49 protein-coding genes, 1 tRNA gene and 3 pseudogenes (1 of these 53 only partly in view) are annotated in these 56448 nt (G+C 71.8%); 26 read left to right on the top strand and 27 right to left on the bottom strand.

Annotated elements, in window-relative coordinates; all coding sequences use genetic code 11:
• Positions 1-1800, top strand: a pseudogene (locus AB0M27_RS32380) (SpoIIE family protein phosphatase); its annotated part reaches 294 nt to the left of the window's first position; the annotation flags it as partial.
• Here the strand turns inward: AB0M27_RS32380 and AB0M27_RS32375 are convergent.
• Positions 1791-2975, bottom strand: coding sequence for an AI-2E family transporter (locus tag AB0M27_RS32375; protein WP_365727033.1), 1185 nt, complete (start codon positions 2973-2975; stop codon positions 1791-1793). The pseudogene AB0M27_RS32380 and the gene AB0M27_RS32375 overlap by 10 nt on opposite strands.
• Before the next feature lie 99 nt (positions 2976-3074).
• Here AB0M27_RS32375 and AB0M27_RS32370 point away from each other — a divergent pair, with 99 nt between their 5' ends.
• Positions 3075-3713, top strand: a complete 639-nt coding sequence (locus AB0M27_RS32370) for a MerR family transcriptional regulator (RefSeq protein WP_365727031.1) — start codon at positions 3075-3077, stop codon at positions 3711-3713.
• A gap of 113 nt (positions 3714-3826) precedes the next feature.
• Here AB0M27_RS32370 and AB0M27_RS32365 read toward each other — a convergent pair whose 3' ends face one another.
• From AB0M27_RS32365 to AB0M27_RS32355, 3 genes are all read right to left on the bottom strand, one after another.
• Positions 3827-4804 carry a pirin family protein gene (locus AB0M27_RS32365; RefSeq protein WP_365727029.1) on the bottom strand — a complete coding sequence of 326 codons (978 nt, stop codon included), beginning with the start codon at positions 4802-4804 and terminating at the stop codon, positions 3827-3829.
• Between the two features lie 118 nt (positions 4805-4922).
• Positions 4923-5426 (bottom strand): hypothetical protein, encoded by a 504-nt coding sequence (locus tag AB0M27_RS32360; RefSeq protein WP_365727027.1) that lies wholly within the window; start codon positions 5424-5426, stop codon positions 4923-4925.
• Between the two features lie 6 nt (positions 5427-5432).
• On the bottom strand, positions 5433-5906 hold the full coding sequence (locus tag AB0M27_RS32355) for an SseB family protein (RefSeq protein WP_228621500.1): 474 nt from the start codon (positions 5904-5906) through the stop codon (positions 5433-5435).
• A gap of 385 nt (positions 5907-6291) precedes the next feature.
• Between AB0M27_RS32355 and AB0M27_RS32350 the strand changes: the two genes are divergently transcribed.
• From AB0M27_RS32350 to AB0M27_RS32340, 3 genes are all read left to right on the top strand, one after another.
• Complete coding sequence (locus tag AB0M27_RS32350; RefSeq protein WP_365727040.1) at positions 6292-8118, top strand: acyl-CoA dehydrogenase; 1827 nt, start codon at positions 6292-6294, stop codon at positions 8116-8118.
• Between the two features lie 100 nt (positions 8119-8218).
• A complete protein-coding gene (locus tag AB0M27_RS32345; protein ID WP_365727025.1) occupies positions 8219-9517 on the top strand; it encodes a M18 family aminopeptidase in 1299 nt (432 codons plus the stop codon).
• A gap of 110 nt (positions 9518-9627) precedes the next feature.
• Positions 9628-9885, top strand: coding sequence for a DUF6458 family protein (locus AB0M27_RS32340; RefSeq protein WP_365727023.1), 258 nt, complete (start codon positions 9628-9630; stop codon positions 9883-9885).
• Between the two features lie 31 nt (positions 9886-9916).
• On the opposite strand, the gene AB0M27_RS32335 is transcribed toward AB0M27_RS32340, so the two are convergent.
• Positions 9917-11743, bottom strand: a complete 1827-nt coding sequence (locus AB0M27_RS32335) for an NHL domain-containing thioredoxin family protein (RefSeq protein WP_365727021.1) — start codon at positions 11741-11743, stop codon at positions 9917-9919.
• 172 nt (positions 11744-11915) lie between these two features.
• Entirely contained in the window at positions 11916-12311 is a 396-nt protein-coding gene (locus tag AB0M27_RS32330) for a cupin domain-containing protein (protein WP_365727019.1), read from the bottom strand.
• Between the two features lie 52 nt (positions 12312-12363).
• Between AB0M27_RS32330 and AB0M27_RS32325 the strand changes: the two genes are divergently transcribed.
• Both AB0M27_RS32325 and AB0M27_RS32320 read left to right on the top strand, forming a co-directional pair.
• Positions 12364-13365, top strand: a complete 1002-nt coding sequence (locus AB0M27_RS32325; protein ID WP_365727018.1) for a helix-turn-helix domain-containing protein — start codon at positions 12364-12366, stop codon at positions 13363-13365.
• A gap of 31 nt (positions 13366-13396) precedes the next feature.
• Positions 13397-13891 carry an LURP-one-related family protein gene (locus AB0M27_RS32320; protein ID WP_365727016.1) on the top strand — a complete coding sequence of 165 codons (495 nt, stop codon included), beginning with the start codon at positions 13397-13399 and terminating at the stop codon, positions 13889-13891.
• A 17-nt stretch (positions 13892-13908) separates the two neighbouring features.
• On the opposite strand, the gene AB0M27_RS32315 is transcribed toward AB0M27_RS32320, so the two are convergent.
• The gene (locus AB0M27_RS32315) at positions 13909-14703 is read right to left on the bottom strand and encodes a carbon-nitrogen family hydrolase (protein WP_365727014.1); all 795 of its coding nucleotides are present in this window, start codon (positions 14701-14703) and stop codon (positions 13909-13911) included.
• Between the two features lie 220 nt (positions 14704-14923).
• Between AB0M27_RS32315 and AB0M27_RS32310 the strand changes: the two genes are divergently transcribed.
• On the top strand, positions 14924-15748 hold the full coding sequence (locus AB0M27_RS32310; RefSeq protein WP_365727013.1) for a maleylpyruvate isomerase family mycothiol-dependent enzyme: 825 nt from the start codon (positions 14924-14926) through the stop codon (positions 15746-15748).
• A 212-nt stretch (positions 15749-15960) separates the two neighbouring features.
• On the opposite strand, the gene AB0M27_RS32305 is transcribed toward AB0M27_RS32310, so the two are convergent.
• Both AB0M27_RS32305 and AB0M27_RS32300 read right to left on the bottom strand, forming a co-directional pair.
• Positions 15961-17271 carry an MFS transporter gene (locus AB0M27_RS32305; protein ID WP_365727011.1) on the bottom strand — a complete coding sequence of 437 codons (1311 nt, stop codon included), beginning with the start codon at positions 17269-17271 and terminating at the stop codon, positions 15961-15963.
• Entirely contained in the window at positions 17268-17942 is a 675-nt protein-coding gene (locus AB0M27_RS32300) for a GntR family transcriptional regulator (protein WP_365727010.1), read from the bottom strand. The genes AB0M27_RS32305 and AB0M27_RS32300 overlap by 4 nt, the downstream gene beginning before the upstream one ends.
• 224 nt (positions 17943-18166) lie before the next feature.
• On the opposite strand from AB0M27_RS32300, the gene AB0M27_RS32295 reads away from it, so the two are divergent.
• The 5 genes from AB0M27_RS32295 (at position 18167) to AB0M27_RS32275 (ending at position 21578) form a co-directional block, all read left to right on the top strand.
• Positions 18167-19078 (top strand): D-alanyl-D-alanine carboxypeptidase, encoded by a 912-nt coding sequence (locus AB0M27_RS32295; protein ID WP_365727008.1) that lies wholly within the window; start codon positions 18167-18169, stop codon positions 19076-19078.
• Between the two features lie 100 nt (positions 19079-19178).
• On the top strand, positions 19179-19529 hold the full coding sequence (locus tag AB0M27_RS32290) for a GntR family transcriptional regulator (protein WP_365727006.1): 351 nt from the start codon (positions 19179-19181) through the stop codon (positions 19527-19529).
• A gap of 363 nt (positions 19530-19892) precedes the next feature.
• The gene (locus tag AB0M27_RS32285) at positions 19893-20567 is read left to right on the top strand and encodes a DUF1648 domain-containing protein (protein WP_365727004.1); all 675 of its coding nucleotides are present in this window, start codon (positions 19893-19895) and stop codon (positions 20565-20567) included.
• A 7-nt stretch (positions 20568-20574) separates the two neighbouring features.
• Positions 20575-21126, top strand: coding sequence for an RNA polymerase sigma factor (locus AB0M27_RS32280; RefSeq protein WP_365727002.1), 552 nt, complete (start codon positions 20575-20577; stop codon positions 21124-21126).
• Positions 21123-21578 (top strand): hypothetical protein, encoded by a 456-nt coding sequence (locus tag AB0M27_RS32275; RefSeq protein WP_365727000.1) that lies wholly within the window; start codon positions 21123-21125, stop codon positions 21576-21578. Before AB0M27_RS32280 ends, AB0M27_RS32275 begins: the two co-directional genes overlap by 4 nt.
• Before the next feature lie 30 nt (positions 21579-21608).
• On the opposite strand, the gene AB0M27_RS32270 is transcribed toward AB0M27_RS32275, so the two are convergent.
• Positions 21609-22508 (bottom strand): alpha/beta hydrolase, encoded by a 900-nt coding sequence (locus AB0M27_RS32270; RefSeq protein ID WP_365726998.1) that lies wholly within the window; start codon positions 22506-22508, stop codon positions 21609-21611.
• A 366-nt stretch (positions 22509-22874) separates the two neighbouring features.
• Between AB0M27_RS32270 and AB0M27_RS32265 the strand changes: the two genes are divergently transcribed.
• The 3 genes and pseudogenes from AB0M27_RS32265 (at position 22875) to AB0M27_RS32255 (ending at position 26424) form a co-directional block, all read left to right on the top strand.
• Positions 22875-22946 (top strand) — tRNA-Ser (locus tag AB0M27_RS32265).
• A gap of 2 nt (positions 22947-22948) precedes the next feature.
• On the top strand, positions 22949-25282 hold the full coding sequence (locus AB0M27_RS32260; protein ID WP_365726997.1) for a hypothetical protein: 2334 nt from the start codon (positions 22949-22951) through the stop codon (positions 25280-25282).
• Between the two features lie 141 nt (positions 25283-25423).
• Positions 25424-26424: pseudogene (locus AB0M27_RS32255) on the top strand (Bro-N domain-containing protein).
• A gap of 95 nt (positions 26425-26519) precedes the next feature.
• On the opposite strand, the gene AB0M27_RS32250 reads toward AB0M27_RS32255, so the two are convergent.
• From AB0M27_RS32250 to pdhA (AB0M27_RS32240), 3 genes are read right to left on the bottom strand one after another with little or no spacing between them, the layout of a single operon-like run.
• Positions 26520-27920, bottom strand: coding sequence for a dihydrolipoamide acetyltransferase family protein (locus AB0M27_RS32250; protein ID WP_365726995.1), 1401 nt, complete (start codon positions 27918-27920; stop codon positions 26520-26522).
• 10 nt (positions 27921-27930) lie between these two features.
• Positions 27931-28908, bottom strand: a complete 978-nt coding sequence (locus AB0M27_RS32245) for an alpha-ketoacid dehydrogenase subunit beta (RefSeq protein WP_365726994.1) — start codon at positions 28906-28908, stop codon at positions 27931-27933.
• 1 nt (position 28909) lies between these two features.
• Positions 28910-30145: a pyruvate dehydrogenase (acetyl-transferring) E1 component subunit alpha gene (gene pdhA, locus AB0M27_RS32240; RefSeq protein WP_365726992.1), complete on the bottom strand. Its 1236-nt coding sequence runs from the start codon at positions 30143-30145 to the stop codon at positions 28910-28912.
• A 561-nt stretch (positions 30146-30706) separates the two neighbouring features.
• Here pdhA (AB0M27_RS32240) and AB0M27_RS32235 point away from each other — a divergent pair.
• Positions 30707-31723 (top strand): phosphotransferase, encoded by a 1017-nt coding sequence (locus tag AB0M27_RS32235; protein ID WP_365726990.1) that lies wholly within the window; start codon positions 30707-30709, stop codon positions 31721-31723.
• A 58-nt stretch (positions 31724-31781) separates the two neighbouring features.
• On the opposite strand, the gene AB0M27_RS32230 is transcribed toward AB0M27_RS32235, so the two are convergent.
• Positions 31782-33431 carry a protein kinase gene (locus AB0M27_RS32230; protein WP_365726987.1) on the bottom strand — a complete coding sequence of 550 codons (1650 nt, stop codon included), beginning with the start codon at positions 33429-33431 and terminating at the stop codon, positions 31782-31784.
• Between the two features lie 343 nt (positions 33432-33774).
• Between AB0M27_RS32230 and AB0M27_RS32225 the strand changes: the two genes are divergently transcribed.
• A complete protein-coding gene (locus AB0M27_RS32225; protein WP_365726985.1) occupies positions 33775-35430 on the top strand; it encodes a protein kinase in 1656 nt (551 codons plus the stop codon).
• Between the two features lie 140 nt (positions 35431-35570).
• On the opposite strand, the gene AB0M27_RS32220 is transcribed toward AB0M27_RS32225, so the two are convergent.
• Positions 35571-36116, bottom strand: coding sequence for a bacterial proteasome activator family protein (locus AB0M27_RS32220; protein WP_365726983.1), 546 nt, complete (start codon positions 36114-36116; stop codon positions 35571-35573).
• A 173-nt stretch (positions 36117-36289) separates the two neighbouring features.
• Here AB0M27_RS32220 and AB0M27_RS32215 point away from each other — a divergent pair, with 173 nt between their 5' ends.
• On the top strand, positions 36290-37081 hold the full coding sequence (locus AB0M27_RS32215; RefSeq protein WP_365726981.1) for a hypothetical protein: 792 nt from the start codon (positions 36290-36292) through the stop codon (positions 37079-37081).
• A 431-nt stretch (positions 37082-37512) separates the two neighbouring features.
• On the opposite strand, the gene AB0M27_RS32210 is transcribed toward AB0M27_RS32215, so the two are convergent.
• The 6 genes from AB0M27_RS32210 to pdhA (AB0M27_RS32185) form a co-directional block, all read right to left on the bottom strand.
• Positions 37513-38493 carry an NAD(P)H-quinone oxidoreductase gene (locus tag AB0M27_RS32210; RefSeq protein ID WP_365726978.1) on the bottom strand — a complete coding sequence of 327 codons (981 nt, stop codon included), beginning with the start codon at positions 38491-38493 and terminating at the stop codon, positions 37513-37515.
• Between the two features lie 132 nt (positions 38494-38625).
• Positions 38626-39975, bottom strand: coding sequence for a molybdopterin molybdotransferase MoeA (locus tag AB0M27_RS32205; protein WP_365726976.1), 1350 nt, complete (start codon positions 39973-39975; stop codon positions 38626-38628).
• Positions 39972-40883 (bottom strand): NTP transferase domain-containing protein, encoded by a 912-nt coding sequence (locus AB0M27_RS32200; RefSeq protein WP_365726974.1) that lies wholly within the window; start codon positions 40881-40883, stop codon positions 39972-39974. Before AB0M27_RS32200 ends, AB0M27_RS32205 begins: the two co-directional genes overlap by 4 nt.
• Positions 40884-40953: 70 nt before the next feature.
• Positions 40954-42435, bottom strand: a complete 1482-nt coding sequence (locus tag AB0M27_RS32195; RefSeq protein ID WP_365726972.1) for a dihydrolipoamide acetyltransferase family protein — start codon at positions 42433-42435, stop codon at positions 40954-40956.
• A complete protein-coding gene (locus AB0M27_RS32190; RefSeq protein ID WP_365726971.1) occupies positions 42435-43439 on the bottom strand; it encodes an alpha-ketoacid dehydrogenase subunit beta in 1005 nt (334 codons plus the stop codon). The genes AB0M27_RS32195 and AB0M27_RS32190 overlap by 1 nt, the downstream gene beginning before the upstream one ends.
• Positions 43436-44590 (bottom strand): pyruvate dehydrogenase (acetyl-transferring) E1 component subunit alpha, encoded by a 1155-nt coding sequence (pdhA, locus tag AB0M27_RS32185; protein WP_365726970.1) that lies wholly within the window; start codon positions 44588-44590, stop codon positions 43436-43438. The genes AB0M27_RS32190 and pdhA (AB0M27_RS32185) overlap by 4 nt, the downstream gene beginning before the upstream one ends.
• A gap of 175 nt (positions 44591-44765) precedes the next feature.
• Between pdhA (AB0M27_RS32185) and AB0M27_RS32180 the strand changes: the two genes are divergently transcribed.
• The gene (locus AB0M27_RS32180) at positions 44766-45299 is read left to right on the top strand and encodes an Lrp/AsnC family transcriptional regulator (RefSeq protein WP_365726968.1); all 534 of its coding nucleotides are present in this window, start codon (positions 44766-44768) and stop codon (positions 45297-45299) included.
• A 48-nt stretch (positions 45300-45347) separates the two neighbouring features.
• On the opposite strand, the gene AB0M27_RS32175 is transcribed toward AB0M27_RS32180, so the two are convergent.
• Both AB0M27_RS32175 and AB0M27_RS32170 read right to left on the bottom strand, forming a co-directional pair.
• Positions 45348-45935, bottom strand: coding sequence for a TetR/AcrR family transcriptional regulator (locus tag AB0M27_RS32175; RefSeq protein ID WP_365726966.1), 588 nt, complete (start codon positions 45933-45935; stop codon positions 45348-45350).
• Entirely contained in the window at positions 45932-47449 is a 1518-nt protein-coding gene (locus AB0M27_RS32170) for a 3-hydroxyacyl-CoA dehydrogenase (RefSeq protein ID WP_365726964.1), read from the bottom strand. Before AB0M27_RS32170 ends, AB0M27_RS32175 begins: the two co-directional genes overlap by 4 nt.
• 212 nt (positions 47450-47661) lie before the next feature.
• Here AB0M27_RS32170 and paaN point away from each other — a divergent pair, with 212 nt between their 5' ends.
• Positions 47662-49353 carry a phenylacetic acid degradation protein PaaN gene (gene paaN, locus AB0M27_RS32165; protein WP_365726963.1) on the top strand — a complete coding sequence of 564 codons (1692 nt, stop codon included), beginning with the start codon at positions 47662-47664 and terminating at the stop codon, positions 49351-49353.
• Here the strand turns inward: paaN and AB0M27_RS32160 are convergent.
• The 3 genes from AB0M27_RS32160 to AB0M27_RS32150 are packed head-to-tail and all read right to left on the bottom strand — an operon-like array spanning position 49350 to position 52200.
• Positions 49350-50105, bottom strand: coding sequence for a TrmH family RNA methyltransferase (locus AB0M27_RS32160; RefSeq protein WP_365726962.1), 756 nt, complete (start codon positions 50103-50105; stop codon positions 49350-49352). The genes paaN and AB0M27_RS32160 overlap by 4 nt on opposite strands.
• On the bottom strand, positions 50102-51325 hold the full coding sequence (locus AB0M27_RS32155; protein WP_365726960.1) for an HTTM domain-containing protein: 1224 nt from the start codon (positions 51323-51325) through the stop codon (positions 50102-50104). The genes AB0M27_RS32160 and AB0M27_RS32155 overlap by 4 nt, the downstream gene beginning before the upstream one ends.
• A complete protein-coding gene (locus AB0M27_RS32150; RefSeq protein WP_365726956.1) occupies positions 51322-52200 on the bottom strand; it encodes a DUF5819 family protein in 879 nt (292 codons plus the stop codon). The genes AB0M27_RS32155 and AB0M27_RS32150 overlap by 4 nt, the downstream gene beginning before the upstream one ends.
• Positions 52201-52656: 456 nt before the next feature.
• Between AB0M27_RS32150 and paaA the strand changes: the two genes are divergently transcribed.
• Genes paaA through AB0M27_RS32125 form a run of 5 tightly spaced genes read left to right on the top strand, consistent with a single transcriptional unit; the run spans position 52657 to position 56309 of the window.
• Complete coding sequence (paaA, locus tag AB0M27_RS32145) at positions 52657-53697, top strand: 1,2-phenylacetyl-CoA epoxidase subunit PaaA (RefSeq protein ID WP_365726955.1); 1041 nt, start codon at positions 52657-52659, stop codon at positions 53695-53697.
• Positions 53694-53981, top strand: a complete 288-nt coding sequence (paaB, locus tag AB0M27_RS32140; protein ID WP_014673816.1) for a 1,2-phenylacetyl-CoA epoxidase subunit PaaB — start codon at positions 53694-53696, stop codon at positions 53979-53981. The genes paaA and paaB overlap by 4 nt, the downstream gene beginning before the upstream one ends.
• A complete protein-coding gene (gene paaC / locus AB0M27_RS32135) occupies positions 53978-54709 on the top strand; it encodes a 1,2-phenylacetyl-CoA epoxidase subunit PaaC (protein ID WP_365726953.1) in 732 nt (243 codons plus the stop codon). Before paaB ends, paaC begins: the two co-directional genes overlap by 4 nt.
• On the top strand, positions 54703-55245 hold the full coding sequence (paaD, locus tag AB0M27_RS32130; RefSeq protein ID WP_365726952.1) for a 1,2-phenylacetyl-CoA epoxidase subunit PaaD: 543 nt from the start codon (positions 54703-54705) through the stop codon (positions 55243-55245). Before paaC ends, paaD begins: the two co-directional genes overlap by 7 nt.
• Positions 55245-56309 (top strand): 2Fe-2S iron-sulfur cluster-binding protein, encoded by a 1065-nt coding sequence (locus AB0M27_RS32125; protein WP_365726950.1) that lies wholly within the window; start codon positions 55245-55247, stop codon positions 56307-56309. The genes paaD and AB0M27_RS32125 overlap by 1 nt, the downstream gene beginning before the upstream one ends.
• A 45-nt stretch (positions 56310-56354) precedes the next feature.
• On the opposite strand, the pseudogene AB0M27_RS32120 reads toward AB0M27_RS32125, so the two are convergent.
• A pseudogene (locus AB0M27_RS32120) lies at positions 56355-56448 on the bottom strand (bifunctional 1-(5-phosphoribosyl)-5-((5-phosphoribosylamino)methylideneamino)imidazole-4-carboxamide isomerase/phosphoribosylanthranilate isomerase PriA); the annotation flags it as partial.

Raw genomic sequence — 56448 nt, 5'->3', positions numbered from 1 at the left:
CGCAGCCGGTCCAAGCCGTCCTTCGACCCCGAGCGGCGGGCGTACGAGCTGATCGGCACCCTCCAGGAGGTCACCGAGCCGACCCCGGGCACCCGGGCCGCCCGCAGCGCGGTCACCGGCGACTGGCGGCGCTCGCGGGAGGCGTTCCTGCTGGACGCCGGCCGGGCGCTGGCCGAGGCACGGTCCACGGCCGAGGTGCTGCGGGTGGCCGGCGGCCTGTCGATGCCGGGATTCTCCCCGGACGGGCTCGTGGTCTTCGGGGTGGAGGGCGACCGGCTGACGATCACCGGCCAGCACGGGCACCAGTCCGGCGACATGAACCCCTTCTCGGACATGCCGCTGACCACCGACTATCCGGCGGCCGAGGTCGTCCGCACGGGCCGCGCGGTGTATCTGTCCTCCCCCGAGGAGTACAAGGCCCGCTACCCGGCGACCTGGCCGCTCGCCCGGCACTTCGGCCGCCGCTCGTGGGCCTTCCTGCCGCTGACGGCGGCCGGACGCCCGATGGGCGCCTGGATGGCGGCCTTCGCCTATCCGGTGGCGTTCACGCCCGACGAACGGGCCGTGCTGACGACCGTGGCCCGGATGCTCGCCCAGGCGCTGTCCCGGGCTGGCGCCGAGGAGTCCGAGCGGGAACTGACCGAGGGCCTGCAGCGCTCCATGCTGCCCTCGCTCGGCCCGGAGATCCCCGGGATGCAGGTGGCCGCCCGTTACATCCCGACCGGCGGCGGACTCCAGGTCGGCGGCGACTGGTACGACATGATCCCACTGCCCTCCGGCCGCTTCGCGCTGGCCATGGGTGACGTCCAGGGCCATGACGTACGGGCCGCGGGCCTCATGGGCCAGCTGCGCATCGCCCTGCGCGCCTACGCCTCCGAGGGCCACCGCCCAGACGCCGTGCTCTCCCGCGCCTCCCGCTTCCTGCACGGCATCACCCACGACGACCAGATGACCGACGTCCGCTTCGCGACCTGCGTGTACGTGGAGGCCGACCCGGCGACCGGGATGCTGGAGATCGCCCGCGCCGGGCACCCGGACCCAGCGATCCGGATGGCCGACGGCACGGTGATGATGCGGCCGACCGCGGGCGGGCTGCCGCTGGGCGTGGACCCGGACGCGGACTATCCGACGACCCGGTTCGCCCTGGAGCCCGGCGAGACGCTGATGCTCTGCACCGACGGCCTGATCGAGACCGGGGGGCACGACCTGGACACCGGCTGGCACCGGCTGCGCGCGATCCTGGAAGAGCACCCGGGGGACGACGGGGTCGATCTGGAGTCGCTGGCCGACGCGCTGGTGCAGGGTGTGCACGGGCCGTCCTCGCACCACACCACCGGTCCCCTGGCCGACCGCCGCGAGGACGACATCGCACTGCTTCTGCTGGGCCGGCCGCTGGACGGCGCCGTACGGACCGCGATACGGCGCACGCTGCTGTCCGTGGCGCAGGACGAGCCGGACCGGATCGCCGAGGCCCGCCGGCACCTGGGCGAGCTGCTGCACGACTGGGCCTCGCCCGAGCAGATCGACTCGGCGGTGCTGCTGGTCTCCGAGATGGTCACCAACGTCCTCGTCCACACCGACACCGATGCGCTGCTGCTCGCCGAGGTGACCGGCGAGGCGGGCGCGCGCGGGCTGCGGGTGGAGGTCACCGACGCGGGCGACGACCTCCCGCACAAGCGCCGCCCGGGCGAGCTGGCGTCCTCGGGCCGCGGCCTGATGCTGATCGAGCTCCTCGCGGACGCCTGGGGGGTGAACCCGCGGGGCGAGGGCAAGAGCATCTGGTTCGAGCTCTATGAGTCGGGGGGTGTGGCGGGGGGTGCGGCGGAGGGCGGCGTATCCGAGGGACGCGCGGCGGAAGGCGATGCGTCGGTGGACGCCGGGTCGGAAGGCGATGCGTCGGTGGACGCCGGGTCGGAAGGCGATGCAGTGGAGGGCGACGAGTCGGAGGGCGCCGCGTAACGCGTCCGCAGCTCCTGTACGACCCCGAAGGCGGCCGCGGTCAGCGGTACCGCGAGCAGCATCCCGAGAATGCCCGCGACGGACGCCCCGGCCGTGATGGCGAGCATCACGGCCGCCGGATGCATCTGCACGGTCCGGCTCTGGATGGCCGGCTGCAGCACATGCCCCTCCAGCACCTGCACGGCGAGGACCACCCCGAGCGCCCACAGCGCGATGACGAAACCGCGGTCGGCGAGCGCGACCAGGACGGCCACCGCGCCGGAGATGAAGGCGCCGAGATACGGGATGTAGGCGCCGACGAAGACGAGCGCGCCGAGCCCGACCGCGCCGGGCACCTGCAGGATCAGCAGGCCGACGGTGATGCACACGGCGTCGATCAGTGCGATGAGGGTCGTCCCGCGCATGAACCCCTCGACCGCCTCGAAGGCGCGCCGGGCGACGGCCTCCAGGGTGTCGGCGGTGCCGCCGGGCGCCACGGCCCGCAGGACCTCCACGGCCCGGTGGGAGTCGCGCAGGAAGAAGAAGACGAGCAGCAGGGCGAGCACGGCCATGGCGATGGACTCGCCGACGACGCTGACGCCGCTGATGACGTTGGCCGCGGCCGTACCCCCGAACTTGCCCAGCAGCTTGCGCGAGTTCGCGGCGAGGTCGTCGAGTCCGGTGCCGGCCGCCCCGAAGTGCTGTGCGACCCCCTTGGCGGCGTCCCGCAGCGAGGCGATGATCTGGTCGCCGGTGTCGATGAGCGCGGCGACGACGATGTACACGGCACCGCCGACGACGGCCACCACGGCGACACAGGTGAGCCCGGCCGCCACCGACGCCTGCACCCCGCTCCGCACGAGCCGCCGGTACAACGGGCCGAGCAGCGCGGTGCCGAGCAGGGCGAGCAGCACCGGGGTGACGGCGGTACGCAACTCCCCGCACAGCCGCACTCCGACCCAGCCCACCCCGGCGACGAGCAGCAGCACTGCGCACCAGGCGGCGAGGCGTCGAACGGGGTCGGGCAACAGCTGCACGCGTCCAGCGGATCATGGGCGCCGACGGGTGTCCTGCCGCGCGGGGCCGGGCGGGTGAGGTGCGGCTCCGGCGGGCCGGGAGGCTCGTATCCTCGCCCCATGCGTATCGGAGAGCTGGCGCAGCGCACGGGAGTCCCGGTTCCGACGATCAAGTACTACGCACGGGAGGGCCTGCTGCCGCCCGGCGAGCGCACCAGCCCCAACCAGGTCCGGTACGACGACACCCACGTGCACAGGCTCAAGCTGATCCGGGTGATGCTGGAGGTGGGCGGCATGTCCGTGACCGCGGTCGGACAGGTGCTCGCCCGGATGGACGCCCCGGACCGCACCGTCCACGGGATGCTCGGCGGCGCCGCCCGGCCCGCCGGCAGCCGGACCGCCGCGGAACGGGGCAGCCCGCAGGACCGCGAGCGGGCCGAGGCGGACGCGGCCGCGCTGGTACGCCGGCACGGCTGGCGGGTGGAGCCGGAGAACCCCGGCTGGGTGGCGCTGGTCCAGCTCATCCTGACGTACCGCGACCTGGAGCGGGAGGATCTGCTGGCGCTGCTCGACGAGTACGCCTCGGCGGCCGGCCGGCTCGTCGGTGCCGAACTGGCCACCGTGTCCCGGGTGCCGACCGCGGACGGCAAGATCGAGGCCGTGGTGCTGGGCAGGGTACTGGGCGACGCCGCGATGGCCGCACTACGCCGGATCGCCCAGGAGGACGCCTCGACCAGGACGCCGGTGCCCTCGGCCTAGCATCGGATCCCGGCCGGCCTCTTCAGCCGACCGAGGCGGATGGTGGGTGGGTATGGGCCCTGGGGTCCAGGGGGCACAGCCCCCTGGTACGCCCGCGCCGGTACCGGGAACCGTCAGGCCTGCGGACCCTCGCCGGTCATGCCGTGCACCGCGGGAATCGTCCCCAGCCGCCCCTTCTGGAAGTCCTCGAACGCCTGCATCAGCTCGTCCTTGGTGTTCATGACGAACGGCCCGTAGTGCGCCATGGGCTCACGGATCGGCTGCCCACCGAGCAGGACGACCTCCAGGTCCGGCGTGTGGGAGTCCTGCTTCTCGTCCGCGCGGACGGTCAGCGAGGACCCGGCGCCGAACACCGCGGTCTGGCCGAGGTGGATCGGCCGGCGCTCCGTACCGACGCTGCCGCGGCCCGCGAGGACGTAGGCCAGCCCGTTGAAGTCCTCCCGCCAGGGCAGGGTGACCTCGGCGCCCGGGGCGACGGTCGCGTGGATCATCGTGATCGGGGTGTGCGTGATGCCGGGACCCTTGTGGCCGTCCAGCTCGCCCGCGATGACGCGCAGCAGCGCACCGCCGTCCGGGGTCGTCAGCAGCTGGACGCTGCCGCCGCGGATGTCCTGGTAGCGCGGGGCCATCATCTTGTCCTTGGCCGGAAGGTTCACCCACAGCTGCAGGCCGTGGAAGAGACCGCCGGACACGACGAGTTGCTCCGGCGGCGCCTCGATGTGGAGGAGGCCCGAGCCCGCGGTCATCCACTGGGTGTCGCCGTTGGTGATGGTGCCGCCACCGCCGTTGGAGTCCTGGTGGTCGAAGACGCCGTCGATGATGTAGGTGACGGTCTCGAAGCCGCGGTGCGGGTGCCAGGGGGTGCCCTTGGGCTCGCCGGGCGCGTACTCCACCTCGCCCATCTGGTCCATCATGATGAACGGGTCGAGGTGGCGGTAGTGGATCCCCGCGAACGCCCGGCGCACCGGGAAGCCCTCGCCCTCGAACCCGCTCGGAGCGTTCGCGACGGCCAGCACCGGACGCGCCACGGCGTCGGCGGGAGCGGTCACACGGGGCAGGGTCAACGGGTTCTCGACGGTCACTGCAGGCATGGTCGGTACCTCCTTGTGCGCTCACTTTAGTTGAGCGTTGAACTTTCTGCCACCCCTAACGGAACGAGCCCGGAGGGAATTCCCTCCGGGCTCCGGGCGACAGCGGCTCCCGCACGGGTCAGGAGAAGGCGAACGTCACGGCGATCACGGCCGCCCTTGCAGCGCCCACCAGCACCGGAATCCCGAACACCAGCAGCAGGACGACGCCGAAGACGAACATCCCCGCGGTACCGGTTCCGACCTGACTGCTCCCGTCGGGGTCCGCGGGGTCGTACAGGATCCGCACCCATGCGGCACCGCCCGTATCGGCACCGATGCACTCGCGCCGCGTCCCCCGCGCGTCGGTGCAGGAGTACACCCAGCGTGTCAGGGGGCCGTTCTCGGTACCGATCCCATGGGACGACTCCAGCCGCCCTTCCGCCGTGACGCCCCTCGCGCGCAGCACCCACACCGCGCGTACCGGCCGGAAGCCGCCCCGCGCGGCCAGACACCCGCAGGCGACCAGACCGGGAACGCAGAGCCAGATCACGAAAGACGCCCACCCCCCGACGACCCCCAGCACCCCCGCCGTCAGCGCGAAGACCCCGCCGCCGGCCCACCACAGCCGCCGTCCGCGCAGCAAGGCCGGCTAGCCGTACATCCGCCGCATGGCGAAGTCGACCATCTGCTCGACCGCCTTCGCGTCGAAGACCATCCGGTGCTCGCCCTCCATGTCCAGGACGAAGCCGTAGCCGGTGGGCAGCAGGTCGATCACCTCGGCGCCGGTGATCACGAAGTACTTGGACTCCTTGCCCGCGTACCGGCGCAGCTCCTTGAGCGAGGTGAACATCGGGATCACCGGCTGCTGGGTGTTGTGCAGGGCGAGGAAGCCGGGGGTGTCGCCGCGCGGGCAGTACACCTTCGACGTGGCGAAGATCTGCTGGAAGTCCTCGGCGGACATCTGTCCGGTGGTGAAGGCCCGCACCGCGTCCGCGAGGGAGGGCGGGGACGGCTCCGGGTAGAGCGGCGGCTGCTGGCCGTACCCGCCGACACCGCCGGGCATCTGCTGCTGCGGCGGGGCGTACTGCTGCTGAGCGCCAACGTTCTGGTCGTAGCCGTACATGGGCGCAAGAGTACCGAGGGAGGGGGGCGGAGCGGGGGCCGGAGTTATTCGTGCAGCGAGCATTGAGGATCGCTGCCGGTGAGGGGCGAGTCGACGACCCGTACCGCGTGATCGGCGTCGACCAGCCGGGGACGGGTCCCGCGGCGGCGGAGGGGATGCGAAGAGCCCGGCCGATGGGGATACCGGGCGGTCACCTGCCTTTCGCCGGTCACCCGGAGCGATGGGCGGCCCTGCTCACCAGCGCCGCGGAGTAGACCCTTCTCACAGTTGCACGTGCAGGGGTTGCTTCTTATTACCGACGGGTAGCATCATCTAGCTACTTGTTGGTACGTGAACTAGGTGCGAGGAGTCAGTGCCTCGCCGATCCCTCTACGGAGCCGTGGCCATGGGGCACTACAAGTCGAATCTCCGCGACATCGAGTTCAACCTCTTCGAAGTACTGGGGCGCGACAAGGTGTACGGCACCGGCCCGTTCGAGGAGATGGACGTCGACACCGCCAAGAGCGTCCTGGAGGAGCTGACCCGCCTCTCGGAGAACGAGCTGGCCGAGTCCTTCGCCGACGCCGACCGCAACCCGCCGGTCTTCGACCCCGAGACCAACACCGCGCCGGTCCCGGCGTCCTTCAAGAAGAGCTACCAGGCCTTCATGGACTCCGAGTACTGGCGGCTCGGCCTGCCCGAGGAGATCGGCGGCACCACCTCGCCGCGCTCCCTGATCTGGGCCTACGCCGAGCTGATCCTGGGCGCCAACCCGGCCGTGTGGATGTACTCCTCGGGCCCGGCGTTCGCCGGCATCCTCTTCGAGGAGGGCAACGAGGTCCAGAAGCACATCGCGAAGATCGCCGTGGAGAAGCAGTGGGGCTCCACGATGGTGCTCACCGAGCCCGACGCGGGCTCCGACGTGGGCGCCGGCCGTACCAGGGCGATCCAGCAGGAGGACGGCTCCTGGCACATCGAGGGCGTGAAGCGCTTCATCACCTCCGGTGAGCATGACATGTCCGAGAACATCCTCCACTACGTGCTCGCGCGGCCGGAGGGTGCCGGTCCGGGCACCAAGGGCCTGTCCCTCTTCCTCGTCCCGAAGTACGAGTTCGACTTCGAGACCGGCGAGCTGGGCGTGCGCAACGGCGTCTACGCCACCAACGTCGAGCACAAGATGGGCCTGAAGGCCTCCAACACCTGCGAGATGACCTTCGGCGACCAGCACCCCGCCAAGGGCTGGCTCATCGGCGACAAGCACGACGGCATCCGCCAGATGTTCCGCATCATCGAGTTCGCCCGCATGATGGTCGGCACGAAGGCGATCTCCACGCTGTCCACCGGCTACCTGAACGCGCTGGAGTACGCCAAGGAGCGCGTCCAGGGCCCGGACCTGGCGAACTTCATGGACAAGGCCGCGCCCAAGGTCACCATCACCCACCACCCGGACGTGCGCCGCTCGCTGATGACCCAGAAGGCGTACGCGGAGGGCATGCGCGCCCTCGTGCTGTACACCGCCTCGGTCCAGGACGCGATCCAGATCAAGGAGGCGGCCGGCGAGGACGCCTCCACCGAGCACGCGCTGAACGACCTGCTGCTGCCGATCGTCAAGGGCTACGGCTCCGAGAAGGGCTACGAGCAGCTCGCCCAGTCGCTGCAGACCTTCGGCGGCTCCGGCTTCCTGCAGGAGTACCCGATCGAGCAGTACATCCGGGACTCCAAGATCGACACCCTGTACGAGGGCACCACCGCGATCCAGGGCCAGGACTTCTTCTTCCGGAAGATCGTCCGCAACCAGGGAGCCGCGCTGAACTCCCTCGCCGAGGACATCAAGAAGTTCCTGGCGCTCGGCACCGGCGGCGAGGAGCTGGCGGGCGCCCGTGAGCACCTGGCCAAGGCGGCCGTGGAGCTGGAGGCGATCGTCGGCCTGATGCTGACCGACCTCGCCGCCACCGAGCAGGACACCAAGAACATCTACAAGGTGGGCCTGAACACCACCCGCCTGCTCATGGCCTCCGGTGACGTCGTCGTCGGCTACCTGCTGCTCAAGGGCGCCGCGATCGCCGCCGAGAAGCTGGCCACGGCCTCCGCCAAGGACAAGGCCTTCTACACCGGCAAGATCGCCGCGGCGAAGTTCTTCGCGGCGAACGTCCTGCCGGGCGTCACCCTCGCCCGCAAGGTCGCCTCCGGTGTCGAGCTGGACCTGATGGAGCTGGACGAGGCCGCGTTCTAGCGGGTACGTGCCGGACGTTCCGGCAGGTACGTGCGGATTCCCTGTGCGGGCCCGCTCCCTTTCCGGGAGCGGGCCCGTGCACGTCGTTAAGGTGAACCCCATGAGCGCACCAGCCCGCTTCGACCGCGGCCACACCGACGACCTCATGTCCTTCCTGGCGGCGAGCCCGTCGCCGTACCACGCCGTGGCGAACACCGCCGAGCGGCTGGAGAAGGCGGGCTTCCGGCAGGTCGCCGAGACGGACGCCTGGGACGGGACGAGCGGCGGCAAGTTCGTGCTGCGCGGCGGCGCGATCATCGCCTGGTACGTCCCCGAGGGCGCCGAGGCGCACACGCCGTTCCACATCGTCGGCGCGCACACCGACTCCCCGAACCTGCGCATCAAGCCGCGGCCCGACAGCGGGGCGCACGGCTGGCGGCAGGTCGCCGTCGAGATCTACGGCGGCCCGCTGATGAACTCCTGGCTGGACCGCGACCTGGGCCTGGCCGGCCGGCTGAGCCTGCGCGACGGCTCCACCGTGCTGGTCAATATCGACCGGCCGCTGCTGCGCGTGCCCCAGCTCGCCATCCACCTGGACCGCTCGGTCAGCACCGAGGGGCTCAAGCTCGACAAGCAGCGTCACCTGCAGCCGATCTGGGGCCTGGGCGACGATGTGGGCGACGGCGATCTGATCGCCTTCCTGGAGCAGGAGGCGGGGCTCGCGGCCGGCTCGGTCACCGGCTGGGACCTGATGACGCACCCGGTGGAGGCCCCGGCCTACCTCGGCCGGGACCGGGACCTGGTCGCCGGTCCGCGCATGGACAACCTGCTGTCGGTACACGCGGGCGCCGCCGCCCTGGCCGCCGTGGCGACCTCGGGCGCCCCGCTCACCCGTATCCCCGTGCTGGCCGCGTTCGACCACGAGGAGAACGGCTCCCAGTCGGACTCCGGCGCGGACGGCCCACTGCTCGGCAGCGTGCTGGAGCGCTCGGTCTTCGCCCGCGGCGGCTCCTACGAGGACCGGGCCCGCGCCTTCGCCGGCACCGTCTGCCTGTCCTCCGACACGGGCCACGCCGTCCACCCCAACTACGCCGAGCGGCACGACCCGACGCACCACCCCCGGGTCAACGGCGGCCCGATCCTCAAGGTCAACGTCAACAACCGCTACGCCACCGACGGTTCGGGCCGGGCGATCTTCGCCGCCGCCTGCGAGAAGGCCGACGTCCCCTTCCAGTCGTTCGTCTCCAACAACTCCATGCCCTGCGGCACCACGATCGGCCCCATCACCGCGGCCCGGCACGGCATCCGGACCGTGGACATCGGCGTGGCGATCCTCTCCATGCACAGCGTGCGTGAACTGTGCGGCGCCGACGACCCGTTCCTGCTGGCGAACGCCCTGACGGCCTTTCTGGAGGGATAGCCGCGGGCCGGTCCAAGGCTGTTCGCAGGCCGGCCGAGGGCTAGCCAGGATCTCGCCGGGTACCCGGCCGGGACCGGAGATTCCGGCACCGGAAGGGGAGGCGAGGTCTCATGGGGCTCGGCGGATGCATCATCCTCATAGCCGTGGGAGCCATCCTCACATTCGCGACCGACTGGCACATGCGCGGCGTGAACCTCGACGTCGTCGGCGTGATCCTGATGGCCGTGGGCCTGATCGGCGTCGCGACGTTCAGCGGGATCGCACGGCGCCGGCGGGTCGTTGTCCCGCCGACGCCGGTGGTGGAGGAGGACCCGCACCATCACCACCGCTACCGCGACGACGGCTACACCGACGGGTACGGCGTCTGACACGGGCGCCTGATCCGGCGCGTGCGTCTGCCTACTGCTCGTCCATGCCCGCGAGGACGAGTGGCAGGCGGTCCGTCGCACCCTCGGTGAGACGGACCGGAACGCCCCAGTCCTGCTGGTGGACGTGGCAGGCGGGGTATTCGTTCGTGTCGTCGTCGTCGCAACTGGCGGCCATCGCGGAGACGTGCAGGACGCCCTCGGTGACCTCCGGGTTCAGCTCCAGGTCGCGGCTCAGGTGCGTGTCCGCTCCCTCGCCCTTGAGCAGCAGCTCGGGCGGGGTCGAGGAGACCAGCAGACGGGTCGAGGGGCCGTATCTGGTGTCCAGCTTCTGGCCCGCCGGGGCCCGGAAGATGACGTCCAGCCGGAGTCTGCCGGGGGCGACCTCGGTCGCCGCGCGCTGGGTGCGGTGGGCGACCGACTCGACCCGCACCGCCTCCTCGGGCAGCCGCAGCCGGGTCAGCCGGTGCCGGGCCGACTCGACCACCACGATGTCCTCGCCGACGAGGACGGCGTCGCTGGGCTCGCGCAGGTCGGTGGCCAGCGTGGTGACCTCGCCGGACGCCGGGTCGTAGCGGCGCAGGGCGTGGTTGTAGGTGTCGGCGACCGCCACCGAGCCGTCCGGGAGGGCGGTGACGCCCAACGGGTGCTGGAGCAGGGCCTGGTCGGCCGCGCCGTCCCGGTGGCCGAAGTCGAACAGGCCGGTGCCGACCGCCGTGTGCACGTGCCCGTCGAGGTCCACCCAGCGCAGGGCGCTTGTCTCGGAGTCGGCGAGCCACAGCCGCTCGGCGGTCGCCGCGAGACCGGAGGGCTGGGCGAACCAGGCCTCGGCGCCGGGGCCGTCGACCAGACCCTCGTTGGTGGTGCCCGCCGTCACGGCGACCGTGCCCGCCGCCGGGTCGTACGTCCACAGCTGGTGGACGCCCGCCATGGCGATCCACACCTTGGCGCCGAAGACCGCCACGTCCCAGGGGGAGGACAGATCCACCTCACGGGCCGGGCCGGAGGTGGCCGACCCCTGCCACCACTGCTTCCCGGTACCGGCCAGAGTGGTCACCGCGCCCGTGGCCGGGTCGAGGCGGCGCAGGGCGTGGTTGACGGTGTCGGCCACGACCACCGCGCCGTCCTCCAGCAGCGCCAGGCCCTGCGGCTCGTTGAAGGAGGCCTCCCGCGGGCCGCCGTCCGAGAAGCCGCGCATGCCCGAGCCGATGCGCCGTACGACGGTCTCGGCGTCCTCGGCCAGTTCCACCAGCTGGTGCCGGGTGGTGTCGCTGACCAGGAAGTTCCCGGACGGAAGCAACAGCGCCTTGCCCGGGAAGCGCAGGGTCGTCGGCTCGGGCTCCGGCGGCACGTACGGTCCGTCGCCGCGGCGCAGGGTGCCCTTCGCCTCGTGCTCGGCCTCCAGCTCCTCCACCAGCCGCTCGATGGCGTGCGCGTGCCCTTCGCCCGCGTGCTGGGCGACGACGTACCCCTCCGGGTCGATGACGACGAGGGTCGGCCAGGCGCGCACCGCGTACTGCTTCCAGGTGGCGAGCTCCGGGTCGTCCAGCACCGGGTGCTCCACGCCGTAACGCTCCACCGCGTCCACGACCGCCTGGTGCTCGGCCTCGTGCACGAACTTCGGGGAGTGCACGCCGATGATCACGACCGTGTCCCGGTGCTTCTCCTCCAACTCGCGCAGCTCGTCCAGGACATGCAGGCAGTTGATGCAGCAGAAGGTCCAAAAATCTACGACAACGCACTTGCCTCGTAGCTCCACGAGTGTCAGGTTCTTGCCACCCGTGTTGAGCCAACCACCCTTACCGACCAGCTCAGGGGCACGGACACGGGCACGGCGCGGGGCGGGAGAGGCAGCGTTCATGCGACAAGAGTGCCATCCTCGGCCGAGCAGGCTTGCGGCACTCCTACCCGGAAGAGGGCGTCCGGCGACACCACCCACTCACGCCCACCGCCCTCCGGCCACAGGAAGGCGACCATTCGCTTGCGGCGCCCAGCCGGAGGGTCGGCGGGGTCTTCGTAGTCCTTGATCCCGGTCAGGACAGGGCGTGGCCCGTGGTCACGTCCACGTGGCCGGGGACCTCCTCGTGCCGGTCGCCGACCGAGAGGGTGCCGGTGGGCTCGAAGAGGAGGACCTCGGCGCGCTCGGGAGCGGACGGCTTGTGAAAGGTGCCGCGCGGCACGGTGAACACCGAGCCCCTGGTCAGGACGACCGTGCGCTCGCCGGCCGGCTCGCGCAGGCCCAGGTGCACCTCGCCGTCGAGGACCAGGAAGAACTCGTCGGTGTCCTCGTGCACGTGCCAGACGTGCTCGCCCTCGAACTTGGCGATCCGGACGTCGTAGTCGTTGACGGTGGCGACGATGCGCGGACTCCAGCAGTCGGTGAAGGAGGCGAGCGCCTTGTCCAGGGACATCGGTTCTTTGGATTCCATGCGGTCATCGTGCGGGGTTCCGGTATCGCCCCACGAGTGCTAGGAATCGCATATGCCGCAAGGATCCTCTCAGCCACCCCACGGGATCGTGCCGCCGCACCGGGTCGTCGTGATCGTGGACGCGGGCACCAACCCCTTCGAGGTCGGCGTCGCGACCGAACTGTTCGGACTGCCCCGGCCCGAACTGGGCGATCAGGGGCCGCTGTACACGGTGACGCTGTGCGCGCCCACCCCGCGGATCCGGATGAACCACGGCTTCTTCACCCTGACCGGCGTACCCGGCCTGGAGGCGGTGGACGAGGCCGACACCCTCGTCGTACCCGGACGCCCGGACAACGTCGTACCGCGCGGCGCCGACGTCCTGGAGGCCATCCGGCACAGCCACGCGCGCGGGGCGCGCATCGTCAGCCTCTGCACGGGCACCTTCGCCCTCGCCGAGTCCGGACTGCTCGACGGCCGCCGGGCCACCACCCACTGGATGTGGGCGGACACCTTCCGGGACCTGCATCCCAAGGTGCTGCTGGAGCCGGACGTCCTCTTCGTGGACGAGGGCGACATCCTCACCGCCGCCGGCAGCGCCGCCGCGCTCGACCTCGGGCTGCACCTCTGGCGCCGCGACCACGGCGCCGAAGTCGCCAACGCCGTCTCCCGGCGCCTCGTCTTCGCCGCCCACCGCGACGGCGGCCAGCGGCAGTTCGTGGAGCGCCCCGTGCCCGACGTGCCCGACGAGTCGCTCGGCCCGCTGCTGGCCTGGGCGCAGGAGCGGCTCGGCGAGCCGCTGACCGTGGCGGACCTCGCCGACCGCGCGGCCGTCAGCCCCGCCACCCTGCACCGCCGCTTCCGTACCCAGCTGGGTACGACCCCGCTGGCCTGGCTCACCGGGGAGCGGGTGGCTCTGGCCTGCCGGCTGATCGAGCGGGGCGAGGAGCGCCTGGACGTCGTCGCGGCCCGCTGCGGCCTCGGTACGGCGGCCAATCTGCGGGCCCGGCTGCGCCGGGAGACGGGGCTCAGCCCATCGGCGTACCGGAGGCGCTTCGGGCCGGCCGGCCCGTGACGATCAACGCGCGGCGGGGAACGGTACCCGCATGAGACTCCTCGTACACGACCGGCTGCTCGGCATCGGTGACGACTACTGGATCGAGGACGAGCACGGCCGCAAGGTCTTCCTCGTCGACGGCAAGGCCATGCGGCTGCGGGACACCTTCCAGCTGAAGGACGCCCACGGGCGCGTCCTGATCGACATCCACCAGAAGATGTTCGCGCTGCGCGACACCATGGTGATCGAGCGGGACGGCGAGGGCCTGGCCACCATCAAGCGCAAACGGCTGTCCCTGCTGCGCAACCACTACCGGGTGTCCCTGGTCGACGGCAGCGAGCTGGACGTCAGCGGCAAGATCCTCGACCACGAGTTCGCCATCGAGTACGACGGCGAACTCCTGGCCGTGATCTCCCGCCGTTGGCTGTCCCTCCGGGACACCTACGGTATCGACATCGTGCGCGAGGACGCGGACCCGGCGCTGCTGATCGCGGTGGCGGTGTGCGTGATCCATCTGGCGCAGAAGGAGCGGGAGGACGACTGAGGCCGGCCGAGAAGCCCTCAGCAGCGGGGCGGCTCCAGGCCCAGCACGCGGTCCTTCAGCGCCGGGAACTGCTCGCGGGTGGCCGCCACCTTCGCCGGGTCGAAGTCGACGGTGAGGATCTCCTCGTCCGGGCCCGCCTCGGCGAGCACCTCGCCCCACGGATCCACCACGATCGAGTGACCCGCCTGCGGAACTCCGGCATGGGTCCCGGCCGTTCCACACGCGAGCACGAACGCCTGGTTCTCCACCGCCCGCGCCTGAGCCAGCAGCGTCCAGTGCGCGCGTCGCCGCTCGGGCCAGCCCGCCGGGATCACCAGCGTCTCGGCACCGGCGTCGACCAGTGACCGGAAGAGTTCGGGGAAACGGAGGTCGTAGCAGGTGGCCACGCCGAGCGTGGTCCCGGGCAGCCGGACCGTCACCAGGTCCCGCCCGGCGCCCATCAGCACGGCCTCGCCCTTGTCGAAACCGAACCGATGGATCTTGCGGTAGGCGGCGGCCAGCTCACCGGAGGGGGAGAAGACGAGAGAGGTGTTGTAGAGCGGCCCGTCCGGGTCCCGCTCGGGAATCGATCCCGCGTGCAGCCACACGCCCGCGTCGCTCGCGGCCTTGGCCATCGTCTCGTACGTCGGCCCTTCGAGCGGCTCGGCCTCGCGGCCGAACTCCTCGTAGGCGAAGGCGCCGGTGGTCCACAGCTCCGGCAGGACCACCAGGTCGGCACCGGCCTGTTCCCGGACCAGCGCGGCCACCCGTTGCCGCCGGTTGTCGACCGATTCGTCCTCGTTCACGGCGATCTGGATCAGCGAGGCGCGCACACTACCACCGTCCTGGCATTCGAGTCGTCCACACAGGCCTACGATCGTCACACGAAAGCACTGCCGGGGTGCCTGAAGGCAGCGTAACTTGGGGGTCCCCCCGGTTCGAGCTCAGCCGAGAACCAGGGGGACTCCCAGACGCCCGCCGAAGTGCAGCCGCCGCCCGCTGGCAACGCCGCCACAACCTGCCCGTGTACCGACCGCCGAGGGGTCCCGTTCCGTGAGTCTGCATCCCACCCTCCAGCCCTACGCCGACGCCTGGACGCACTCCATCGACGCGATATCCGAGATGGTCCAGTCGCTCGCCGAGGGCGAGTGGAACCGGCGGACCCCGTGCCCCGGCTGGTCGGTCCGGGACATCGTGTCGCACGTCATCGGCATGGACTGCGAGATGCTCGGCGACCCGCGCCCGATCCACACCCTCCCCCGTGACCTCTTCCACGTCACCAACGAGTATCAGCGGTACATGGAGATGCAGGTCGACGTCCGCCGCCACCACACGGCGCCGGAGATGACGGCCGAGCTGGAGTACACGGTCATCCGCCGCAACCGCCAGCTGCGCAACGAGTCACGCGACCCCGGCACCACCGTCCGCGGCCCGCTGGGCACGGAGATCACGGTGGAACAGGCCTACCGCGCCCGCGCCTTCGACGTGTGGGTGCACGAGCAGGACCTGCGCACGGCCCTCGGCCGCCCCGGCAACCTGGACTCGCCGGGCGCGTACGTGGTCCGGGACGTCCTTCTCGACGCACTCCCCAAGGTCGTCGCGAAGGACGCGGCCGCGCCGCGCAGTTCGGCCATCGTCTTCGACGTGCACGGCCCGGTGGAGTTCCTGCGCACCATCCGCGTCGACATTCAGGGCCGCGGCTCCCTGGAAACCGCCCCCGCCCTCGGCCCCGCCGCCACCCTCACCCTCGACTGGGAAACCTACGTCCGCCTCGCCTGCGGCCGCGTGACCCCGGAGGCGGTGGCCGACCGAGTGAAGACCGAGGGCGACCCGGACCTGACGGCAGCGATCCTGCGCAACTTCACGGTGACGCCGTAGCCGGAGCGGGGTGGTCGCCGCGCACCTCCGCCCAATCGGGGCGAATGCCGCGCAACTCCGCGCAGCTGCCCATGACAACGGGCCTGGCCAGATCCCTGCGGCGACGCCCGCCGCCGGAGCCGAGGCGGACAGCCGCCGGCGGCGAGCACCCCAGCGGGTTGTCCAGCCTCTCGGCCGGCTGGAAACGGGTGGTGCGCGGGTGCGGGAGCCTGCTAAGCCGCAGGCACGTGCACCGTCTCCACCCGGCTCGCCACCAGCCGCTCACGCTCACGCCGAGCCGCCCGCCCCCGAAGCCGCAGAATCTGGGACACCCCGAGCGCCTGCAAGACGAACACGACCGAGAACGCCACGGAGTAGTCGTCCCCGGTGGCATCCAGCAGCACCCCCACCGCGAACAACGTCGTCATCGAGGCGACGAACCCACCCATGTTGGTGATCCCCGACGCGGTCCCCTGTCGCTCGGGCGGGTTGGCGGGCCGCGCGAAGTCGAACCCGAGCATCGAGGCCGGCCCACACGCCCCCAGCACCGCGCACAGCACCACCAGCAACCACATCGGCGCATGCGCACCGGGATACAGCAGCGTCGCCGCCCACAGGGTCGCCGTCGCCCCCACCGTGCCCAACGCCAGCGGCAGCCGCGCCGCGTGGTGCCGGGCGACGATCTGGCCGTAGACCAGCCCGATCACCATGTTGGACAGCACGACGAGGGTGAGCAGCTCACCGGCCGTGGCCCGGCTCAGCCCCTGCGCCTGCACCAGGAACGGCAGACCCCACAGCAGCAGGAACACCATCGCCGGGAACTGGGTGGTGAAGTGCACCCACATCCCGAGGCGTGTCCCCGGCTCCCGCCAGGCCGCCGCGATCTGCCGGCGGACGTACGCCGCGCCCTGGTGCGGCGCCGGCTCGGGCTCGTGCCCCTCGGGGTGGTCCTTCAGGAACAGCAGCGTCAGCACGAGGACGACGACACCCGCGAGCGCGCTGCCGGCGAACGCCGGGGTCCAGCCGATGCCGTGCAGCAGCCGGGCGAGGACCAGCGTGGAGACCAGGTTGCCCGCCATGCCGACCAGCCCCGCGAGCTGCGCGACCAGCGGACCGCGCCGGACCGGGAACCAGCGGGTGCCGAGCCGCAGCACGCTGATGAAGGTCATCGCGTCCCCGCAGCCCAGCAGGGCGCGGGAGGCGAGGGCGGTGCCGTACGAGGGCGAGAAGGCGAAGCCCAGCTGACCGGCGGTGAACAGGACCGCGCCGATGCTCAGCACCCTCTTCGTGCCGAGCCGGTCGACCAGCAGGCCGACGGGTATCTGCATGCCGGCGTAGACCAGCAGCTGGAGAATGGAGAACGTCGACAGCGCGGAGGCGTTGACGTGAAAGCGGTCCGCCGCGTCCAGTCCCGCCACACCCAGTGACGTACGGAAGATGACGGCGACGAAGTAGACGGCGACGCCTATGGACCACACGGTGACGGCACGTCGGCCGCCCGGCGGATCACCCGGAAGGGTGAGGTTCCGCGCCGGACCGCTCATCGGACCTCACCCCGAGCGAGGTGCTCGAACCAGCTCACATGCCGGTGCACGACCCCCACGGCCGCCTCCGCGTCCCCGGCGCGCAGCGCCTCCAGGATCTCCTGGTGCTCGGCGAGCGTCTTGGCGATCCGGTCGGGGTGGGAGTGCATGACGGCGACGCCCATGCGCAGCTGCCGGTCGCGCAGCTGGTCATAGAGCCGGGACAGGATCTCGTTGCCGCCGCTGCGCACGATCTCGGCGTGGAAATTGCGGTCGGTCACCGCGGCCGCGGCCAGATCACCGGCGGCGGCCTGCGCCTTCTGCAGCTCCAGCAGCTCGGTCAGCCGCTCCAGCAGACCGGGCGGGGCGGGTACGGCCTTGCGGGCGGCGTGCTCCTCGACCAGCTGGCGGGTCTCCACCACGTCCGCGATCTCCTGCGCGGAGACCGGCAGCACCAGCGCGCCCTTCTTCGGGTAGAGCCGGATCAGCCCCTCGACCTCCAGCCGCAGCAGCGCCTCCCGCACGGGCGTGCGGGAGACCCCGACGGCCTCGGCCAGCTCCCCCTCGGTGAGCAGGGTGCCGCCCTCGTAGCGTCGGTCGAGGACGCCCTGCTTGACGTGGGCGTACACGCGGTCGGCGGCGGGCGGGGGCTTGGGGTCTCGGCGAGTGTGCTGTTGTACGGCCGTCTGCATGTCCACAGGATAGATACAACACGTACGCATGCGGCAGCGACGTCCAGCATCCGGACGTGATGGACGGCGCGGCGGAAGCGTGGCAGAAGGTTTGACGAAGATCGCACGCAGCAACCGCACAACCTTCTGTGCTACTTACGTGTCCCACACGTGCGGCCCTCTGCTCTTGCCACCTCAACTTGGCCGCACTTCAGGGGCATTCACGACAATCGGGGTACATCACGTTGATTACCGGCATCAAGGGCATCCGCAGCACGCGCATCCGCAGAGCCGTCGCCGTCGCCGTCACCTCCGGCGCGCTGGTCGCGACCGGTGCCCTCACCGCGGCGCCCGCTCAGGCCGTCACCACGCCCTCGATCATCGCCAAGGGCGGCTTCGCGATGAACAACGCGAGCGGTACGACGCTCTACACCAAGGCGGCGGACACCCGGCGCTCCACCGGCTCCACCACCAAGATCATGACTGCCAAGGTCGTGCTCGCACAGTCGAACCTCAACCTCGACAAGAAGGTGACGATCCAGAAGGCGTACAGCGACTACGTCGTCTCCCACAACGCCTCCCAGGCCCACCTGATCGTCGGCGACCAGGTCACCGTCCGCCAGCTGCTGTACGGCCTGATGCTGCCGTCGGGCTGCGACGCCGCCTACGCGCTCGCCGACACCTACGGCACCGGCTCCACCCGCGCGGCGCGCGTGAGCAACTTCATCAGCAAGATGAACGCCGCCGCCAAGAGCCTGAACCTGACGAACACGCACTTCGATTCCTTCGACGGCATCGGCAACGGCAGCAACTACTCGACGCCGCGCGACCTCACGAAGATCGCCAGCAGCGCGATGAAGAACTCGATGTTCCGCACGATCGTCAAGACGAAGTCGTACACCGCGAAGACGATCACCAAAACGGGCAGCACCCGCACGATGGCCCCGTGGACCAACACCAACGGTCTGCTCAGCAGCTACAGCGGCACCATCGGCGTGAAGACGGGCTCCGGCCCGGAGGCCGGCTACTGCCTGGTCTTCGCCGCCACCCGCAACAACAAGACCGTCATCGGCACCGTCCTCGCCTCCACCTCCATCCCGAACCGGGAGTCGGACGCGAAGAAGCTCCTCGACTACGGCTTCGCCAAGCTCGGCTGACACACCCAGGCACACACGGGCCCGTCGCGACCAGCGGCGGGCCCGTTCTGTTGCCCGCCGCCTTCACAATGAATCCGATGGTGCTAGTGTCATTGTCACCATGCTGCTGCGTCTGGACAAGACCGACACCCGCCCCCTGCACGAGCAGGTCGCGGCGGCGATCCGGCGGGCCGTCGCCGAGGGCGAGTGCCGCGCCGGCGACCGGCTGCCCTCGGCCCGCGATCTCTCCACGGCCCTGGACATCAACGTCAACACCGTGCTGCGCGGCCTGCGCGAACTGCGGGACGAGGGCCTGCTGGAGTTCCGCCGCGGCCGCGGGATCACCGTCGCCGAGGGGGCGGACCGGCGCTCCGGACTACAGATCAGGGTGCGTGAACTGGTCGCGGAGGCATCCCGCCTCGGCTACAGCCGCACCGACCTCATCGAGATGATCCGGGGGACGACGATATGACCGACGAGGAAGACCGGGACCGGGACGGGTACGACCGGAATCGGGACGGGGACGGGGACGACCGGGGCCGGGACAAGGACGGCCGGACAGGCGCCCGGAGTCGCGCCGCGCGCTGGGGGCTCGTGGGGACCACGGTGGCCGTGGCGGCGCTGCTCGTCGGCCTGCCCTGGGCCGCGCAGGACCGGCTGCCCGACCGGCTGGCCACCCACTGGAGCGGGGGTGCCGCCCCCGACGGTTCGATGCCCCTGTGGCAGGCCTCCCTGTTCCCGGCCGGTGTCTGGCTGCTGATCGTCCTCGCGCTGGCGCCGCTCCTGGCCGGCCGCACGCCCCTGGCGGGCGATCGCCCTGGCGCCCACGGCGGCGGTGCTCGTCGGTGCACAGGCCTGCGTCGTCCGCGCCAACCTCGACCGCACCGACTGGCACGAGGCCCGCGAACCGGCCCTGGGGGTCGCACTTCCCCTGGCCCTGGCTGCGGTCGCCGGCGTGCTGGCCTGGTGGCTGACGACCCGTACCACCTCCACCACACCCCCTGCCCCGACCCCCGCACTGAACCTGCCCGAGGGCGAGCGGCTGGTGTGGTTCTCCCGCGCGGCCAACCCCTGGCTGCAACTGCTGGCCGCGCTGACCGGCCTGATCGCCCTCGGCGCGCTGATGGCACTGGTTGCCGGCCTGGCGGGCCCCGCCCTGCTGTTCCCGGTGTGCGCCGTATGCGCCGTCGCGTCGCTCGCCGGCGCCGTCTCCTCCTCCGTGCAGGCCAAGGTGACGGAAGCGGGCCTGGAGGTGTCGTTCGGCCCGCTCGGCTGGCCCGCCCGCCGCTGGTCGCCGACCGCCATCGAGTCCGCGAGCGCCGAGCGCCGGCAGCCCTCCCAGGTCGGCGGCTGGGGCTACCGCCTCAGCGGCCTCGGCACGACGGTCATGCTCCGCGCCGGCGACTGTCTGGTCGTACGCCCCCGGGGCCGCCGTACGGACTTCGCCGTCAGCGTGGACGACGCCGAACGGGGCGCCGCCCTGCTGAACGCGCTGCGGCGACGGGACTGAGCCGGCCATGGACATCCAAGGGGAGGACGACGGCCGGGCGGCACCCTGGGACACGGCCGCCGCACTGGTCCGGGCCGCACAGGACGGGGACGCCCTGGCCATGGACGAACTGCTCACGCTGATCACCCCGTACGTGACCCGTCTCAGCCGCCCGATCGCCCCGCACGACGTGGCCGACGCCGTACAGGAGTCGCCGCTCGCCGTCTTCAGGGGCCTGCGCACCCTCCGCGATCCACAGGCCTTCTACGGCTGGGTGCGTACGACCACGGTGCGCGAGGCGGTACGGGTCGCCCGCCGCACCTCCGCCGAGGAACCGGCCGACCCCGCCGACCTGGCCCGCCTCGGCGGACTGCGCGCGGACGCCGACGGCGAGTTGCCGGCCGACGTGCGGGACGCGCTGGCCCGGCTGCCGGTCCGGCATCGCGCGGTGCTGGTGCTGCGCGAGCTGGAGGGCCTGGACGAGGCCACCGTCGCCGCCCTGCTCGGCGTACCCCAGGGCACTGTCAAGTCCCGGCTGAGCCGGGCCCGTTCCTCCTTCCGGAAGGCGTGGTCACGATGAGTTCCTCCGATCCGGTGCTGCGTCTTCGGGTGCTGGCCGCGGGGCTGCACGCCGGTCTGTACGCCGAGGAGTATCTGGCGCTGCCGTACGACCGGGTGTGGGCGGTGGCCTCCGACCTGGAGGCGGAACTGCCCCATCTGGTGCCGTTCCTCCGCGAGTTCCGCGTGCCGCCCGGCGACGCGGACCGCAAAGGCGCGCTCGCGGTGGGCCGTTCGGGTCTGAGGGAGTCGTTCGAGGTACGGCTCTCTCCCGGCTGGTGCCTGATGCAGTCCCGGCTGATCGTCGGCGGCATGGCGGCCGCCCCCGAGGCCGGCGGCACCCGCTTCGCCGTCCTCGGCGCGAGCCGCCCCACCGCCCTGCGCCCCGCCCAGTGGCTCTACGGCCGCCTGCTCGGCGAACGGCGCGGACGGGCGTTGGTCGACCGGGTCGCCGAGCGGGCGGCGCTGCGTTAGACGTGCGCAGGCGTACGCAGGCGAACCGGGTCAGGCGTGCTTGGCGAACAGTTCGCGGATGGCGTCCGCCACCTCCTCCGGCCGCTCCTGCGGCAGATAGTGTCCCGCCCCCGGCACCAGCCGCACGCGCAGCTCGTCGGCGTGCGGCTCGGCGCCCGCCAGCATCGACGGTACGACCACGTTGTCCCGCTCCCCGCCGAGCAGCAGCGTCGGCACGGTCAGCCGCTGCCGCCGCGCGGTGCCCCGTACCAGCGCGGGGATGTCGTGCAGCACGTACTGCCAGAACAGGGACTGGACGGCGGGGGCGCTCGCCGAGGTGGCGGCGGCGTACTCGGCGGTCTCCGCCTCCGTCCACACGGCCGCCGGGTCGGCGACCTGGTGACGCAGCAGGAAGCGGGTGAACCCGGGCCAGTGCCGCAGCACGGCCCGCCCGAGCACCGGGTACTCGACGAACGCGGTGAACCACAGCCGCCACAGGTTGGGCAGGACCGCGCGGTGCCGGGGCCAGGGATGGGACATGTTCAGCGCGAGGTACCCGCTGAACCGCTCGGGTGCCCGCAGACACAGCCGGAACCCGAGTTGCGCTCCCCAGTCGTGCCCGACCAGCCCGACCCGCTCCAGCCCCAGCCCGTCGAGCAGCGCGAGGACGTCCTCCGCCAGGCTGTCCATGTCGTAGCCGCGCCGTGTGATCTGCGACCAGCCGAAGCCGCGCAGGTCCGGGCAGAGCAGCCGGTGTCCGTCGGACAGCTGCCCCGCGACCTTGTGCCAGGCGTACCAGTGCTGAGGGAAGCCGTGCGGCATCAGCAGCGGGGTGCCGGTGCCGCCGTACTCGGCCAGATGCAGCCGCGCGGAGCGCACGTCCAGCAGCCGGTGCTCGGCACGCTCGTCCTTCGGCAGCGGACGGTCTGACCAGTCGGTGTGCGGCGCCATGCCTGACCCCTCTCGGGCCGGCGCGGTCCCCCGTCGGGCCCGCGTCGCCGAGCCAGGAGTCGACGTCAGCGCGAAAGGTTCCCTCCCTTCTTCTTTTCGTCGTCCCTGGTGGGAGCCCCGACCCTCCGGCGCCCCCGCCACCCACCGGGAATGGCACGCCCGCTTCCGCACTCGCGGTCGCCGAACTGCGCATGGAAGTCGACGCACCGGCGCCATACTCGCCGAGCGGCTGGCTGGCGCGGGCGCCGCGCAGCTTGCGGGGCCACCTGCCGAATACGGTCCGTCTGCCTGAGTAGCGCCACCTCCCGCGAACTCCAGGGAAACACGTTTGTACGAGCGCATCTCCCCCGTCTACCGTCGGCCCATCGACGTGTAGCTCAGCAGCAGAGCACCGGGCTCGAGACCCGGAGGGCGCGGGGGCGGAACCCGCCACGTCGGCTATGAACGACGACGCTGAGCAGCAGCACCTCGCCCAGGCGAACCCCGGATACGCGGCCGGTCAGCTGGCCGCCGCGTTCCGTACGGCCGCCGTACACCCGGACCCGGACACCCGCCGACGCGGCGAGGAACGGGGCCGCAGGTGGCGTGCGGTCCTGAACGGGATGGCGAACGGCCTGCTGACGATCGGTTCCCGCGCGCCCGTCGCCGGACTGCCCGCGTGGGTCACGCCTGAGGTCGTCCGGGGCGGCTTCGCCACCGGCGAGCCGAGCGCGGGCGGCCCCCTGCTCGACTTCGAGATCACGGCGGCGCGCCGGGCCGGTGTGCCGGAGCAACGGCGTGCGCTGTTCGGTCACTTCCTGTCCGAGGAGGGGCTCACCCATCTCCACGGCCTTCTCGACAGCGGTCGTTACGAGGTGACCGTTCCCGAAGAGGCCGCCCTGCTCACCGTGGCCTGGCTGGTCAGGGCCGGGGAGCCGGACGCCGCACTGGATCTGGTGGAGGAGCTGGCGCCGTTCGCGGACCGGCTGCGGTTCAGTCCGCGGCCGGCCGAGCGGCCCGCGCCCCGGCCCGACGCCGTACACCGCTCCACCGTCGCCGACGCCTCCGCGACGCTCGCGCGCCGGCGGCCCAGCACGGCAGTCGAGACCCAGCGCGAGGCCTTGGCCGTCTGGCAGCCCTTCGGCGACGAACTCCTGCTGCACTGGCTGGAGGTGACGGACGAGGAGGGGTACGTCCGTGTCCCCGGCCCCGCCGACGGCGACTGGCACACCCGCTCGGCCGAACTGCTGCGCCGCTACCGCGAGCTGGCCCGCCGCCACACCCACTGCACCAAGCACCGCAAGCCCAAGGAGAACCTCGGCATCCTGCGCGGCGCGCTGGAGGAGACCGTGACCGGGCGGGAGCTGGAGCCGCGGCGGCTCGGGCTGCTGCGGCACGCCATCGCCTCCATGGTGCGGCGGCGCGGCAGGCCCGGCTCCGCGGAGCACATCGCACTGCGCCGGGAACAGGCCGCCCAGGCCGCGCTGCCCTCGCACCACGCGCTGGCCCGCGTGGTGCTGGGGCGTCTGTCCGCTCTTCCGCAGGACGGCGGGGTGACCGAGACCGCGCCGGTCGTCTCACCGGTGAGCGCCGAGGAGGCCGACGGGACCGGTGTGCCCGCGGGCGCGGCGATCCCGCCCGCCGTCCGCCGGCCCGTCGAGGCCGCACTCAGCGCACCCGTCGGCACGCTCGTGGAGCGTGGTGTCGTCCCCTCGGCGGAGGTCCTGGCCGAGCTGGTACCCCAGCTCGTCGCCGCCACCACCGCCGCGGCACGCCCCGAGCCGGCCCTGCGCACGCTGGCCGCCGCGAACTACCGCGCGTTCCGCAACCGCCGCTCCCTGCTGCTGCTCAACCTGCAGCGGCAGGTGCGGGTGGAGGAGCTGCCGTGGGTGCGGGCCGTCGCCGCGCACCGCGTCGACCCGGGCGCGGACGAGGTGGCGGCCACCGCGCTGCGGGAACTGGGCGGGCTCGCGGTGCGGGCCTTCCCCGGCACGATCCTGCCCAACCCGTTGGTCCGAGAACTGTCCGTCCTCGCCCGCCAGGCCGAGCTCGGGGCGCCCTTCGTCGAAGAACTCGCGGCGGACATCTTCATGGGCACGTTCACGCCGAAGTTCCTGACAGCCGCGCGGGTCGCGGCCGAGCTCCTCGGCGGCGGCTCGCTCTACGAGCGGTACTACGCCATCGACTACCGGGCGGTGCGCAATCTCGCGGTCGTCGAGGCGGGGAACGCGGCACTCCGGCCCTCCCACGGGGCGCGTACGTCACCCGGGTTCGCCGCGCTGTGCCGGCAACGGGCCGCGGAGTTCGCGCAGGGCGCGGGCACATCGGGCTCCTGGGTCGCCGGGAACGGCACGGTCACAGAGCAGGCGCAGATCCTCACCACCCACAACCTGGCCACGCTCGTCCACCGGGTGGGCATCGAGCCCGGTGCCGGCTGGGACGAGCTGGCCCTGCGCTGCTTCGACACCGTGTGCCTGCTGACCGGGCGCGTGCACCACAACCCGCGACCGCTCGGCACCATCAAGGACATCGCCTACGCCTGGCGCCAGATGGTCTTCCACCTGTCGCTGTGCACACCGCAGGAACAGCGGCGCGTCCTGGACCGCATGACCGAGGACACCGCCCGTCGCCCCTGGCACATCGCCGGCCGCCTTGCTCCCGCCCTCACCGGTCTCCGCCAGGCCATCGCCGGCGACCCGGCCGACGCGGGCACGGGCCGCCGGCTGCTGGGCTGGAGCACTGGCGGGCACTGGTTCCGCGAGGACTGTGGTCGTTCGTCTGCCGCAGGGAGCTGAAGCGCCCCGCCAACGCCTGTACGTCCGCTCCGGCGGGTGTCCGGTATTTTCGGTGATCTTCACCCTGAATCGTGAACTTTGCCCTCGCAGTTGGCATATTCGAATTCCTCCGCTCTACGTTCCGCTGCGGAGGTGGTTCGCATGAGCGAACCCAGCAAGCGACCCGACTCGTCCGAACGGCACGAGGCGATCGACATCAGCGACTTCGTGTACGCGGCGACCGGAGCCCGTGTGCGGAGGCTGACCATGCCGGACGGGAGTCACTGATTTCCGGCGGTGGATGTGTGCAAGGAACTCGGGCACACCAACTCGAGGCAGGCGCTCGCCGATCACGTGCCCGAAGGGCAACGAGAGATTCTCGAGACCGTGACCGGAGCTTACGGTCTCAGCGTTCCCGCAGGTAAGTGGTGGCGCCGAGACCTGAATGCCATCTCTCTCTCCAAGGTCTCGTCCTTCTCGTCAACGCCTGCACCAAACCCGCCTGCGCCCCCTTCAGGCGGTGGGCCGCCGAGGTGATCGAGACCGTGCGGCGGGAGGGCTCCTACACCCTGGAAGAGGCCGAGGTACAGCCCACCGAACCGGGCGCCCCGATCGCCTACGCCATGCCCGAGCAGGTCGCCGAGGCCATCGTCCGGCTGGAGGCGCACAACCTTCAGCCGGACGAGGAGTTGGCGAACGGGCAGCGCAAATCGATCGAGCTGCAGGGGGAAAGGCTGGTTCTGCAGAGGGAAAACCCGGCTCTGCAGCGGGAGATGCCGGCCACGCAGAAGGCCACCCTCGCCGTGCAGCAGGCCATGGTCCGGGCGATGGAACGGATCGCGGACCGGCTCGACGCCCTGGTAGCGGCCCCTCGGACACCTGATGGACATGTCACAGGGCTGCCCACCACGGCCTCCGTACTGGCCGACTGGCGGCAACGCCTCTCCGTCGCGGCCGACGTATGGACCGTGGCGGTAGTGATCGCGCCCGTTCTCGTAGAGAAGGGCGAGCTGCGGGAGCCGCTGGAATCCATCGCGGCCCGTCCCGGACTCTCGGTGCACCGCGTCAACGAATGTCTGCGGCTGCTGCGCAAGCACGCCTGCATCCGCTCCCGCGGTGGAGCCGAGGACGGAGCGCCGGTGTACGTGCTGAACCAGCCCTGAAACAACCCCGACAACCCCGAGGAGCAGAGGGGGCGGCCGCAAGACGAATTTGCGGCCGCCCCCTCAGGCCTTCCAACGCTGTCCACCCGGAACCGTCACGCCCAGGTGATCAACCTCTTCGGCTCCTCCAGAATCGCCGCCACGTCCGCCAGCACCTTCGAGCCCAGCTCGCCGTCGACCAGGCGGTGGTCGAAGCTCAACGCCAGGGTCGTCACCTGACGCGGCTTGACCTTGCCCTTGTGGACCCAGGGCTGGAGCTTGATCGCGCCGACCGCGAGGATCGCCGACTCGCCGGGGTTGAGGATCGGCGTGCCGGTGTCGACGCCGAAGACACCGACGTTGGTGATGGTCACCGTGCCGCCCTGCATGGCCGACGGGGAGGTCTTGCCCTCGCGGGCCGTCGAGACCAGCTCGCCGAGCGCGAAGGCCAGCTGCGGGAGCGTCTTGTCGTGCGCGTCCTTGATGTTCGGCACGATCAGTCCGCGCGGGGTGGCCGCCGCGATGCCCAGGTTGACGTAGTGCTTCTGGACGATCTCCTGGTTGGCCTCGTCCCAGGACGCGTTGATCTCCGGGTTGCGCTTGATGGCGACCAGCAGGGCCTTGGCGATCAGCAGCAGCGGGTTGACCCGCAGGCCCTGCATCTCCTTGTCCTGCTTCAGCTCCTCGACCAGCTTCATGGTGCGGGTCACGTCGACCGTCACGAACTCGGTGACATGCGGCGCGGTGAACGCCGAGCCGACCATCGCCGCCGCCGTGGCCTTGCGGACGCCCTTGACCGGGATGCGGGTCTCGCGCGTGCCGTCGTAGGACGCGACCGGTGCCGGCGTCGCCGGAGCGGCGGCGACCGGGGTCGGTGCCGGCTCCGCCGGCTTCGGGGTGGCCGCCGCGTGGACGTCGTCGCGGGTGATGACGCCGTCCGGGCCGGACGGGGTGATCGTGGCGAGGTCGACGCCGAGGTCCTTGGCCAGCTTGCGCACCGGCGGCTTGGCGAGCGGGCGGGGCTTCTCGGCGAGCGCGGCGTGGCCGTGGCCGTTCAGCTCCGTCTGGATCGCCTGGGCCGGCGCCGGGACACTCACCTCGGGGCCCTTGCGGGGGCGGCGCTTGGTGGAGGACGTCGACACGCCGTAGCCGACCAGGACCGGCTGGCGGCCCTCCGGCTTGGCCTCGGGCTCCGGCTCCTCGGCAGCCGCCGGTGCCGCCTTCGGCTGCTCCGCCGGGGCCTCGGCGGGTGCCGCGCCGGCCACCTCCACCGCGATGATGGGCGTGCCCACGTCGACCGTGGTGCCCTCGGGGAAGTGGAGTTCGCGGACCACGCCGTCGTAGGGAATGGGCAGTTCGACGGCCGCCTTGGCGGTCTCGACCTCGCACACCACCTGGCCGTCGGTGACCGTGTCACCCGGCTGGACGTACCACTTGAGGATCTCGGCCTCGGTGAGTCCCTCGCCGACGTCCGGCATCTTGAACTCGCGTACGGACGCTTCCGTCATCGTCGTCACGACCTTCTCCTCAGTACGCCAGCGAGCGGTCGACGGCGTCGAGCACGCGGTCCAGGTCCGGCAGGTACTCCTCCTCCAGGCGGGCCGGCGGGTAGGGGGCGTGGTATCCGCCCACCCGCAGGACCGGTGCCTCCAGGTGGTAGAAGCAGCGCTCGGTGATCCGGGCGGCGATCTCCGCGCCGGAGCCGAAGAACACCGGTGCCTCGTGCACCACGACCAGGCGGCGGGTCTTCTCCACCGAGGCCTGGATGGCGTCGAAGTCCAGCGGCGACACCGAGCGCAGGTCCAGGACCTCCAGGGACTTGCCCTCCTCGGCCGCGGCCGCCGCGACCTCCTGGCACAGCTTCACCATCGGGCCGTACGCCGCCAGGGTGAGGTCGGTGCCCTCGCGGACGACCTGGGCCTTGTGCAGCGGGGCGGGGATCGCCTCGAGATCCACCTCGGCCTTGTCCCAGTAACGCCGCTTCGGCTCGAAGTAGATCACCGGGTCGTCGCTCTGGATGGCCTGTTGCATCATCCAGTACGCGTCCGCCGCGTTCGACGGAGACACGATCTTCAGGCCCGCCACGTGCGCGAACAGGGCCTCGGGGGACTCCGAGTGGTGCTCGACCGCGCCGATGCCACCGCCGTAGGGGATGCGGACGACGACCGGCATCTTGACCTTGCCCAGCGAGCGCGCGTGCATCTTCGCGAGCTGGGTGACGATCTGGTCGTAGGCCGGGAAGACGAAGCCGTCGAACTGGATCTCCACCACCGGGCGGTAGCCGCGGAGCGCGAGACCGATCGCGGTGCCGACGATGCCGGACTCCGCCAGCGGGGTGTCGATGACCCGGCTCTCGCCGAAGTCCTTCTGGAGGCCGTCCGTCACCCGGAACACCCCGCCGAGCTTGCCGACGTCCTCACCCATGACCAGGACCTTGGGGTCCTCCTCCAGGGCGCGGCGCAGCGACTCGTTGATGGCCTTCGCCATCGCCATCTTCTCGGCCATCTCAGCGACCCCCTTCAGTTGCGTCCGCGAACGACGCCTGGTAGGCGGCGAACTGCGCGCGCTCCTCGTCGACGAGCGCGTGCCCGTCCGCGTACACGTTCTCGAAGATGGCGAAGTGGTCCGGGTCGGGCATGGCACGGACCGCTTCGCGCACTCGTTTGCCCAACGCTTCGGACTCGGCCTCGAGTTCCGCGAAGAATCCCTCGTCCGCCTGGTTTGAGGCCTCCAGGTACCGGCGAAGGCGCAGGATCGGGTCCTTCGCCTCCCAGGCCAGCCGCTCCTCGTCCCCGCGGTAGCGGGTCGGGTCGTCGGAGGTGGTGTGGGCGCCCATGCGGTAGGTGAACGCCTCGACCAGGGTGGGGCCCTCGCCGCTGCGGGCGCGCTCCAGCGCCCACTTGGTGACCGCGAGACAGGCCAGCACGTCGTTGCCGTCGACACGCACGCCGGGGAAGCCGAAGCCCTGGGCGCGCTGGTAGAGCGGCACGCGGGTCTGCTTCTCGGTGGGCTCGGAGATCGCCCACTGGTTGTTCTGGCAGAAGAAGACCACGGGGGCGTTGTAGACCGCGGAGAAGGTGAACGATTCGGCGACGTCACCCTGGCTGCTCGCGCCGTCGCCGAAGTAGGCGATGACCGCGCTGTCGGCGCCGTCCTTGGCCACGCCCATCGCGTAGCCGGTGGCGTGCAGCGTCTGGGAGCCGATGACGATCGTGTACAGGTGGAAGTTGTTGCTGTTGGGGTCCCAGCCGCCGTTGTTCACGCCGCGGAACATGCCGAGCAGGTTCGTCGGGTCGACGTCGCGGCACCATGCGACGCCGTGCTCGCGGTAGGTCGGGAAGACGTAGTCGTCGTCGCGCAGCGCCCGGCCGGAGCCGATCTGGGCGGCCTCCTGCCCCAGCAGGGACGCCCACAGGCCCAGCTCGCCCTGGCGCTGCAGGGCGGTGGCCTCGGCGTCGAAGCGGCGGGTGAGCACCATGTCGCGGTACAGGCCGCGCAGGTCTTCGGGGGTGATGCCGGCGACGTAGGCGTCGTACTCGGCGTTCTTGACCCGCTTGCCCTCGGGCGTCAGCAGCTGTACGAGCTGCGGTTCGGTGCCCTTCTGGGCGGCGGCGCGGGTGGTGCGCCTGGTGCCGGTGGCTCCGGACTTGGTACCGGTCGTGCCGGTCTTGCTGCCGGTGGTGCCGGCTTTGCCTGTGGCGCTGCGTCGCGGCTTGCGCGTGGCACTGCTGTCCACGGTCACGTGTGCTCCTCCGTCGTTCCGGCCCCCGGGGTTGCCGGTAGGCCAGTGCGGCTCACCTGCTTCGACCACCGGGCACGGGGTGGGTGCCACTCGGCCGGGAACAGGCGTGACAGGTGCCCCGGCGAGCGCCCTGCAACCATCACGTTACCCAGTGCTCCACATTTCTGTGAAACCCCACCTGACCTGCGATTTTGCTTGGATTTCCAAGTAAATCGAGAAGATGTGGAAGCGTGCTGGTCACAGCCTTGCGAAAGGCCGGAGCAACGGCACGTTATCCCGCTGACCCAGGTCACGGGAAGAGTTTGCCGTCACCCCGCGGGCGCCCATGAGATGTGCTCGGCCGGCGGCGCCGAGCGTTTGTATCCCGCCGAGAAGAAGATCAAGAATTACGTCTTGGGCCCGCTTTACAAACCCGGTATGCGGCGCCGCTCGGGGTCTTTGGCAAAGCCCGCCGCGTGACCGAAAGCGATCACCGGCGACCGCCTGTGACAAGCCCCAGCTCACGGCGGTTTTTCGTGCCCTAACATCTGCGGCGTGCCGCGCTCATGTGTACCACCCCTTGTGTCCCACGCGCCCCCTCTGGGCGCGCTGCTGCGCCTGTACGCCGCCGGTACCGCCCTCACCTGTGAGCCGGTCGACCAGGGGCTGCTGAACCGCGGCTACCGGCTGCGCACCACCCGCGGCCGCTATTTCCTCAAGCACCATTTCGATCCCGACACCGCCGACCCGGCCGCCATCGAGCGCCGGCACCGCGCCACCCGGCGCCTGGCCGACCTCGGCGTCCCGGTCGCCGTACCGCTGGCGCACCGCGAGGGCCGTACGGTCGCCGTCGTCGGCGGCCACGCCTACGCCCTGCACCCGTGGATCGATGGCAGGCACCGCCACGGCGGACAGCTCACGCGCGGGGAGAGCGCACGCCTCGGGGCGCTCCTGGGCGCCGTGCACGCCTGTCTGGAGCGCGTGATGCCACCCAAGGGGCGCGCACGACCGGCCACGAACCCCCACCCCGTGGAGAGCGCCGCCCCCTCCGACACCTTCGCGCTCATCGACGACCTGCTCGCCCATGTGCGCCGGCACCGCCCCGCCGACGCCTTCGACGAGCTGGCCCGGCACCGGCTGCTGGAACGCCGGGCGCTCCTGGAGCAGCACGCGGACCGGCGCCCGCCGCGCGGCGGCTCGGTCGGCTGGGTGCACGGCGACTTCCACCCGTTCAACGTGCTCTACAAGGACGACGCCCCGGCGGCCATCGTCGACTGGGACCGGCTCGGCGTGCAGCCCCGCGCCGAGGAGGCCGTACGCGCCGCGGCGATCTTCTTCGTGCGCCCCGCGGGCGCCCTGGATCTGCCGAAGGTACGCGCCTACGCGCGCGCGTACCGGCGCGCGGCCGGCGCCGGGCCCGCCGAGCTGGCGGCGGCCGTGCACCGGGTGTGGTGGGAGCGGCTGAACGACTTCTGGATGCTGCGCTGGCACTACGAACGCGGCGACACGCGCGCGGACTGCCAGTTCCCGGCCGCGTCGGCGCTCGTGGTGTGGTGGACGCGCGCGTACGACGCGGTGCGCGAGGCGTTCACCGAGTGACGGCGCCCCTGGCGGAAACCGCTCAAGGGGAGGCCGTCAGCGGCGAAGCAGGCGTCCATCAACCGGTGGGCAGGCCCGTGCCGCCGTCCGTCGTGGCGCCGGTGTCCGTGCCGCCGTTGGTGGTGCCGGTGTCGGTACCGCCGTTCGTCGTACCCGTGTCCGTGCCGCCGTTCGTCGTACCCGTGTCCGTGCCACCGTTCGTCGTACCCGTGTCCGTGCCACCGTTCGAGGTGTCCGAGGACTGCGACGGGGAGGTCTGCGGGTCCGTGGGCTCGTCGGTCGGGCCCGTGGACTGCGACTGCGACGTCTGCGGGTCCGACGGGGTGTAGCCGGAACCGCCCGAACCCTGGTCCGAGCCGTCGTCGGTGGTGGGATCCGAAGGCTGGTCGGTGATGTCGTCCGACGGGGACGGGGAGTCCGAGTGGTCCTTCGTGGACTTCGAGTGCGTCGCCGTGGGCTTTATGTCGGTGCCCGTGCCGGTGCCGTTGCCCGCGCCCTTGACCGCCAGCGCGACGCCCGCCGCGATCGCGATGACCGCGAGGACGGCGAGGATCCACAGCTTGCCGCGGCCGCTGCCCTTGTTGCCGTGTCCCTCGAAGCCGCCGTCGTCGCCGCCTCCGTAACCCTGCGGCAGGATCGGCTGGGGGATCTGCGCGGTCCCGGAGCCGAAGTCGCCCGGGTGCTGCATCGCGGTCGTCCCCGCGAAACCGCCCGCCGGGGTGTGCCGGCCGTCGTGCGCCGCCACCGGGCCGGTGTTCCAGGTGCCGGTGTGCCCGCCCTGCTCGTACAGCATCTGCAGGCCGTACTGGACCAGGCCGCGCATCTCCTCGGCCGTCTGGAACCGGTCGTCCGGCTCCTTGGCGAGCGAGCGCATGACCAGGCCGTCCAGCTCCGGCGGGCAGCCCTCGGAGGCCTCCGAGGGCGGGGTCGGGATGTCCTGGACGTGCTGGTAGACCACCGACAGCGGGGTCTCGCCGGTGAACGGCGGCCGCAGTGCGAGCAGTTCGTACAGCAGGCAGCCGGTCGCGTACAGGTCGGAACGGTGGTCGACGGCCTTGCCGAGCGCCTGCTCCGGAGAGAGGTACTGCGGCGTGCCCATGACCATGCCGGTCTGTGTCATCGTTGTCGACGCACCGTGCAGGGCGCGCGCGATGCCGAAGTCCATCACCTTGACGGCACCGCTGTTCGTGATGATCACGTTGGCGGGCTTGATGTCGCGGTGCACGATGCCGTGCTGATGCGAGTAGGCGAGGGCGTCCAGCACCCCGGAGACGATGATCAGGGCCTGCTCGGGGCCTGGCGCCTCGGCGTTCAGCAGCAGGTCGCGGATGGTGCGGCCCTCGACCAGCTCCATCACGATGTACGGCACGGACTGGCCGCCGACGAAGTCCTCGCCGGAGTCGTACACGGCGACGATCGCGTGGTGGTTGAGGCCGGCGACGGACTGCGCCTCACGCGTGAAACGGGCCTTGGAGACCGGGTCCTCGGCCAGGTCCGCGCGGAGCAGCTTCACCGCGACGGTACGGCCGAGACGGACGTCCTCGGCCGCGAACACCTCGGCCATGCCGCCCCGGCCCAGCCGGTGCGTCAGCCGGTACCGGCCGTCGCCGACGAGCCCGCCGTTGCCCCATGCCTCCGGCGCGTCCGACATACCGCCGCCACTCGCCTCGGGGTCGGACGGGCCCTGGGCGCGCTGCGTCTGTGCCATCAGTCCTCGCCGTCGTTTCTGCCCGCGGTGCGCGCGGTGTTGTCACGGTCTCCGTCGGCCACGCTACAGCCTCCGCGCGAGCCACCGGTTCGGAACCAGAACCGGGACCGGCCGAAGCCGGACCGGCCATGAAACCTCTAGCACGCGCTGTCGTGCAAATTCTGTGTGCCGGTCGTACGCCCCCTGTAACGCTTGCGCGACGCTTCTTGCTCGTACGGTCACGGAACGGGCACCGCGCTTGACGTGTCAGTGCCCTGGGGCAGACTTGGCCGGGAATGACACATTCGATCAAGGTCCGTGCGATGAGCGAAGGTGCCGGACGGCCAGTGGGGGACACGGAGAGATGAGCCAGGACGGCGCACACGGCCGGTACGCGGGGCAGTCGTTGGCCGGCGGTCGGTACCAGCTGCGGGACCTGCTCGGCGAGGGCGGCATGGCCTCGGTTCACCTCGCGTACGACGCCGTGCTCGACCGCCAGGTCGCGATCAAGACCCTCCACACGGAACTCGGCCGGGAACAGGCTTTCCGCGAGCGCTTTCGCCGCGAGGCCCAGGCCGTGGCGAAGCTCACGCACACGAACATCGTCTCGGTCTTCGACACCGGCGAGGACGATCTCGATGGCCTGACCACTCCCTACATCGTCATGGAGTACGTCGAGGGCCGCCCGCTGGGCTCGGCCCTGGAGGGGGACATCCGGCAGTACGGCGCGATGCCCGCCGACAAGGCGCTGAAGGTCACCGCGGACGTGCTGGCCGCGCTGGAGATCAGCCACGAGATGGGGCTGGTCCACCGCGACATCAAGCCGGGCAACGTGATGGTGACCAAGCGTGGCGTGGTCAAGGTCATGGACTTCGGCATCGCCCGCGCCATGCAGTCCGGTGTGACGTCGATGACGCAGACCGGCATGGTCGTCGGCACCCCGCAGTACCTCTCGCCCGAGCAGGCCCTCGGCCGTGGCGTGGACGCCCGTTCCGACCTGTACTCGGTCGGCATCATGCTGTTCCAGCTGGTCACCGGGCGGCTGCCGTTCGACGCGGACTCCCCGCTGGCGATCGCGTACGCGCATGTGCAGGAGGAGCCGGTCGCGGCCTCCTCGATCAACCGTTCGCTGCCGCCCGCGGTGGACGCACTGGTCGCCCGCGCGCTGAAGAAGAACCCGAACGAGCGCTTCCCGACCGCCGAGGCCATGCGCAACGAGTGCCTGCGCGTCGCCGCGTCCCTGCACGCCGCCGCGCCGAGCATCGTGCCGGGCGCCGGGCCCACGCAGAGCGGTGCGGGGGTCGGCTCCGCGGTGTTCCCGCCGGTCGACCGGACCGCCCAGGCGGCCCCCGGCCCGGTCCAGACGCCGTACCAGCCGGGTCCGTACGGCACCCCGCAGACCCCGCCGCAGACGCCCGCCCCGGCCTACGGCTATCCGCGGCAAGGACAGCCGGTCGGCTACCAGACGCCGCCTCCGATGGGGTACGGCCCGCAGGCCGCGACGACCCCGCCGCCGTACGCGGTCTCGGCGCAGACGGCCGCGCAACCGTCCGCTCCTGGCTCCGGCGGGGGCAAGAGCAACAAGTCGGTGATCATCGGCTCGGTCGTGGTGTCGCTCATCGCGGTCGTCGCCCTGATCGTCGCGTTGACCATGAACAGCGACGGCGGTGACGACAAGGGCGGGAGCGGCGGCGCTAGCGCCTCGGCGTCCGCCTCCCACCAGGCGGGCTACCGCGGGCCCGACCGGACCCGGGTGATCGACAAGACCAAGTGCACGGATCCGACGGAGGCCTGGAACGACGAGAGCAAGGTGCAGCTGCCCGACTTCCGGTACAAGGACATCAACTCGGTGAAGGCGTGCTTCCAGGCCGCGAAATGGCAGTACAAGGTCAAGTCCGAGGCCGACAACACCTGGGGCGACGGCACCGTGCTGGACCAGTTCCCGGCCGCGGGCACGGACATCGACCCGAAGAACCCGGGCACGATCGAGCTGAGCGTCTCGACGGGCAATCCCAGCTGAAAAGGCTTCTCGCACAGAGGTCGGGCCCGGCACTTTCCGTGCCGGGCCCGGTCGTTTCAGGTACGGACCCGGTCGTTTCAGGTACGGCCTGGGGATCGCTACAGGTATGGCGTGGGTCGTTACAGGTATGACCGAGGTCGTTACAGGTACGGCCCGCCCGAGCGGCCCGCGGTGCGGTGGTCGTCGCCACCCTCGTGGCCGGTCACGCCCGGTGGGAGCGCGCGGCGCATCTGCTCCAGCTGGGCCCGCGCGGCCATCTGCTGGGCGAACAGCGTCGTCTGGATCCCGTGGAAGAGGCCTTCCAGCCAGCCCACCAACTGCGCCTGGGCGATGCGCAGTTCCGCGTCGCTCGGGGTGGCGTCGTCGGTGAAGGGCAGGGAGAGCCGCTCGAGTTCCTCGACCAGCTCCGGCGCGAGGCCGTCCTCCAGCTCCTTCACCGAGCTGGTGTGAATCTCCTTCAGCCGCACCCGACTCGCCTCGTCCAGAGGAGCTGCCCGCACCTCCTCCAGGAGCTGCTTGATCATGCTGCCGATCCGCATGACCTTGGCCGGCTGTTCCACCTGCTCCGTCACCGGGGTCTCACGGGACTCGTCGTCCCCGTTGCCACCGCCGAGCGCCATCCCGTCCTGGCCCACGACGAGGATCTGGGGGTTCTCCGGCAACCGTTCGTTCCTCGGCATCTCCATGCCGCCATTCTCTCGCACCCGTACACCTCATCACCGTGGTGCCCCCTCATGGGGCTGATCCACCGTTTAGACCCGACGGCCCAATCTGAAATGCCCTGTTCGCCTAGGAATGTGAGGGTTATTGCTGTCGGTCATCCATCGATCACATATCCGGGCTCCGGGAGGTCACCGACGTGACTCCATGGCTGCGCATCACACGCCGCTGTATACGGCTGCTGCTCGTCCTCGCGGTGGCCCTGCCCGCGTACGACGTCGTCACCGATCACACCACTACGGCGCACACCGGCGATCCCGGCCCGAGGGGCTCCACCGCCCCCGGCCCGAGCAGCACCGACCCCGGCCCCCTGGACCGGCCGACCCCTGACGACGCGAATCACCTCGCATCCTGGGACACGGGCCGCCCGGCCCACCCCGGCCGCCCGGAACACCCGGCGAACAGCGGTCGCAAACCCATGGGCAGTGCCGCTCCGGAGCCGCAGGACACCACCGGCCCCGATCACGGTCAGAGCCGCAGTCACGGTAACGCGCACGGTTACAGCTCCCCGGCAACCGGGCCCTCGCCCAGCTCCCCCATGCCCTCGGATTCCGCCTCCGCCTCGTATCACCCGACGGCCGTCGAGCCGACCCGTGCGGGCAGTCGGGCCGGCGAGGGGCGGATGCGTCCGGGCCGACCGGACGGCCCCGCGGCCGAGGTGGAGGGTGACGACGACGACCCCGTGCCCACCCCGGCTCCCGGCACCGGCGAGGCGAAGGAACCGGAGACCGCGGACCTCCCGACCACGACGCCGACGGCCTCGACCGTCCCCGACGAGGCCGGCCTCAACCACCCGCCGCCCCAGAACACCCCCCAGGACGGGAACGCCTCCGAGCCGGTCCTGCAGATCCTCCCCCTGGGCAGCGGCCTGGTCCTCATAGGCATAGGCATGGCCCTGGCATTCCTGGGCCTAAGACTCCGCAAAGACTGACCGACCCCCCGCAGCCAGCCGCACCAGCGGCCCGCTCTCTCCCCTCCCCGCCTGGCTACGAGCAGACGCGCCGCCGGACCCCCACCGATCCAGCAGCGGCCGACGTACCCACGTAGCCGCAGGCAAAAGTCCCGCCGGACCTCCAACCCAGCCGCGGCACTCGCACCCCGCAAAGCTGCACGCAGACGTCCCGCCGGACCCCACCCACCCAGCAGCGGCTTCTCGCATCCCGCGTAGCTGCGGGCAGTCGTGCCGCTGGGGCGGCACGGGTGGGCGCAGCGGCACCCGGCCAGCGCCGGCAAGCGCCCCACCGCACCCCGGCCCGCACCAGCACCCGGCGCTCATGCGGCACCGGCACCCGGCACCAACCTCAAGCCCGGCGCTCGGCACCCGCACCGCTCCAGCTCGCCGGCGTCAAGACCTCCCCGGCGTCACGACGTGACCAGCAGCACCTTCCCCACATGCCCGCTGGCCTCCACCACCCGATGCCCCTCGGCCGCATCCGCCATCGGTACCTCCCGATCCACCACCGGCCGCACATGCCCCCCGGCCAGCAACGGCCACACATGCTCGCGCACAGCCGCCACGATCGCCGCCTTCTCGCTCAGCGGCCGCGCCCGCAACGAGGTCGCACTGATCGCGGCCCGCTTGTTCAGCAGCGCGCCGATGTTCAGCTCCCCCTTCGCCCCGCCCTGCAGGCCGATGATCGCGAGCCGCCCGCTGACGGCGAGCGCACGGACGTTGCGGTCCAGGTACTTCGCGCCCATGTTGTCGAGGATGACGTCGGCCCCCGCACCCCCGGTGGCCTGCTCGATCTCGGCGACGAAGTCCTGCTCGCGGTAGTTGATCAGGATGTCCGCGCCCAGCTCGGCACACCGCTCCAGCTTCTCCTTCGTGCCGGCCGTCACCGCGACCTTGGCCCCGACGGCCTTGGCGAGCTGGATCGCCATGGTGCCGATGCCGCTGGACCCGCCGTGCACGAGCAGCGTCTCACCGGGCCGCAGATGGGCGATCATGAACACGTTGGACCAGACCGTGCAGACGACCTCGGGCAGCGCGGCCGCCTGCTTGAGGTCGACCCCCTCGGGCACGGGCAGCAGCTGCCCGGCCGGTACCACGACCTTCTCGGCGTACCCGCCGCCCGAGAGCAGCGCGCACACCTCGTCGCCGACGGCCCAGCCGGACACTCCGGGTCCGAGCGCGGCGATCCTGCCGGAGCACTCCAGGCCCGGGTAAAGGGAGGTACCGGGCGGCGGGTTGTAGAAGCCCTGCCGCTGCAGGACGTCGGCACGGTTGACGGCGCTGGCCACCACCTCGACCAGCACCTCGCCCTCGCCGGGCGCCGGATCGGGGGCCTCCGCCCACACCAGCGCCTCGGGACCACCAGGTTCGGGAATCGTGATCGCATGCATGCCCGTGACGCTACTCCCCGCGCATGGCGACTTCGGGGCAGACCCGCTCGCTCGGGGAAGTCCGTAACACCGCGTCAGTCCAGGGCCGTAAGCCTGGTGGCCGAATTCGCGTTTCACGTGAAACACACCGTTTCACGTAAAACAGACCTCGATTCCGGCGGTCGCCCACGGCAGGTCGAGGAGTTCCGTCTCCTCACCCTGCCGGGCTCCGCCGGGCGGTACGACGGCCAGCACATCGGCGGCGGCGATGCCGCGGAGCATGGCCGGACCGTTGTAGTGCAGCGGTGCGGCACGGTCGCCGCGCAGCACCACGGGGATCAGCCGGGTGTCGTACGGATGCCCCTGCACCGCCTCGCTCAGCGGCAGCGTGTACGGCTCGGGGGCCGGGTGCGCGGCCAGGGTGCGCAGCAACGGCTCGGCGAGCGTGAGCAGGCCGGAGACGGCCGCGAGGGGGTTGCCGGGCAGGCCGACGAGGTGCTGGTCGTCCTTGGTGCGGGCCAGCAGCATGGGATGGCCGGGGCGCACCTTGACGCCGTCGACGAGGAGTTCGGCGCCGATCCGTTCCAGGATGGGATGCACGTGGTCGACTGGTCCGCCCGCGGTGCCGCCCGTGGTGACGACTAGGTCCGCCGCGGAGCCGGTGACTGCCCGGCGCAGGGCTTCGGCGTCGTCCCCGATCCGGCGCACCCCGAGGACCTCGGCGCCGAGCGCGCGCAGCCAGGACGGCAGCATGGGGCCGAGCGCGTCCCGGATCAGTCCGTCGCGCGGCCGCCCCTCGGTCAGCAGCTCGTCGCCCAGCACGAGGACTTCGACACGGGGCCTCGGTACGGCGGCGACGGTGTCGTATCCGGCCGCCGCGGCGAGCCCCAGGACCGCGGGAGTGACCCGGGTGCCGACGGGCAGCAGCTGATCCCCGCTGCGGCACTCCTGGCCGCGCGGTCGGATGTCCTGGCCGTGCACGATCTCCCGCGTGGCGTGGAGCCGCCCCTGCGCGTCGGTACGGCCGTGCTCGCTGCGCAGGACGGCGGTGGTGTCGGCCGGGATGCGGGCGCCGGTGGCGATACGGACCGCCTCGCCGTCGGTGAGCGGCTCGGGCTGCGCATCCCCGGCGAGCACGCCCTCGTCCCGTACATCCCAGGGTCCGGGCCCGGCGACCGCCCAGCCGTCCATCGCGGAGGTGTCGAAGGAGGGCAGGTCGGTGAGCGCGTCGAGCGGGGCGGCAAGCACCAGGCCGAGGGCGTCGCCGAGCGGCACGGAGACGGGGGTGCGGCGGACCCGGGCGCGGGCGGCGCGGGCGGCGATCTCGCGGGCCTGGGCCCACGGGGTGGCCCGGTGCCGCTCGCCGTGCGCTTCAGCTGCCGGGGCGGGGAGCTGGCCCGCGCGGTCGTCCCTGGCTTCCCTCACGAGGGCCAGGGCCTCCTCGACGTCCAGGTCGTCGCTGTCCTCGGCGGGCGCTCCGGCCCGGGTTCCGGGGGCGGTCATCCGGCGTCCGGGGCGCTCGGGCCCCCGCTGTTCTCTTTCCCGCCCCCGCTGCTCTCTTCCTCCCAGCGCAGCGCGAGTGCGGCTGCCTTGCGGGCGGCCTCGGCGACCGCTTCGGGGCCGCCCTTGCCCTGGGCCGCGGCGTAGCCGACGAGGAAGGTGGTCAGCGGGGCGGCCGGCCGGGCCACACCGTGCGCGGCGTCACGGGCGAGGTCGAGCAGGACGCCGGTGTCGACGTCCAGGTCGATGCCCAGCTCGTCCTTGACTGCGGAGATCCATTCATTCAACACGTGCCCATGCTCCCTGATGCGTGCCCTGGCATTGACGAGGTCGTCCCAGGTGTCGCAGTCGAAGGACGCGAGCGGGTCCGGGACACGGGTGAGGCTGAGGGCGCCGGTCAGCCGGCGCAGGGGCAGTCCGGTCAGGCCGTCGGGTCCGGCCGCGAGGGCGGTGAGCTCGTGGCGGAGCACGGCGGTGCGGTAGGCGGCCACGAGCGGCTGGTCGCGGCCGTCGGCGTCGGTGAGTAGTGCGCCGTCGGCACCGGTGTCGCAGACGGCGCTCAACAGGCGCTGCAGCGTGTCCGGCCGGAGGAAGGGCAGATCGGCGGAGAGGACGACCGCAAGCTCGGCGGTGGTGTGCCGCAGGCCGGCTTCCAGCGCGGCGACCGGTCCGGCGCCGGGTGGCTCCTCGCGCGCCCAGCGCACCGGCCGCGGGGTGGGCCGCCGGTCGGCCACCACGACGGTCGTCCCGGCGCCTGCGCAGGCCGTGAGCACCCGGTCGAGCAGCGCCCGGCCCCCGACCCGCAGACCGGGCTTGTCGGCCCCGCCGAGCCGCCGGGCGGCGCCACCGGCCAGCACGACGGCGTCGTACGGCAAGGGCGTCCCAGGAGCGGCGGGGGCGTTGTCGGTCACACCCCGAGTATGTCCCGAGGGGCCTGGCTCGTGTCTTCCGCGGGGCCCTTCCGCCGGGGCCCCGCGTGCGTCACAGCGTGCGCAGGAGCACCGCCGGCTGTTCCACGCAGTCCGCCACGTACCGCAGGAAGCCGCCCGCCGTGCCGCCGTCGCACACCCGGTGGTCGAAGGTGAGCGAGAGCTGCACGACCTGACGCACAGCCAGCTCGCCTTCGTGCACCCAGGGTTTGGGGACGATCCGGCCGACACCGAGCATGGCCGCCTCGGGGTGGTTGATGATCGGCGTGGAGCCGTCGACGCCGAAGACGCCGTAATTGTTCAACGTGAAGGTCCCGCCGGTGAGTTCCCCGGGCGTGAGCGTCCCGGTGCGGGCGGCCTCGGTGAGCCGGGCGAACTCGGCGGTCAGCGCTTCGGCATCGCGCGCGTGGGCGTCCCGGACGACCGGCACGACGAGCCCGCGTTCGGTCTGCGCGGCGAACCCGAGGTGGACCTGGTCGAGCTGGACGACCTCGCGGGCCTCGGTGTCGACGTAGGAGTTCAGCTCGGGGAACCGGGCGAGCGCCGCTGTGCAGATGCGGGCGAGCAGCGCGAGCAGGGAGATCTTCGATCCACCGGCCGCGTTCATCGCGGCACGCGCGCACATGAGTTCGGTCGCGTCGGCGTCGACCCAGCAGGTGGCGTCCGGGATCTCCCGGCGGCTGCGGGAGAGCTTGTCGGCGACGGCACCGCGCACGCCCTTGAGAGGGATGCGTGTGCCCCCGGCACGCTCGGCCGAGGCGGCGGATGCCGACGGGGTCGCGGCCGGTACCGCCGGGACGGTGGCGTGTGCCGCCATGGCGGGCTCCTCGGCCGTACGGCCGCCCCCGGCCGCCTTGGCCCGCAGGGCGCCCTCGACGTCCGCGCGCAGGATCAGCCCGTCCGGGCCCGAACCCGCCAGCTGCCGCAGGTCCACACCGCCCTCGCGGGCCAGTCGGCGGACCAGGGGGGACATCACGGGCACCGGCCCCCCGGCGTGGAGGGCGTCCGCGCGCGCGTGGGCCGCCGTACCGGTGGTCGCCGTGCCGTTGACGGCTGCCGGTCCGTCCGGTCGCGCCGCCCCGGAGACCGCAGCCGGGCTCTGCCGCCCGTCCGGGACCGTACCGGAGGACGCGCTTGTGGTCCGTGGGCTGTCCGCGCCGGTACTGCCGCTCGCGGCACCCCTCGCCAACGGCGTCGGCCGCACCCTCCGGCGCCGGGCCGGGGCCTGCGAGGTGCCGTATCCGACCAGGACGTTGCCCGACCCCCCGCCGTCCCCCGCCGGGGCCTGCGGGCCCACCGCCACCGTCAACAGCGGTGCGCCGACCGGCAGTTCGGTGCCCTCCTCGCCGAAGCGGGCGGTGACCACACCGCCGTACGGGCAGGGCACCTCGACCATCGCCTTGGCCGTCTCGACCTCGACGACCGGCTGGTCGACGGCGACGACGTCACCGACCTGGACCAGCCAGCGGACGATCTCCGCCTCGGTGAGTCCCTCGCCGAGGTCGGGGAGCTTGAACTCCAGCACCTGTGCCATCAGCCCTCGGCCTCCCACTGCAGCCGGGCCACGGCGTCCAGGATGCGGTCGACGCCGGGCAGGTGGTGCCGCTCCAGCATGGGCGGCGGGTAGGGGATGTCGAAGCCGGCGACGCGCAGCACCGGCGCCTCCAGGTGGTGGAAGCAGCGCTCGGTGATCCGGGCCGCGATCTCGCCGCCCGGCCCGCCGAACCCGGTGGACTCGTGGACGACGACCGCGCGTCCGGTGCGCCGTACGGCCGCGCAGACCGTCTCGTCGTCGAACGGCACCAGCGAGCGCAGGTCGATCACTTCGAGGTCCCAGCCCTCGGCCCGCGCGGCCTCGGCGGCCTCCAGGCAGACCGGCAGGGAGGGGCCGTAGGTGATCAGCGTGGCGCTGCGGCCCGGGCGGCGCACCACCGCGCGGCCGATGGGTTCCACGTCCGTGGGCTGCTCGGGGTTCCAGGAGTCCTTCGACCAGTACAGCCGCTTGGGCTCCAGGAAGACGACCGGGTCGTCGGAGGCGATGGCCTGGCGCAGCAGGCCGTAGGCGTCGGCGACGGTCGCGGGCGTGAGCACGTGCACTCCCGGCGTGGCCATGTAGTAGGCCTCGGAGGAGTCGCTGTGGTGCTCGACGCCGCCGATGCCGCCGCCGTAGGGGACGCGGACGGTGATGGGCACGGGCATCCGGCCGCGCGTGCGGTTGCGCATCCGGGAGACATGGCTGATCAACTGCTCGAACGCCGGGTAGGCGAACGCGTCGAACTGCATCTCCACCACCGGGCGCAGACCGTACATGGCCATGCCGACGGCGGTGCCGAGGATGCCGGCCTCGGCGAGCGGGGTGTCGGTGCAGCGGTCCTCGCCGAACTCCTTGGCAAGGCCGTCGGTGACCCGGAAGACACCGCCGAGGGTGCCGACGTCCTCGCCCATGACGTGCACGGCCGGGTCGGCGGCCATCGCGTCGCGCATCGCGCGCGTGAGGGCCTGCGCCATGGTGGCGGGCTTGGCGGCGACGGTGGTCATCGGGCGCCGCCTTCCTGCTCGCCGTGCCGCTCGTGCTCGGCTTCCAGCTCGGCCCTGAGCAGGGCGCGCTGTTCGCGCAGCTGGGCGGTGGTCTCGGCGTAGACGTGGTCGAAGAGGGCCATGGGGTCCAGTTCGGGGTCGCGGTTCATGCGTTCACGCAAGGAGGCGGCCATCGTCTCGGCGTCCTTCCGGGCGGCCTCGATGCCGGTCTCGTCGAGCAGCCCACGCTCGGTCAGCTCGTGCTCCAGCAGCTCGATCGGGTCGTGGGCGCGCCAGGCCTCGACCTCGGCGTCGCCGCGGTAGCGGGTGGCGTCGTCGGCGTTGGTGTGGGCGTCGATCCGGTAGGTCACCGCCTCCACGAGGGTCGGTCCGCCGCCCGCGCGCGCGTGCCGTACCGCGTCGCTGAGGACCTCGTACACGGCGGCCGCGTCGTTGCCGTCGACCAGCCGGCCCGGCATGCCGTAGCCGACGGCCTTGTGGGCCAGGGACGGCGCGGCGGTCTGCTTGGCGAGCGGGACGGAAATGGCGAAGCCGTTGTTCTGCACCAGGAAGACGACCGGTGCCTGCCAGACGGCGGCGAAGTTCAGCGCCTCGTGGAAGTCGCCCTCGCTGGTGCCGCCGTCGCCGACCATGGCGAGCGCGACGACGTCGTCGCCCTTGAGGCGGGCGGCGTGCGCGAGGCCGACGGCGTGCGGGAGCTGGGTGGCGAGCGGAGTGCTGAGGGGGGCGACCCGGTGGGCGTAGGGGTCGTAGCCGCTGTGCCAGTCGCCGCGCAGCAGGGTGAGGGCCTCGACGGGGTCCACGCCCCGGGCGACGACGGCGAGGGTGTCGCGGTAGCTGGGAAAGAGCCAGTCCCGCTCTTCCAGGGCCAGGGCGGCGGCGACCTCGCAGGCCTCCTGGCCGGTGCTGGAGGGGTAGACGGCGAGGCGGCCCTGCTTGGTGAGCGCGGTGGCCTGCGTGTTGTAGCGGCGGCCGCGCACCAGCTGGGCGTAGAGCCGGCGCAGCAGGTCCGGCTCGGCCTTGGTGGCCGCCTCGGTGCCGAGGACGCGGTAGGGCTCGGCGTCGGGCAGCAGCGGCGCGGGGTCCATACGGGGTTGCCAGGCGGGCGGCGGCGATGGCCGGTACGCGCCCCGCTGCTCCATGACCGTCATGACGGCACCTCCTCGTGGGAGCGGCTACGGGAGGCGCGTCGGCTGTGAGGCGCCTCACCAACCGATTGTTCGGTCGCCGGCACATTTTGGCTACAGGCACCTCCAGGCTGTGGACAAACGGTTCTCCACACCCTGGAATGAACGCAGGACGTCCACAGCGAGGGAGCGGGGGGCAATGGCAGCTGAACAAATGGCCGACGGACCACAGGATGGCACCGCGCTCCCGTCACCGCGCCCGCTGGACGGAGCGGCGCTGCCGCCGCCGCGCCCGCTCGACGCCATCGATCAGGACATCCTGAAAATCCTCCAGGCGGACGGCCGTGCCTCGATACGTTCTGTCGCCGAACGCGTCCACGTCTCGCGCGCCAACGCCTACGCGCGCATCAACCGGCTTGTCGAGGACGGGGTGATCCGGGGCTTCAGCGCGCGCGTGGACCACGAGCGGGCGGGGCACGGCACCTCGGCGTACATCACGCTGAAGATCGTCCAGAACACCTGGCGCACGGTCCGCGAGCAGCTCAGGCAGCTGCCCGGCGCCTCCCACATCGCCCTCGTGGGCGGCGATTTCGATGTACTGCTGCTGGTGCACACACCCGACAACCGGGCGCTGCGCGAGCTGGTGCTCACCCGGCTCCAGGCGATCCCCGAGGTGCTCAGCACCCGCACGCTACTGGTGTTCGAGGAGGAGGACCTGGAGCCGGAGGCGTGACAGAAGGTGCGCCGGAGGCGTGACCGGAGAGGTGGCGGGGGCCTGACCTCAGCTCTGTTTGAGGCCCGCGAAGACCAGCCGGACCACGGCGTCGGCCACCTCGCGTTCGCCGACGCCCCGCGGGTCGGGCCGGTACCACTCCACGATCGAGTTGATCATCCCGAAGACCAGCCGGGTGGCCAGCCGGACCTCGACGTCGCCGCGCACGTCCCCGTCGGCCGCCGCGGCCTTCAGCAGTTCCGCGACCTGGTGGTCGAAGTCGCGCCGCCGCTCCAGGGCCCACCGCTCGGTGGCGGTGTTGCCGCGCACCCGCAGCAGCAGCGTCACGTACGGCAGCTCACCTATGAGCACCTCGACCATGCGCCGTACGACGTACTCCAGCTGGTCGACGGGCCGTCCCACGCGCGCGTGCTCCTCGTCCAGGATGGCGAACAGGCCGTCCAGGGCGCGGCTGACGGCCCGGCGCAGCAGCTCCTCCTTGCCGCTGACGTGGTGGTAGATCGACGACTTGGAGATGCCGGCCGCCTTGGACAGGTGCTCCATGGAGGTGCCGTCGTATCCGCGCTCGTTGAACACCTGGACGGCCACGGAGAGCAGCGTCTCGGGCGTGTACGTGTCGCGCTTGGCCGTGGTCATGAGGTGCCCTCCCGCTTGTCGTCGACGGCGTACGCGTGGCGGTAGAGCGCGAGGGAGGGCGCGTAGCGTCCGGAGGGGTCGCGCTCGTGCATCTCGTCCAGGACGTCGAAGGCGAACTCGCGGCCGAGCCTGCGGTCCCACTCGAACGGGCCGAGCGGGTAGTTCACCCCGAGGCGCATGGCCGTGTCGATGTCCTCCTGGGTGGCGACGCCCTTGGCGACGGCGTCGTGCGCGAGGTCGATGATCCGGGCGACCGTGCGCGCGACGATCATGCCGGGGACGTCGCCGATGACGCTGACGTCCTTGCCGAGGGCCTGGAAGAGGCCGGTGGCCTCGACGAGGGTGCGCGTCGAGGTGTCCTGGGAGGCGGACAGCGCGATACGGGTGGCCGCGCGGTAGTCGAGGGCGAGGTCGAAGTAGACGACGTCACGGAACTCCACGGAGGTCTGGCCGTCGGCGAGCACCAGCTGGCCGCCGCCGGGCAGCACCAGGCGGGTGCCGTTGTCCTCGTCGTCCTCGCGGACCTGGATTCCCGCCTCGCGGATCAGCGTGAGCAGCTCGGCCGCCGGGCCGAGGCCGCCCTCGGCGACGACGTAGGCGGGCGGCTGCTCCTTGTCGGCGGTGTGCGGCTCGGACCGCTCCGCGCCCTCGGCGTGGTCGTACCAGCCGTGCCGGGTCTTGCGGCCGAGACGGCCGGACTCCACCAGCCGGCGCTGGGCGAGGGACGGGGTGAAGCGCACGTCCTGGAAGAAGGACTGCCACACCGAGTGGGTGACGGACTCGTTGACGTCCTGCCCGATCAGGTCGGTCAGCTCGAAGGCGCCCATCCTGAACCCGCCGGACTCGCGCAGCACGGCGTCGATGGTGGCCGGGTCGGCGGCCTGGGCCTCGTAGACGGCGAAGGCCTCGGCGTAGAAGGGCCGGGCGATCCGGTTGACGATGAAACCCGGGGTGTCGGCGCAGGCCACCGGGGTCTTGCCCCAAACGCGGGCGGTCTCGTACGCCCGCGTGGCCGACGTGACGTCGGTGGCGAACCCGGAGACGACCTCGACCAGGGGCATGAGCGGTGCCGGGTTGAAGAAGTGCAGGCCCACGAAGCGGCCGGGCCGGCGCAGGGCGCCGCCGATGGCCGTCACCGACAGCGAGGAGGTGTTGGTGGCGAGCAGGCAGTCCTCGGCGACGATGTCCTCCAGCTCGGCGAAGAGCTGCTGCTTGACGTCCAGCCGCTCAAGGATGGCCTCGACGACCAGGGCGCAGTCCGCCAGCTCCGCGAGGCTTTCCGCGGGCCGGAGGCGGGCGCGGGCAGCGTCCCGGTCGGCGGCGCCGAGCCTGCCTTTTTCCACGAGCCGGTCGAGGCGGGCGCCGATCGCCGCTGCCGCGTCCCGGGCACGTCCGGCGACGGCGTCGTACAGCCGCACGGGGTGGCCGGCGACCAGAGCGACCTGGGCGATGCCCTGGCCCATGGTGCCGGTGCCGACGACGGCCACAGGGCTGCTGAGGTCGAGTGCTGTCATGTGCGCGATCCTCCCGCACGGCGTTTTCCACAGATGCGGCAGGCCCCCTTGTACCGACCGATCGTTCGGTTACTCTAGCTCTGACCGCCCCGCCCGTCACCCGCCACCGCCCTTACGGAGGCGCTTCGCGCCGCGCCTCTCGATACCTGCCCATGTTTCTGCCCAGGTCATGAACTCGACGAAGAGTTCTCCAGACGAGGAGTTGGTCCCGTATGGCCGCCGAACTGACCGCCAACGAGCTGATCGCCAAGCACCGGCCCACACTCGACCAGGCGCTGGAAGCGATCCGCACGCGCGCGTACTGGTCCCCGCACCCCGAGCACCCCAAGGCCTACGGTGAGAACGGCAGCCTGGACGCGGCGGCGGGCAAGGCCGCCTTCGACGCCCTGCTGAACACCCGCCTCGACCTCGGCCAGCCCGGCACCGACGACTGGGTGGGCGGCGAGGTCTCGCCGTACGGCATCGAGCTGGGCGTCGGCTACCCGCACGCGGACGTGGACGTGCTGGTCCCCGCGATGAAGACGGGGCAGCGGGCCTGGCGGGACGCGGGCGCGGAGACCCGGGCGCTGGTGTGCCTGGAGATCCTCAAGCGGATCAGCGACCGGACGCACGAGTTCGCGCACGCCGTCATGCACACCAGCGGCCAGGCCTTCATGATGGCGTTCCAGGCCGGCGGCCCGCACGCCCAGGACCGCGGCCTGGAAGCGGTGGCGTACGCGTACGCGGAGCAGGTCCGCACGCCCGACACGGCCGAGTGGACCAAGCCCCAGGGCAAGCGCGACCCGCTGGCCCTCACCAAGCAGTTCACGCCGGTCCCGCGCGGCCTCGCCCTGCTCATCGGCTGCAACACCTTCCCGACGTGGAACGGCTACCCGGGCCTGTTCGCCTCCCTCGCCACCGGCAACCCGGTCCTGGTCAAGCCCCACCCCCGCGCGGTACTGCCGCTCGCGCTCACCGTACAGATCGCGCGCCAGGTCCTCACCGAGACGGGCTTCGACCCGAACCTGGTCGCGCTGGCCGCCGAGCGCCCCGGCGAGGGCATCGCCAAGACCCTCGCCACCCGCCCCGAGGTCCGGATCATCGACTACACCGGGTCGACGTCCTTCGGCGACTGGCTGGAGGCCAACGCCCGCCAGGCGCAGGTCTACACCGAGAAGGCCGGCGTCAACACGGTGATCGTGCACTCCACCGGCAACTACAAGGGCATGCTGTCCAACCTGGCGTTCTCGCTGTCCCTGTACAGCGGTCAGATGTGCACCACCCCGCAGAACCTGCTCATCCCCCGGGACGGCATCCGCACCGACGAGGGCCCCAAGACCTTCGACGAGGTCACCGTCGACCTCGCCCGCGCGGTCGACGGCCTCCTCGGCGACGACGCCCGCGCGAACGCCCTGCTGGGCGCGATCGTCAACCCGGACGTCAAGGCCCGTCTGGAAGCCGCCGCCGGCCTCGGCGAAGTCGCCCTCGCCTCCCGGGAGATCAGCAACCCGGACTTCCCGGGCACGGTCGTGCGCACCCCGGTCATCGTCAAGCTGGACGGCGCCAAACCGGACGACGAGGCCGCCTACATGAGCGAGTGCTTCGGTCCCGTCTCCTTCGCCGTCGCGGTCGACTCGGCCAACGACGCGGTGGAGCTGCTGCGCCGCACGGTCCGTGAGAAGGGCGCGATGACGGTCGGCGCCTACACCACCGACAGCGAGGTGGAACAGGCCGTCGAGGAGGTGTGCCTGGAGGAGGCGGCCCAGCTGTCGCTCAACCTGACCGGCGGGGTGTACGTGAACCAGACCGCCGCGTTCTCCGACTTCCACGGCTCGGGCGGCAATCCGGCGGCGAACGCCGCACTGTGCGACGGGGCGTTTGTCGCCAACCGGTTCCGGGTCATCGAGGTACGCCGGGAGGCCTAGGAAGCCAAGGGCGCGCCCCCGGTCGCGCTCCAGTGGTACAGCGTCATCGCCACGCTCGTGGCGAGGTTGTAGCTGGAGACCTGGGGGCGCATCGGCAGGGACAGCAAGTGGTCGGCACGCGCGCGTAGGTCGGCCGAAAGGCCGCTGCGCTCGGAGCCGAAGGCGAGGACGGCGTCGTCCGGGAGCTTCACGCCCCGGATGTCGTCGCCCTCGGGGTCCAGCGCGAACACCGGCCCTGGGGGCAGCTCGTCGGCGTCCAGCCGCTCCACGGCGGTCGCGAAGTGCAGGCCGGCTCCGCCGCGCACTACGGTGGGATGCCAGGGGTCGAGGGTGCCCGTGGTGACCACGCCGGTCGCCCCGAAACCGGCGGCCAGCCGGATCACGGCACCGGCGTTGCCCAGGTTGCGGGGGTTGTCCAGGACCACGACGGGCGCGGTGCGGGGCGTGTGGGCGAGCCTGCGCAGGTTGGCATCGCGGGAGGGCCGTACGGCGAGCGCGGCCACCCCGGTCGGGTGAGGCCGCGGGACGAGCGAGGCGTACGTCTCCGCGGGCACCTGGGTGAGCAGCGCGTCCAGCGCGTCCCGGACGTCCCCGGCGAGTTCCCCGGCGAGGGCGAGCGCGGCAGGCCGGTCGGTGGTGACCGCCACCGGGACCTCGGCGCCGAAGCGCAGCGCGTGCTTGAGGGCGTGGAAGCCGTCGAGCAGCACGCCGTCATCGGCGTGCTCGCGCCAGCGGGCGAGCGGGTCGGTCATGCCCTGAACCCTACGCGGCCCTGCGCGCTCTCCTCGGGGCTGGCTTCGGGGGAGCGCGGCGCGGGCACCGTACGGTCGTCATGCCGCACGAACCGCCCACACGCGCGCATGACCAGCGCGCCGAGCCGGCGCAGGAACGGCGTCGGCAGGAAGACCGCGTCCGCGGTGATCATCGCCAGCGAGAAGAACGGCAGGCCGAGGACGACCGCGATCACCGCGTGCTCGAGCATCATGAACACCAGCAGGACGTTCTTGACCCGCCGGTTGAACAGGGTGAACGGGAAGGCGACCTGCACCATGACCGTGCCGTAGGCGGCGGCCATCATGATCGTGCCGCTGGAGGACATCAGGTCGGCGAGTCCGGGCCAGGGCGAGAAGTAGTCCAGGTGGAGCGGGTAGTAGACGGCCGTGCCGTCCTGCCAGCGCGAGCCCTGGATCTTGTACCAGCCGGCCGTCGCGTAGATCAGGCAGGCCTCCACCATGATCACGAACAGGCCGCCGTTGTGCAGGACGTTGGCGACGACGTCCAGCAGGATCCGCGGCTGCTGCGACTTCGCCGAGCGGCCTACGGCCCACCACAGACCGAGCATCACCCAGGCCGTCCACAGCAGCGCGGGGATCAGCCAGCCGTTGTCGAACCGGCCGGTGAACGTCGCTATGAGCAGCGCCAGTCCGGACACCGCCCACAGGGCCGGGCCCACCCGGTCTGCGGGGACCCGCTCCCCACGCGCGCGTGCCGCCGCGGCGCGCGCCGCCCGCCGCGCATCCAGGGACCACACCTGTCCGCAGCGCGTGAACACCAGGTAGAAGGACATCAGGTGCAGGACGTTGTCGCCGCCGTCGCCCACGAAGACACTGCGGTTCTGCAGCGACAGCACACCCACCATGAACAGCAGTGACGCCGTCCGGGTGCGCCAGCCGAGGAGCAGCGCGGCGCCGGCGAGTATCGCCAGCGCGTAGAAGCACTCGAACCACAGCTGGCCGTCGGACCACAGCAGGGCCGTGAAAGCGTGGTTGTCGTCGGTCAGCTCCTTGGCGAGGTTCCAGCCCCAGGGACCGGCCGGGCCGTACAGCTCCTGGCGGTGCGGGAACTCGCGCAGCAGGAACAGCAGCCAGGTCCCGGCGAACCCGATGCGGATCACGGCGCTCTGGTACGGCCCGAGAGCGGACTCGGTGACTTTGGCGATACCGCGCGAGAGGGTCAGGGAGATCCTGTTCACCGCACACCTCCCGCTGCCTCGTCGGCCGTCACGGTCCACCAGGGCAGCACGCGGTAGATCGGCTTGTCCGACACGCGCTCATGGCTCCACTCGGGCGGCTGCACATTGGTGGTGCTGGACCGGATCTGCACGCGCTGTATGACGCCGTCGCGGTCGGCCGGATAGGTCCGGTACAGGCGCATCACCACGACCCGGCGCAGGTACTGCTCGGAGAGGGAGCCACGCGTTCCCACCGGGCGGTTGTCGGCGCTGTGCGTGGCGGTGAAGAAGTCCCAGGCGCGGCGCAGCTCGTTCTGCTGGGTGTGGCTCGGCACCAGGTTGCCGTCGATGGCGGCGCCGTCCTGGGCGGAGAGGTCGGTCCACCCGGTGGTGCGCAGCCCACCGTCCTTCGCCCGCATCACCGCGCGCACCTGGACGGCGATGTTCTGCTGCAGCGGGTTGGGCGCGAACAGCTTCCAGTTCTGCTCGAACTCCGGGAACACCCACTCCTCGACAGCCTTGCCGTGCTGCTTGGTCACGGTGTTCGCCGGGGCGAGGCTGAGAAACACCATCAGCAGATGCACACAGGCGGCGACACCGACCACCGCGAGCGCCAGCGCCACGGCGACCTGGTAGCGGGGCGAGAGGGCGGCCACACCGGTACGGGGCGCGGGGGGCGGCACGGGGGCGTCGGCCCCGGAGGCCACGGCCTCCGCACCGCGGACAGCAGCCGCGCCCGCCCGGGAATCCGGGCCGGCCGGAGACTGCACGCCGACCCGGGAATCCGAGTCGGCCGGAGACTGTATGTCGGCCGAGGAATCCTCATCGACCGGAGACTGCACCTCGGCCGAGGAGTCCGCGTCCGCACGGGAATCCGCGTCAGCACGGGAATCCATGTCGGCTGAGGAGTCCTCCTCGGTCGCCGAGGCCTCCGGGAGACGCGCCCGGGCCGACCCGCCGGGGTCGGGTCGGGCCCCTGGGTCCTCGTCGTACGCGTCCATTCCGCCCCGTCCCCCGCTTCGGCTCAGTCGTTCGGTTCAGTGGTCCAGCTCGCGACGCCCGCCACGAGCGCCCCACCCTTCACGTACGCCACTCTCGGCGATACGCACGGAACGGTACTCAGCCCAGGCCACCGGGCGCAGCCCCGGGTACGAGCCACGGCAGTGGTCCTCGCCACGCGATACGGCCCGGCACCCCGCCCTACCCGCCCTCCCACACGTTGTCCACAGGCTGCCCGCCGGAGTTTTCCACAGCGGTTGACACCCCACGGCGCCCCAGCACACCATTGATGCGCACGGACCGAACGATCGGTCGGGACAATCCACCGCAGAGCCCGAGGTCAGGGGGACCGCATGGCCACAGCAGCCGCGCAGCGCACGGCCCGCACAGAGACGGACGGCGCACCGGACACCGCCGACACGGCGGCCTTCCAGCACGCCTTCGACGCGGCCGTGGCCGCCGACGAACGCATCGAACCGCGCGACTGGATGCCCGACGCCTACCGCGCCACCCTGGTCCGGCAGATCGCCCAGCACGCGCACTCCGAGATCATCGGCATGCAGCCGGAGGCCAACTGGATCACCCGCGCGCCCTCCCTGCGCCGCAAGGCGATCCTCATGGCCAAGGTCCAGGACGAGGCCGGCCACGGCCTGTATCTGTACAGCGCGGCCGAGACCCTCGGCACCAGCCGTGACGAGCTGCTCGACAAGCTGCACAGCGGCCGCCAGAAGTACTCCTCGATCTTCAACTATCCGACCCTGACCTGGGCCGACGTCGGCGCGATCGGCTGGCTCGTGGACGGCGCCGCGATCACCAACCAGGTCCCGCTGTGCCGCTGCTCCTACGGCCCGTACGCCCGCGCGATGGTACGGATCTGCAAGGAGGAGTCCTTCCACCAGCGCCAGGGCTACGAACTGCTGCTGGCCCTGGGCAAGGGCACACCCGAGCAGCACGCGATGGCGCAGGACGCGGTCGACCGCTGGTGGTGGCCCTCGCTGATGATGTTCGGCCCACCCGACGACGAGTCCCAGCACTCCGCGCAGTCGATGGAGTGGAAGATCAAGCGCCACTCCAACGACGAGCTGCGCCAGCGCTTCGTCGACATCTGCGTCCCCCAGGCCGAGTCCCTGGGCCTCACCCTCCCCGACCCGGACCTGCGGTGGAACGAGGAACGCGGGCACTACGACTTCGGCCCGATCGACTGGACGGAGTTCTGGGACGTCCTCAAGGGCAACGGCCCGTGCAACGAACAGCGGATCACTCAGCGCAGGCGCGCCCACGACGAGGGCGCGTGGGTGCGCGAAGCGGCCGCCGCCTACGCGGCCAAGCACACCGGCGACACCGGTGAGACAGGCAACGAGACAGCACACGCGACAGGAGCGGAGCGAGCATGAGCACCACCGACTGGCCCCTGTGGGAGGTCTTCGTGCGCTCCCGGCGCGGCCTCTCCCACACCCACGCCGGCAGCCTGCACGCCCCCGACGCGGAGCTGGCCCTGCGCAACGCCCGCGACCTGTACACCCGCCGCGGCGAAGGCGTCTCCATCTGGGTCGTCCCGGCCGCCGCGATCACCGCGTCCTCACCGGACGAGAAGGACCCGTTCTTCGAGCCGGCCGCCGACAAGCCCTACCGGCACCCGACCTTCTACGAGATCCCGGAAGGGGTGAAGCACCTGTGACCACGACCGGCCCCGCCACCGTCCCGGTGACCGCCGCCCTCGCCCTCGGCGACGATGCCCTGGTGCTCTCCCACCGGCTGGGGGAGTGGGCCGGGCACGCCCCCGTCCTGGAGGAGGAGGTCGCCCTCGCCAACATCGCCCTCGACCTGCTCGGCCAGGCCCGGGTGCTGCTGTCCATGGCCGGCGACGAGGACGAACTGGCCTACCTGCGCGAGGAGCGGGCCTTCCGCAACCTCCAGCTGGTCGAGCAGCCGAACGGCGACTTCGCCCACACCATCGCCCGCCAGCTGTACTTCTCCACCTACCAGCACCTGCTCTACGCCGAACTGGCCTCAGCAGACGGCCCGTTCGCAGCCCTGGCCGCGAAGGCGGTCAAGGAGGTCGCCTACCACCGCGACCACGCCGAGCAGTGGACGCTCCGCCTCGGCGATGGCACGGAGACCAGCCACGAGCGGATGCGCCGCGCCTGCGAGGCCCTGTGGAAGTTCACCGGTGAGATGTTCCAGCCGGTGGAGGGCCTAGACGCCGACTGGACCCGCCTGGACGAACGCTGGCAGGAGTCCGTCCAGGACGTCCTCGGCCGGGCCACGCTCCCCCTCCCCGAGGGACCGCGCACCGGCGCCTGGTCGGCCGGCGCCGGCCGACAGGGCCTGCACACCGAACCCTTCGGGCGGATGCTCGCCGAGATGCAGCATCTGCACCGCAGCCACCCGGGGGCGACATGGTGACCGCCACCGCCCTGGAGACAGAGCTGCTGGAACTGGCCGGCTCGGTGCCCGACCCCGAACTGCCGGTGCTCACGCTCCGGGAGCTGGGCGTGGTGCGCGCGGTGCATCTGCACGGGGACGACACGGTCGAGGTCGACCTGACCCCCACCTACACCGGCTGCCCCGCCATCGAGGCGATGAGCGTGGACATCGAACGGGTACTGCGCGCCCACGGCATGCGCGAGGTCACGGTCCGCACGGTGCTCAGCCCCGCCTGGACGACCGACGACATCAGCGCCGAAGGACGGCGCAAACTCCGGGAGTTCGGCATCGCTCCCCCGCGCGTGCGCGCCGCTTCCGCCCCGGTCCCGCTGACCCTCGGCCCGACCCGGACCGCGGACGCGCCCACCGGGGACGCACCCACCGAGCCCGTCCGCTGCCCGCACTGCGGCTCCGCCGGCACCGAGCTGCTCAGCAGGTTCTCCTCCACCGCGTGCAAGGCACTGCGCCGCTGCCTCGCCTGCCGTGAACCGTTCGACCACTTCAAGGAGTTGTGATGGCGCGCTTCCACCCGCTCCCGGTGGCCGAGGTCGACCGGATCACCGACGACTCCGTCGCCGTGACCTTCACCGTCCCGCCCGAGCTGCGCGAGGAGTACCGGCACGCACCCGGCCAGCACCTGGCGCTGCGCCGGCAGGTCGACGGCACCGAGATACGGCGCACCTACTCGATCTGCTCCCCCGCCCCCGACCCGGCCGGCGCGGGCCCCGACACCCTGCGGGTGGGCGTGCGGCTGGTGGAGGGAGGAGCCTTCTCCGCCTACGCGCTGAAGGAGATCAACGTCGGCGACGTGCTGGAGGTGATGACCCCGGCCGGCCGCTTCACCCTGGAACCGGCGCCCGGCCTGTACGCGGCGGTCGTCGGCGGCAGCGGCATCACCCCGGTGCTGTCCATCGTCTCCACACTGCTGGCGCGCGAGCCAGCGGCCCGGTTCTGCCTGATACGCAGCGACCGCACGGCCGCCTCGACGATGTTCCTGGAGGAGGTCGCCGACCTGAAGGACCGCTATCCCGAGCGGCTTCAGCTGGTGACCGTGCTCTCCCGCGAGGAGCAGCAGGCGGGTCTGCCGTCCGGCCGGCTCGACCAAGAGCGGCTCACCGGGCTGCTGCCCGCGCTGCTGCCGGTCGGCAAGGTAGCGGGCTGGTTCCTGTGCGGGCCGTACGGGCTCGTGCTGGGTGCGGAGCAGGCGCTGCGCGAGCTGGGCGTGGACCGGTCCCGGATCCACCAGGAGATCTTCCATGTGGACGCGGGCTCGCCCCCGGCCGCCACCGCCCAGGCCCCCGCGCACAGCAGGGTCACGGCCCGGCTCGACGGACGCGGCGGCACCTGGCCGGTGCGCGACGGCGAGACGCTGCTGGAGACGGTCCTGCGCAACCGTCCCGACGCGCCCTACGCCTGCAAGGGCGGCGTGTGCGGGACGTGCCGTGCCTTCCTGGTCTCCGGCGAGGTCCGCATGGACCGCAACTTCGCCCTGGAGACGGAGGAGACGGAAGCCGGCTATGTACTGGCCTGTCAGTCGCACCCGCTGACGGAACAGGTGGAGCTGGACTTCGACCGCTGAGAGGTGCACGGGGCCGACTGGGCGGGGGGCCAATTCAGCCCGGGGGGCCGCCGTGCCGAGGTTGACGCGGGTGCAGCCGGTGGCCAGGGCGGCCGCCAGCGAGGCGTCGTCGCGGATGCCGCCGGACAGCTCCACCTTG

It is taken from the genome of Streptomyces sp. NPDC052107 (assembly GCF_040680215.1).
Taxonomy (GTDB): Bacteria; Actinomycetota; Actinomycetes; order Streptomycetales; family Streptomycetaceae; genus Streptomyces.
This window is presented reverse-complemented; position numbering and strand designations above follow the sequence as displayed.

What these genes read in the sequence shown, in the direction of transcription:
- AB0M27_RS32370 (WP_365727031.1), top strand. Translation starts at nt 3,075, where the DNA reads ATGCGTATCGGAGAGCTGGCGCAGCGCACGGGAGTCCCGGTTCCGACG.
- AB0M27_RS32365 (WP_365727029.1), bottom strand. Translation starts at nt 4,804, where the DNA reads ATGCCTGCAGTGACCGTCGAGAACCCGTTGACCCTGCCCCGTGTGACC.
- AB0M27_RS32355 (WP_228621500.1), bottom strand. Translation starts at nt 5,906, where the DNA reads ATGTACGGCTACGACCAGAACGTTGGCGCTCAGCAGCAGTACGCCCCG.
- AB0M27_RS32350 (WP_365727040.1), top strand. Translation starts at nt 6,292, where the DNA reads ATGGGGCACTACAAGTCGAATCTCCGCGACATCGAGTTCAACCTCTTC.
- AB0M27_RS32345 (WP_365727025.1), top strand. Translation starts at nt 8,219, where the DNA reads ATGAGCGCACCAGCCCGCTTCGACCGCGGCCACACCGACGACCTCATG.
- AB0M27_RS32340 (WP_365727023.1), top strand. Translation starts at nt 9,628, where the DNA reads ATGGGGCTCGGCGGATGCATCATCCTCATAGCCGTGGGAGCCATCCTC.
- AB0M27_RS32335 (WP_365727021.1), bottom strand. Translation starts at nt 11,743, where the DNA reads ATGAACGCTGCCTCTCCCGCCCCGCGCCGTGCCCGTGTCCGTGCCCCT.
- AB0M27_RS32330 (WP_365727019.1), bottom strand. Translation starts at nt 12,311, where the DNA reads ATGGAATCCAAAGAACCGATGTCCCTGGACAAGGCGCTCGCCTCCTTC.
- AB0M27_RS32325 (WP_365727018.1), top strand. Translation starts at nt 12,364, where the DNA reads ATGCCGCAAGGATCCTCTCAGCCACCCCACGGGATCGTGCCGCCGCAC.
- AB0M27_RS32320 (WP_365727016.1), top strand. Translation starts at nt 13,397, where the DNA reads ATGAGACTCCTCGTACACGACCGGCTGCTCGGCATCGGTGACGACTAC.
- AB0M27_RS32305 (WP_365727011.1), bottom strand. Translation starts at nt 17,271, where the DNA reads ATGAGCGGTCCGGCGCGGAACCTCACCCTTCCGGGTGATCCGCCGGGC.
- AB0M27_RS32300 (WP_365727010.1), bottom strand. Translation starts at nt 17,942, where the DNA reads ATGCAGACGGCCGTACAACAGCACACTCGCCGAGACCCCAAGCCCCCG.
- AB0M27_RS32290 (WP_365727006.1), top strand. Translation starts at nt 19,179, where the DNA reads ATGCTGCTGCGTCTGGACAAGACCGACACCCGCCCCCTGCACGAGCAG.
- AB0M27_RS32280 (WP_365727002.1), top strand. Translation starts at nt 20,575, where the DNA reads ATGGACATCCAAGGGGAGGACGACGGCCGGGCGGCACCCTGGGACACG.
- AB0M27_RS32275 (WP_365727000.1), top strand. Translation starts at nt 21,123, where the DNA reads ATGAGTTCCTCCGATCCGGTGCTGCGTCTTCGGGTGCTGGCCGCGGGG.
- AB0M27_RS32270 (WP_365726998.1), bottom strand. Translation starts at nt 22,508, where the DNA reads ATGGCGCCGCACACCGACTGGTCAGACCGTCCGCTGCCGAAGGACGAG.
- AB0M27_RS32260 (WP_365726997.1), top strand. Translation starts at nt 22,949, where the DNA reads ATGAACGACGACGCTGAGCAGCAGCACCTCGCCCAGGCGAACCCCGGA.
- AB0M27_RS32245 (WP_365726994.1), bottom strand. Translation starts at nt 28,908, where the DNA reads ATGGCCGAGAAGATGGCGATGGCGAAGGCCATCAACGAGTCGCTGCGC.
- AB0M27_RS32230 (WP_365726987.1), bottom strand. Translation starts at nt 33,431, where the DNA reads ATGGCACAGACGCAGCGCGCCCAGGGCCCGTCCGACCCCGAGGCGAGT.
- AB0M27_RS32225 (WP_365726985.1), top strand. Translation starts at nt 33,775, where the DNA reads ATGAGCCAGGACGGCGCACACGGCCGGTACGCGGGGCAGTCGTTGGCC.
- AB0M27_RS32220 (WP_365726983.1), bottom strand. Translation starts at nt 36,116, where the DNA reads ATGGAGATGCCGAGGAACGAACGGTTGCCGGAGAACCCCCAGATCCTC.
- AB0M27_RS32210 (WP_365726978.1), bottom strand. Translation starts at nt 38,493, where the DNA reads ATGCATGCGATCACGATTCCCGAACCTGGTGGTCCCGAGGCGCTGGTG.
- AB0M27_RS32205 (WP_365726976.1), bottom strand. Translation starts at nt 39,975, where the DNA reads ATGACCGCCCCCGGAACCCGGGCCGGAGCGCCCGCCGAGGACAGCGAC.
- AB0M27_RS32195 (WP_365726972.1), bottom strand. Translation starts at nt 42,435, where the DNA reads ATGGCACAGGTGCTGGAGTTCAAGCTCCCCGACCTCGGCGAGGGACTC.
- AB0M27_RS32190 (WP_365726971.1), bottom strand. Translation starts at nt 43,439, where the DNA reads ATGACCACCGTCGCCGCCAAGCCCGCCACCATGGCGCAGGCCCTCACG.
- pdhA (WP_365726970.1), bottom strand. Translation starts at nt 44,590, where the DNA reads ATGACGGTCATGGAGCAGCGGGGCGCGTACCGGCCATCGCCGCCGCCC.
- AB0M27_RS32180 (WP_365726968.1), top strand. Translation starts at nt 44,766, where the DNA reads ATGGCAGCTGAACAAATGGCCGACGGACCACAGGATGGCACCGCGCTC.
- AB0M27_RS32175 (WP_365726966.1), bottom strand. Translation starts at nt 45,935, where the DNA reads ATGACCACGGCCAAGCGCGACACGTACACGCCCGAGACGCTGCTCTCC.
- AB0M27_RS32170 (WP_365726964.1), bottom strand. Translation starts at nt 47,449, where the DNA reads ATGACAGCACTCGACCTCAGCAGCCCTGTGGCCGTCGTCGGCACCGGC.
- paaN (WP_365726963.1), top strand. Translation starts at nt 47,662, where the DNA reads ATGGCCGCCGAACTGACCGCCAACGAGCTGATCGCCAAGCACCGGCCC.
- AB0M27_RS32160 (WP_365726962.1), bottom strand. Translation starts at nt 50,105, where the DNA reads ATGACCGACCCGCTCGCCCGCTGGCGCGAGCACGCCGATGACGGCGTG.
- AB0M27_RS32150 (WP_365726956.1), bottom strand. Translation starts at nt 52,200, where the DNA reads ATGGATTCCCGTGCTGACGCGGATTCCCGTGCGGACGCGGACTCCTCG.
- paaA (WP_365726955.1), top strand. Translation starts at nt 52,657, where the DNA reads ATGGCCACAGCAGCCGCGCAGCGCACGGCCCGCACAGAGACGGACGGC.
- paaB (WP_014673816.1), top strand. Translation starts at nt 53,694, where the DNA reads ATGAGCACCACCGACTGGCCCCTGTGGGAGGTCTTCGTGCGCTCCCGG.
- paaD (WP_365726952.1), top strand. Translation starts at nt 54,703, where the DNA reads ATGGTGACCGCCACCGCCCTGGAGACAGAGCTGCTGGAACTGGCCGGC.
- AB0M27_RS32125 (WP_365726950.1), top strand. Translation starts at nt 55,245, where the DNA reads ATGGCGCGCTTCCACCCGCTCCCGGTGGCCGAGGTCGACCGGATCACC.